This is a genomic window from Bacillus sp. BSL6 (genome assembly GCF_052928345.1).
On sequence record NZ_JAVGCW010000004.1, the window covers coordinates 115,344 to 173,014 of the forward strand.

General features: G+C 31.7%; 64 protein-coding genes, 5 pseudogenes and 1 other annotated feature (2 of these 70 cut by a window edge). Of the genes and pseudogenes, 41 read left to right on the forward strand and 28 right to left on the reverse strand.

Features of this window, described 5'->3' with window-relative positions; translation table 11 throughout:
* The 9 genes and pseudogenes from RCJ96_RS14620 to RCJ96_RS14660 form a co-directional block, all read left to right on the forward strand.
* A pseudogene (locus RCJ96_RS14620) lies at nucleotides 1-208 on the forward strand (GrpB family protein) (its annotated part extends 212 nt beyond the left edge of the window); the annotation flags it as partial.
* Nucleotides 209-646: 438 nt separating this feature from the next.
* Nucleotides 647-2,785 carry a penicillin-binding protein gene (locus tag RCJ96_RS14625; protein WP_270796552.1) on the forward strand — a complete coding sequence of 713 codons (2,139 nt, stop codon included), beginning with the start codon at nucleotides 647-649 and terminating at the stop codon, nucleotides 2,783-2,785.
* Nucleotides 2,786-2,972: 187 nt separating this feature from the next.
* Nucleotides 2,973-3,569, forward strand: coding sequence for a TetR family transcriptional regulator C-terminal domain-containing protein (locus tag RCJ96_RS14630; protein WP_001042679.1), 597 nt, complete (start codon nucleotides 2,973-2,975; stop codon nucleotides 3,567-3,569).
* Nucleotides 3,570-3,653: 84 nt separating this feature from the next.
* Nucleotides 3,654-4,475 (forward strand): SDR family NAD(P)-dependent oxidoreductase, encoded by an 822-nt coding sequence (locus RCJ96_RS14635; protein WP_270796550.1) that lies wholly within the window; start codon nucleotides 3,654-3,656, stop codon nucleotides 4,473-4,475.
* Between the two features lie 55 nt (nucleotides 4,476-4,530).
* Nucleotides 4,531-4,789: a binding site (T-box leader), on the forward strand.
* Nucleotides 4,790-4,854: 65 nt separating this feature from the next.
* Entirely contained in the window at nucleotides 4,855-6,093 is a 1,239-nt protein-coding gene (locus RCJ96_RS14640) for an MFS transporter (protein WP_416504530.1), read from the forward strand.
* Between the two features lie 110 nt (nucleotides 6,094-6,203).
* Nucleotides 6,204-7,226 (forward strand): serine hydrolase domain-containing protein, encoded by a 1,023-nt coding sequence (locus RCJ96_RS14645; RefSeq protein WP_416504531.1) that lies wholly within the window; start codon nucleotides 6,204-6,206, stop codon nucleotides 7,224-7,226.
* A gap of 4 nt (nucleotides 7,227-7,230) precedes the next feature.
* Complete coding sequence (locus RCJ96_RS14650) at nucleotides 7,231-7,824, forward strand: GNAT family N-acetyltransferase (RefSeq protein WP_416504532.1); 594 nt, start codon at nucleotides 7,231-7,233, stop codon at nucleotides 7,822-7,824.
* Between the two features lie 198 nt (nucleotides 7,825-8,022).
* A complete protein-coding gene (locus RCJ96_RS14655; protein ID WP_000576325.1) occupies nucleotides 8,023-8,529 on the forward strand; it encodes a DUF3189 family protein in 507 nt (168 codons plus the stop codon).
* Between the two features lie 199 nt (nucleotides 8,530-8,728).
* The gene (locus RCJ96_RS14660; protein WP_000831945.1) at nucleotides 8,729-9,535 is read left to right on the forward strand and encodes a DegV family protein; all 807 of its coding nucleotides are present in this window, start codon (nucleotides 8,729-8,731) and stop codon (nucleotides 9,533-9,535) included.
* Between the two features lie 99 nt (nucleotides 9,536-9,634).
* On the opposite strand, the gene RCJ96_RS14665 is transcribed toward RCJ96_RS14660, so the two are convergent.
* Nucleotides 9,635-10,207, reverse strand: a complete 573-nt coding sequence (locus RCJ96_RS14665; protein WP_416504533.1) for a DJ-1/PfpI family protein — start codon at nucleotides 10,205-10,207, stop codon at nucleotides 9,635-9,637.
* 471 nt (nucleotides 10,208-10,678) lie between these two features.
* On the opposite strand from RCJ96_RS14665, the pseudogene RCJ96_RS14670 reads away from it, so the two are divergent.
* The 3 genes and pseudogenes from RCJ96_RS14670 to RCJ96_RS14680 all read left to right on the forward strand — a co-directional run.
* A pseudogene (locus tag RCJ96_RS14670) lies at nucleotides 10,679-11,042 on the forward strand (recombinase family protein); the annotation flags it as partial.
* Nucleotides 11,043-11,138: 96 nt separating this feature from the next.
* On the forward strand, nucleotides 11,139-12,101 hold the full coding sequence (locus RCJ96_RS14675) for a helix-turn-helix transcriptional regulator (RefSeq protein WP_416504534.1): 963 nt from the start codon (nucleotides 11,139-11,141) through the stop codon (nucleotides 12,099-12,101).
* 74 nt (nucleotides 12,102-12,175) lie between these two features.
* Complete coding sequence (locus tag RCJ96_RS14680; protein ID WP_416504535.1) at nucleotides 12,176-12,808, forward strand: type 1 glutamine amidotransferase family protein; 633 nt, start codon at nucleotides 12,176-12,178, stop codon at nucleotides 12,806-12,808.
* 258 nt (nucleotides 12,809-13,066) lie between these two features.
* On the opposite strand, the gene RCJ96_RS14685 is transcribed toward RCJ96_RS14680, so the two are convergent.
* Nucleotides 13,067-13,582: a hypothetical protein gene (locus RCJ96_RS14685; RefSeq protein WP_416504536.1), complete on the reverse strand. Its 516-nt coding sequence runs from the start codon at nucleotides 13,580-13,582 to the stop codon at nucleotides 13,067-13,069.
* Between the two features lie 446 nt (nucleotides 13,583-14,028).
* On the opposite strand from RCJ96_RS14685, the gene RCJ96_RS14690 reads away from it, so the two are divergent.
* Together RCJ96_RS14690 and RCJ96_RS14695 are read left to right on the forward strand one after the other, a co-directional pair.
* Nucleotides 14,029-15,252 (forward strand): MerR family transcriptional regulator, encoded by a 1,224-nt coding sequence (locus RCJ96_RS14690; RefSeq protein WP_416504537.1) that lies wholly within the window; start codon nucleotides 14,029-14,031, stop codon nucleotides 15,250-15,252.
* A gap of 112 nt (nucleotides 15,253-15,364) precedes the next feature.
* Nucleotides 15,365-16,669, forward strand: coding sequence for an MFS transporter (locus RCJ96_RS14695; RefSeq protein ID WP_416504538.1), 1,305 nt, complete (start codon nucleotides 15,365-15,367; stop codon nucleotides 16,667-16,669).
* 40 nt (nucleotides 16,670-16,709) lie between these two features.
* On the opposite strand, the gene RCJ96_RS14700 is transcribed toward RCJ96_RS14695, so the two are convergent.
* A complete protein-coding gene (locus RCJ96_RS14700; RefSeq protein WP_000035795.1) occupies nucleotides 16,710-17,408 on the reverse strand; it encodes a hypothetical protein in 699 nt (232 codons plus the stop codon).
* A gap of 507 nt (nucleotides 17,409-17,915) precedes the next feature.
* Between RCJ96_RS14700 and RCJ96_RS14705 the strand changes: the two genes are divergently transcribed.
* The 3 genes from RCJ96_RS14705 to RCJ96_RS14715 all read left to right on the forward strand — a co-directional run bounded on the left by RCJ96_RS14705 (nucleotide 17,916) and on the right by RCJ96_RS14715 (nucleotide 20,068).
* Complete coding sequence (locus RCJ96_RS14705) at nucleotides 17,916-18,716, forward strand: GNAT family N-acetyltransferase (RefSeq protein WP_416504539.1); 801 nt, start codon at nucleotides 17,916-17,918, stop codon at nucleotides 18,714-18,716.
* Between the two features lie 45 nt (nucleotides 18,717-18,761).
* Nucleotides 18,762-19,625: a glycerophosphodiester phosphodiesterase gene (locus RCJ96_RS14710; RefSeq protein WP_270796524.1), complete on the forward strand. Its 864-nt coding sequence runs from the start codon at nucleotides 18,762-18,764 to the stop codon at nucleotides 19,623-19,625.
* A gap of 95 nt (nucleotides 19,626-19,720) precedes the next feature.
* Entirely contained in the window at nucleotides 19,721-20,068 is a 348-nt protein-coding gene (locus RCJ96_RS14715; protein WP_074609442.1) for a VOC family protein, read from the forward strand.
* A gap of 156 nt (nucleotides 20,069-20,224) precedes the next feature.
* Here RCJ96_RS14715 and RCJ96_RS14720 read toward each other — a convergent pair whose 3' ends face one another.
* Nucleotides 20,225-20,686: a DUF2306 domain-containing protein gene (locus RCJ96_RS14720; RefSeq protein WP_000021734.1), complete on the reverse strand. Its 462-nt coding sequence runs from the start codon at nucleotides 20,684-20,686 to the stop codon at nucleotides 20,225-20,227.
* A 173-nt stretch (nucleotides 20,687-20,859) separates the two neighbouring features.
* On the opposite strand from RCJ96_RS14720, the gene RCJ96_RS14725 reads away from it, so the two are divergent.
* Complete coding sequence (locus tag RCJ96_RS14725; RefSeq protein WP_074609446.1) at nucleotides 20,860-21,390, forward strand: DUF4269 domain-containing protein; 531 nt, start codon at nucleotides 20,860-20,862, stop codon at nucleotides 21,388-21,390.
* Between the two features lie 44 nt (nucleotides 21,391-21,434).
* Here the strand turns inward: RCJ96_RS14725 and norG are convergent, their stop codons facing one another.
* Nucleotides 21,435-22,871 (reverse strand): efflux pump transcription regulator NorG, encoded by a 1,437-nt coding sequence (gene norG / locus RCJ96_RS14730; RefSeq protein ID WP_446699810.1) that lies wholly within the window; start codon nucleotides 22,869-22,871, stop codon nucleotides 21,435-21,437.
* A 145-nt stretch (nucleotides 22,872-23,016) separates the two neighbouring features.
* Between norG and RCJ96_RS14735 the strand changes: the two genes are divergently transcribed.
* The 17 genes and pseudogenes from RCJ96_RS14735 to RCJ96_RS14815 all read left to right on the forward strand — a co-directional run bounded on the left by RCJ96_RS14735 (nucleotide 23,017) and on the right by RCJ96_RS14815 (nucleotide 35,151).
* Nucleotides 23,017-23,928, forward strand: a complete 912-nt coding sequence (locus RCJ96_RS14735; RefSeq protein WP_416504542.1) for a DMT family transporter — start codon at nucleotides 23,017-23,019, stop codon at nucleotides 23,926-23,928.
* Nucleotides 23,929-24,034: 106 nt separating this feature from the next.
* Entirely contained in the window at nucleotides 24,035-24,493 is a 459-nt protein-coding gene (locus RCJ96_RS14740) for a GNAT family N-acetyltransferase (protein WP_416504543.1), read from the forward strand.
* 30 nt (nucleotides 24,494-24,523) lie between these two features.
* The gene (gene cutA / locus RCJ96_RS14745) at nucleotides 24,524-24,862 is read left to right on the forward strand and encodes a divalent cation tolerance protein CutA (protein WP_001160784.1); all 339 of its coding nucleotides are present in this window, start codon (nucleotides 24,524-24,526) and stop codon (nucleotides 24,860-24,862) included.
* Nucleotides 24,863-24,887: 25 nt separating this feature from the next.
* Entirely contained in the window at nucleotides 24,888-25,334 is a 447-nt protein-coding gene (locus RCJ96_RS14750; RefSeq protein ID WP_074609449.1) for an NUDIX domain-containing protein, read from the forward strand.
* Between the two features lie 203 nt (nucleotides 25,335-25,537).
* Nucleotides 25,538-25,804: a heterocycloanthracin/sonorensin family bacteriocin gene (locus tag RCJ96_RS14755; protein ID WP_001071388.1), complete on the forward strand. Its 267-nt coding sequence runs from the start codon at nucleotides 25,538-25,540 to the stop codon at nucleotides 25,802-25,804.
* Nucleotides 25,805-25,905: 101 nt separating this feature from the next.
* On the forward strand, nucleotides 25,906-26,922 hold the full coding sequence (locus tag RCJ96_RS14760; protein WP_074609451.1) for a serine hydrolase domain-containing protein: 1,017 nt from the start codon (nucleotides 25,906-25,908) through the stop codon (nucleotides 26,920-26,922).
* Nucleotides 26,923-26,953: 31 nt separating this feature from the next.
* A complete protein-coding gene (locus RCJ96_RS14765; RefSeq protein WP_000653324.1) occupies nucleotides 26,954-27,097 on the forward strand; it encodes a hypothetical protein in 144 nt (47 codons plus the stop codon).
* Nucleotides 27,098-27,381: 284 nt separating this feature from the next.
* Nucleotides 27,382-28,590, forward strand: coding sequence for an L-lactate MFS transporter (locus tag RCJ96_RS14770; RefSeq protein ID WP_000815154.1), 1,209 nt, complete (start codon nucleotides 27,382-27,384; stop codon nucleotides 28,588-28,590).
* 270 nt (nucleotides 28,591-28,860) lie between these two features.
* Complete coding sequence (locus RCJ96_RS14775; RefSeq protein WP_242303831.1) at nucleotides 28,861-29,259, forward strand: cadmium resistance transporter; 399 nt, start codon at nucleotides 28,861-28,863, stop codon at nucleotides 29,257-29,259.
* Between the two features lie 189 nt (nucleotides 29,260-29,448).
* On the forward strand, nucleotides 29,449-29,874 hold the full coding sequence (locus tag RCJ96_RS14780) for a GNAT family N-acetyltransferase (RefSeq protein ID WP_074609453.1): 426 nt from the start codon (nucleotides 29,449-29,451) through the stop codon (nucleotides 29,872-29,874).
* 211 nt (nucleotides 29,875-30,085) lie between these two features.
* Nucleotides 30,086-30,529 (forward strand): NUDIX hydrolase, encoded by a 444-nt coding sequence (locus RCJ96_RS14785; RefSeq protein ID WP_416504544.1) that lies wholly within the window; start codon nucleotides 30,086-30,088, stop codon nucleotides 30,527-30,529.
* A 30-nt stretch (nucleotides 30,530-30,559) separates the two neighbouring features.
* Entirely contained in the window at nucleotides 30,560-31,690 is a 1,131-nt protein-coding gene (dnaN, locus tag RCJ96_RS14790) for a DNA polymerase III subunit beta (protein WP_416504545.1), read from the forward strand.
* A gap of 22 nt (nucleotides 31,691-31,712) precedes the next feature.
* Complete coding sequence (locus tag RCJ96_RS14795) at nucleotides 31,713-32,234, forward strand: NUDIX hydrolase (protein WP_242303829.1); 522 nt, start codon at nucleotides 31,713-31,715, stop codon at nucleotides 32,232-32,234.
* A 45-nt stretch (nucleotides 32,235-32,279) separates the two neighbouring features.
* Nucleotides 32,280-33,066 (forward strand): annotated as a pseudogene (locus RCJ96_RS14800) (alpha/beta fold hydrolase).
* A 136-nt stretch (nucleotides 33,067-33,202) separates the two neighbouring features.
* Nucleotides 33,203-33,416: pseudogene (locus RCJ96_RS14805) on the forward strand (endonuclease); the annotation flags it as partial.
* 135 nt (nucleotides 33,417-33,551) lie between these two features.
* A complete protein-coding gene (locus RCJ96_RS14810) occupies nucleotides 33,552-34,637 on the forward strand; it encodes a hypothetical protein (protein WP_416504546.1) in 1,086 nt (361 codons plus the stop codon).
* A 118-nt stretch (nucleotides 34,638-34,755) separates the two neighbouring features.
* Nucleotides 34,756-35,151, forward strand: a complete 396-nt coding sequence (locus RCJ96_RS14815; RefSeq protein WP_416504547.1) for a RidA family protein — start codon at nucleotides 34,756-34,758, stop codon at nucleotides 35,149-35,151.
* A 722-nt stretch (nucleotides 35,152-35,873) separates the two neighbouring features.
* Here the strand turns inward: RCJ96_RS14815 and RCJ96_RS14820 are convergent.
* The 5 genes from RCJ96_RS14820 to RCJ96_RS14840 form a co-directional block, all read right to left on the reverse strand.
* Entirely contained in the window at nucleotides 35,874-36,689 is an 816-nt protein-coding gene (locus RCJ96_RS14820; protein ID WP_416504548.1) for a YwqG family protein, read from the reverse strand.
* 78 nt (nucleotides 36,690-36,767) lie between these two features.
* On the reverse strand, nucleotides 36,768-38,393 hold the full coding sequence (locus RCJ96_RS14825) for a DnaJ family domain-containing protein (RefSeq protein WP_446699811.1): 1,626 nt from the start codon (nucleotides 38,391-38,393) through the stop codon (nucleotides 36,768-36,770).
* 89 nt (nucleotides 38,394-38,482) lie between these two features.
* A complete protein-coding gene (locus RCJ96_RS14830; protein ID WP_000432681.1) occupies nucleotides 38,483-38,848 on the reverse strand; it encodes a hypothetical protein in 366 nt (121 codons plus the stop codon).
* A 259-nt stretch (nucleotides 38,849-39,107) separates the two neighbouring features.
* A complete protein-coding gene (locus RCJ96_RS14835; protein ID WP_242303825.1) occupies nucleotides 39,108-39,479 on the reverse strand; it encodes a YxiJ-like family protein in 372 nt (123 codons plus the stop codon).
* Nucleotides 39,480-39,491: 12 nt separating this feature from the next.
* Nucleotides 39,492-40,343, reverse strand: coding sequence for a patatin-like phospholipase family protein (locus RCJ96_RS14840; protein WP_074568999.1), 852 nt, complete (start codon nucleotides 40,341-40,343; stop codon nucleotides 39,492-39,494).
* 179 nt (nucleotides 40,344-40,522) lie between these two features.
* Here RCJ96_RS14840 and RCJ96_RS14845 point away from each other — a divergent pair, with 179 nt between their 5' ends.
* Nucleotides 40,523-40,900: a PH domain-containing protein gene (locus RCJ96_RS14845; RefSeq protein ID WP_000522480.1), complete on the forward strand. Its 378-nt coding sequence runs from the start codon at nucleotides 40,523-40,525 to the stop codon at nucleotides 40,898-40,900.
* 121 nt (nucleotides 40,901-41,021) lie between these two features.
* On the opposite strand, the pseudogene RCJ96_RS14850 reads toward RCJ96_RS14845, so the two are convergent.
* The 5 genes and pseudogenes from RCJ96_RS14850 to RCJ96_RS14870 all read right to left on the reverse strand — a co-directional run.
* Nucleotides 41,022-41,495, reverse strand: a pseudogene (locus RCJ96_RS14850) (GNAT family N-acetyltransferase); the annotation flags it as partial.
* On the reverse strand, nucleotides 41,496-42,017 hold the full coding sequence (locus tag RCJ96_RS14855) for a YfiT family bacillithiol transferase (RefSeq protein WP_000999078.1): 522 nt from the start codon (nucleotides 42,015-42,017) through the stop codon (nucleotides 41,496-41,498).
* Nucleotides 42,018-42,033: 16 nt separating this feature from the next.
* Nucleotides 42,034-42,561 (reverse strand): GNAT family N-acetyltransferase, encoded by a 528-nt coding sequence (locus RCJ96_RS14860; RefSeq protein WP_242303824.1) that lies wholly within the window; start codon nucleotides 42,559-42,561, stop codon nucleotides 42,034-42,036.
* A gap of 63 nt (nucleotides 42,562-42,624) precedes the next feature.
* On the reverse strand, nucleotides 42,625-43,947 hold the full coding sequence (locus RCJ96_RS14865; RefSeq protein WP_270795772.1) for an FAD-dependent oxidoreductase: 1,323 nt from the start codon (nucleotides 43,945-43,947) through the stop codon (nucleotides 42,625-42,627).
* A gap of 82 nt (nucleotides 43,948-44,029) precedes the next feature.
* On the reverse strand, nucleotides 44,030-44,809 hold the full coding sequence (locus RCJ96_RS14870; protein ID WP_270795773.1) for an undecaprenyl-diphosphate phosphatase: 780 nt from the start codon (nucleotides 44,807-44,809) through the stop codon (nucleotides 44,030-44,032).
* Nucleotides 44,810-44,941: 132 nt separating this feature from the next.
* Here RCJ96_RS14870 and RCJ96_RS14875 point away from each other — a divergent pair, with 132 nt between their 5' ends.
* Nucleotides 44,942-45,148: a hypothetical protein gene (locus tag RCJ96_RS14875; RefSeq protein WP_416504550.1), complete on the forward strand. Its 207-nt coding sequence runs from the start codon at nucleotides 44,942-44,944 to the stop codon at nucleotides 45,146-45,148.
* A 52-nt stretch (nucleotides 45,149-45,200) separates the two neighbouring features.
* Here the strand turns inward: RCJ96_RS14875 and RCJ96_RS14880 are convergent, their stop codons facing one another.
* The 4 genes from RCJ96_RS14880 to RCJ96_RS14895 form a co-directional block, all read right to left on the reverse strand.
* Nucleotides 45,201-45,581: a nucleotide excision repair endonuclease gene (locus tag RCJ96_RS14880; RefSeq protein WP_001048949.1), complete on the reverse strand. Its 381-nt coding sequence runs from the start codon at nucleotides 45,579-45,581 to the stop codon at nucleotides 45,201-45,203.
* Nucleotides 45,582-45,658: 77 nt separating this feature from the next.
* Nucleotides 45,659-46,222, reverse strand: coding sequence for a GNAT family N-acetyltransferase (locus RCJ96_RS14885; protein ID WP_074610900.1), 564 nt, complete (start codon nucleotides 46,220-46,222; stop codon nucleotides 45,659-45,661).
* A 27-nt stretch (nucleotides 46,223-46,249) separates the two neighbouring features.
* Entirely contained in the window at nucleotides 46,250-46,822 is a 573-nt protein-coding gene (locus RCJ96_RS14890; RefSeq protein ID WP_270795777.1) for a hypothetical protein, read from the reverse strand.
* Nucleotides 46,823-47,002: 180 nt separating this feature from the next.
* Complete coding sequence (locus tag RCJ96_RS14895) at nucleotides 47,003-48,433, reverse strand: PQQ-dependent sugar dehydrogenase (protein WP_270795779.1); 1,431 nt, start codon at nucleotides 48,431-48,433, stop codon at nucleotides 47,003-47,005.
* Between the two features lie 135 nt (nucleotides 48,434-48,568).
* On the opposite strand from RCJ96_RS14895, the gene RCJ96_RS14900 reads away from it, so the two are divergent.
* Both RCJ96_RS14900 and RCJ96_RS14905 read left to right on the forward strand, forming a co-directional pair.
* Nucleotides 48,569-48,826, forward strand: a complete 258-nt coding sequence (locus RCJ96_RS14900) for a hypothetical protein (protein ID WP_416504551.1) — start codon at nucleotides 48,569-48,571, stop codon at nucleotides 48,824-48,826.
* Between the two features lie 91 nt (nucleotides 48,827-48,917).
* Nucleotides 48,918-49,097 (forward strand): hypothetical protein, encoded by a 180-nt coding sequence (locus RCJ96_RS14905; protein WP_416504552.1) that lies wholly within the window; start codon nucleotides 48,918-48,920, stop codon nucleotides 49,095-49,097.
* 120 nt (nucleotides 49,098-49,217) lie between these two features.
* On the opposite strand, the gene RCJ96_RS14910 is transcribed toward RCJ96_RS14905, so the two are convergent.
* From RCJ96_RS14910 to RCJ96_RS14945, 8 genes are all read right to left on the reverse strand, one after another.
* Entirely contained in the window at nucleotides 49,218-49,880 is a 663-nt protein-coding gene (locus tag RCJ96_RS14910; protein ID WP_175574546.1) for a serine/threonine protein kinase, read from the reverse strand.
* Nucleotides 49,881-50,188: 308 nt separating this feature from the next.
* Nucleotides 50,189-50,626, reverse strand: coding sequence for an NUDIX hydrolase (locus RCJ96_RS14915; protein WP_270795782.1), 438 nt, complete (start codon nucleotides 50,624-50,626; stop codon nucleotides 50,189-50,191).
* A 203-nt stretch (nucleotides 50,627-50,829) separates the two neighbouring features.
* On the reverse strand, nucleotides 50,830-51,945 hold the full coding sequence (locus RCJ96_RS14920) for an NAD(P)/FAD-dependent oxidoreductase (protein ID WP_074610912.1): 1,116 nt from the start codon (nucleotides 51,943-51,945) through the stop codon (nucleotides 50,830-50,832).
* 125 nt (nucleotides 51,946-52,070) lie between these two features.
* Nucleotides 52,071-52,724 (reverse strand): YdeI/OmpD-associated family protein, encoded by a 654-nt coding sequence (locus tag RCJ96_RS14925; protein WP_071728995.1) that lies wholly within the window; start codon nucleotides 52,722-52,724, stop codon nucleotides 52,071-52,073.
* Nucleotides 52,725-52,872: 148 nt separating this feature from the next.
* On the reverse strand, nucleotides 52,873-53,640 hold the full coding sequence (locus RCJ96_RS14930; RefSeq protein WP_074610916.1) for an arylamine N-acetyltransferase family protein: 768 nt from the start codon (nucleotides 53,638-53,640) through the stop codon (nucleotides 52,873-52,875).
* 138 nt (nucleotides 53,641-53,778) lie between these two features.
* Nucleotides 53,779-54,282, reverse strand: a complete 504-nt coding sequence (locus RCJ96_RS14935) for a MepB family protein (protein ID WP_175574547.1) — start codon at nucleotides 54,280-54,282, stop codon at nucleotides 53,779-53,781.
* Nucleotides 54,283-54,387: 105 nt separating this feature from the next.
* A complete protein-coding gene (locus RCJ96_RS14940; RefSeq protein WP_074610919.1) occupies nucleotides 54,388-54,759 on the reverse strand; it encodes a DUF4180 domain-containing protein in 372 nt (123 codons plus the stop codon).
* Between the two features lie 136 nt (nucleotides 54,760-54,895).
* Entirely contained in the window at nucleotides 54,896-55,588 is a 693-nt protein-coding gene (locus RCJ96_RS14945; protein WP_139302926.1) for an HAD family hydrolase, read from the reverse strand.
* 261 nt (nucleotides 55,589-55,849) lie between these two features.
* On the opposite strand from RCJ96_RS14945, the gene RCJ96_RS14950 reads away from it, so the two are divergent.
* Both RCJ96_RS14950 and RCJ96_RS14955 read left to right on the forward strand, forming a co-directional pair.
* Nucleotides 55,850-56,386, forward strand: a complete 537-nt coding sequence (locus tag RCJ96_RS14950) for a DinB family protein (protein ID WP_416504553.1) — start codon at nucleotides 55,850-55,852, stop codon at nucleotides 56,384-56,386.
* 505 nt (nucleotides 56,387-56,891) lie between these two features.
* The gene (locus tag RCJ96_RS14955) at nucleotides 56,892-57,224 is read left to right on the forward strand and encodes a DUF1904 family protein (protein ID WP_001120954.1); all 333 of its coding nucleotides are present in this window, start codon (nucleotides 56,892-56,894) and stop codon (nucleotides 57,222-57,224) included.
* Between the two features lie 440 nt (nucleotides 57,225-57,664).
* Here RCJ96_RS14955 and RCJ96_RS14960 read toward each other — a convergent pair whose 3' ends face one another.
* Nucleotides 57,665-57,671, reverse strand: the final stretch of a protein-coding gene (locus RCJ96_RS14960; RefSeq protein WP_000010584.1) for an undecaprenyl-diphosphatase. It continues 593 nt past the right edge of the window; the window shows 7 of its 600 coding nt (coding positions 594-600); the start codon falls outside the window, past its right edge — the gene reads right to left on this strand; the stop codon is at nucleotides 57,665-57,667.

The window sequence follows — 57,671 nt, forward strand, 5'->3', positions numbered from 1 at the left end:
TCTATTAAAAATTGGATATGAGTATGTTCCAAAAGAAACATCTAATTGGCGTTTTTTTAGAAAGGGAAAATGGAGAGCGGGTACCCATCATTTGCACGTTTATATTTATAATAGTGACGAATGGAAAAACAATCTTTTATTTCGAGACTTTCTAATAAAGCATGAATGGGCACGTAAAGAATATAGAGAACTAAAAGAGAGACTTGCAATTTGTATTTAAAACGTACGCGTTGGTAACGAAACGTATTCCTTTTTTAGCGAAATATAATCATTTAGCTTAATTATTCATAAATAACTATAAGTAGGGGTGTTTAAAAGTTCTCCTTTGGAAATCCAGAGGAGAACTTTTTATTATGCATAAGATAAGGGCAATATGTATTAAAAGAGTGACAAAATAATACTGAGTTAGCATTAAAAGTCCTTATGGAATTTGTAATTTATAATAAAGCAACCATCCTGTAATGGAATATTCATAAATTTCACGCACCGTAATATAAATAAATAAAAAAATAGAAACAATAACTAATTTCAGACTGTTTTAAAGGAATTAAAAGGAAATGTTCGAAACATATAGTAGTGAAAGTAAAAACTACATATTTTGTAGCACATCTTTGTAGTAATTAATGGTGAAAGAAAGGAGCGAAATATGCATAAACTTCAAACGAATAAAGGCGCGCGCTATTTTATGATTGCTTTTATTGTTTTGTTTCTTATTATGCTTTTGCGTTTTTTCTATATTCAAGCAGTAGGGGTCGTGCATAATGTGAATGTAAAGGATCTTGCAACTGAACAACATAATAAAAATGGTATTTTGGAAGCAAATCGTGGCACAATATATGATCAAGCTGGAAAAGTGTTAGTTCAAGATTCCACAACGTATCGTGTTGTTGTGAATTTGAAAGGTAATGGCAAATTGAAAAATAAAGATGAAACCGCAGCGCAATTAGCTGATGCGCTTGAAATTAATAAAGAAGATGTGTTAAAGAATTTCCATGAAGGGCGTACGCAAGTTGAAATCGGAAAAGTTGGTCGAAATTTAACGAGAGAAAAGAAAGAACAAATTAGAAAATTAAAAATCCCGGGTGTATCTTTTATGCCTGAGAAAGCAAGGGTGTATCCGAATGAAGATTTTGCATCTTATATACTTGGTTTTGCTAGACCAGACGATAAAGGAAATACAGAAGGGAAATTTGGACTTGAAAAAAGTTTGGATAAATATTTGCGCTCGACAAACGGGAATATAGAGTATGTGGGAGGGCGAGGAGGTATCCCGCTTACAAATGATATAGGAAAAATAGAACCTGCTAAACATGGAAATAACGTATATCTTACGCTTGATAAACAAATTAATAGTTTTTTAGAAGAAGCGATGAATAAGGCGCAAGATCACTATGATTCTTCTATGTTATTAGGTATCATAGCGGATCCAAAGACGGGGAAAGTGTTAGCTATGTCTAGTAAACCTAGTTTTAATCCTAATAAAGGGGATATTGAATATTTTTTAAATGATCCAATCGCCAATGCATATGAACCAGGTTCAACGATGAAAGTATTTACGTTAGCCGCAGCAATTAATGAAGGGGTATATAACGGAAAAGAATATTTCCAATCTGGAAAATATGCAGTTGGTTCATCTGATATAAAAGATCATAATGGTGGATTTGGATGGGGATCTATTACATTTGATGAAGGTTTTGAAAGATCATCAAACGTAGCTTTTTCTATTTTAGAAGATCAGTTATTAAAACCAAATAAATTTAAGCAATATATGAACAAATTTGGTTTCAATCAAAAAACTGGAATAGATTTACCTGGTGAAAGTAAAAATACTTTACTATTAAATACACAAATTCAACAAGTAACAACTTCTTTCGGACAAGGTTCTACAGTAACTCCAATTCAATTAATCCAAGCCGCTACTGCTATAGCAAATGACGGGAAAATGATGCAACCCTATATCGTTGACAAAGTTGTAAATCCAACAAACAAGCAAGTTATTATGGAAAATCAACCGAAAGAAGTTGGCAATCCGATAAAAAAAGAGACTGCGGACAAGGTAAGAGACTTAATGGAGCGTGTTATTACGTCTTCAAAAGGTACAGGTACAATGTATAAAGTCGATGGTTACCCAATAGGAGGCAAGACAGGAACAGCCCAAATTCCGAACCCTGAAAATGGACGATATATGGAAGGTAAAGAAAATTATATTTTTTCATTTTTAGGTATGGCTCCAATTGATGACCCAGAGTTAATTGTATACTTAGCTATTAAGCAGCCGAAGTTAAAGGGAGATGAATATGGAGCTCAGCCACTCGCTGAAATATTTAAACCAGTTGTGAAAAATAGCCTTGAATATTTAAAGGTGAGACCATACACAGAAAAACAAATGGCCGATGCAACGAAAAAATCCCAATTAAAAGTACAAAACTATGTGAATCAATCAATGGGTACGGTAGAGAATAATGTAAAAAAAGAGAAACTCCAACCGATAATTTTAGGAGAAGGAAAAATTAAAAAACAATATCCGCAGTCTGGTGAAGTAATGAGTGAAGGTGATCGTATATTTTTATTAGGAAACAACGCAACAATGCCCAATTTACAAGGTTGGTCCATGCGTGATGTGATGTATTTTTCTAAACTATTAAAATTAGATTTAAAAACTTCAGGTACGGGATATGTAACAAATCAAAGTATCGAAAAAGGACAAGCTATACAAGAAGGTGATGTATTAGAACTAGAATTAGAACCACCATTACAACCGTTAGCAGAGGCAAATACAAATTAATTAGGATATGTGAAGGGTCTATATATAATAGACTCTTTTTTTATAGTTCAAGTAATTTCACGCACCGTAATTTTTATAAAAAATAATAAATAAGATTTTTAACAGTTACTAAAACAGAAAAACCTACATATATTGAAATTAGAACGACTGTTCAAATTTTTGTATGAAACGACGGAAGGAGTCTAAATTGAATAAAAGACGATACGATAGCGATTTAGCCAAAGAAATAATAGCAGAGAAGGCGACAGAATTATTTTCCTTAAAAGGATATACAAGAACTTCAATTGATAACATTGCAAAAGCCTCTGGTTATAGTAAAGGACATATATATTACCATTATAAAAATAAAGAAGAATTATTTGTTTATTTAGCTAAAGACAGTATGAGAAATTGGCACGATAAATGGGAAATAGCAGAAAAACAGTATACAAACGCTACTGGGAAATTATATGGGATAGCTAAATTTGTACTTTATAATTACAAAACGCCATTATTAAGAGCAGGACAAGAACTTGCCTCTGATCCGAGCGCGAACCCTTCTACAATTCAACAACTCTATGGTTTAGCTGTTATCCCTTTAAAAACATATCAAAAAATTTTGGATGAAGGTATACAAAGTGGTGAATTTTATATAGAAAATGTTGAGGATTCAAGTCTTTTATTAGGTTCATGGCTAGGTGGATTATGTCAATTCATTCATTCATTTGAAACAGAGAAATTAGAAGTTTTATTTAATGAAGCCATTACGATTTTTTTACTCTCTATTTCAAACAAACATGCGTAGCATTACAAGCGAATTAGAACGATTGTTCAAATCTTTACACTCGTCCGTTTTCATTATATGTATTAACAACAGGAGGTTTTTTATATGGATGAACAAAGAGTCGCAATTATAACTGGCGGAGCTTCTGGTATCGGTAAAGCTTTAGCTATTCAATTAGCAAATAAAGATATATTTGTAATTATCGCAGATATTAATGAAACAAGTGGTCAAGAGCTTGTGAATAATATAAAAAATAATAATCAACTAGCTAGGTTTGAATATTTAGATGTTACTAACGCTGAATCCGTAGAGGAACTTATTATAAAAATAGTTAATGAGTTTGGTAGAATTGATTATATGTTTAATAATGCTGGAATTGCTATGTATGGAGAAGTATTCGATATGTCTTTAGATAATTGGAAACATATTATTGAAATAAATTTATTAGGAGTAATTTACGGGACACAATTGGCTTACCAATTCATGAAAAAACAAGGATTTGGTCATATCATTAATACTGCGTCTGCAACAGGTTTAGGACCTGCTCCACTTTGTACCGCGTACGCAACAACAAAACATGCTATCGTCGGTTTAACCACTTCATTACATTATGAGGCAGAAGAATATGGTGTAAATGTAAGTGTGCTTTGTCCAACTTTTGTAGATACACCCATATTTGAAAAATCAATTGCAATTAATATGAATAAGGGCCAAATTATAAAACAACTAAAAACAAATAAGCCGATTTCAGCAGACAAGTTTGCTGAAATTGCACTGAAAGCTATTCATAAAAATAAATTAGTTATATGTCCAATGCCGTTTAAAAAAACAATGGACGTATTCTTTACCTTATTTCCTTATTTTCATAAAAAGCTAATACGTTTCGTATGCCGAATTGGCCGAAAAGCAAAAATGACGCAACTATAAATATCTGATTATTTTATATTTACAGTTAAAATAAATTGTGATAATATGGAAAAAATCAAATGCAGTGAAGAGAAGAGTAAATAAGATGAATTTTTCACAGAGAGCTCCATTTAGCTGAAAAGGAGTAAAAATTCTTTATTGAACCAAGTCTCTGAGCAGCGCATCGGAATCTATTAATAGAGGGTGGTGTGACGGGAGCTCCCGTTATAGAGCTATGGTATAAGCATGAATGAAAATGCAGTACCAGATAAGGTTAATATGGTGACATATTAACAAACTAGGGTGGCACCGCGATGATAAATCTCGTCCCTAAGACTAAAAGTCTTGGGGGTGGGATTTTTTTATTGGTTTAAAACAATTTGGAAAGCGGGGGCCAAAAATGAAAAACTTACTTAAAGATTGGAAATATCCTTTATTACTACTGTCCGGAGTTGGTATTGCAAATTTAGGGGCATGGATTTACTTAATAGCACTGAATGTACTTGTCTATCATATGGGCGGTTCAGCCTTAGCTGTTGCTACTTTATATGTAATTCAACCATTGGCTGCTCTATTTACAAACGCTTGGTCAGGAAGTATGATTGATCGTTTAAATAAACGAAAATTAATGATCCACCTCGATATATATCGCGCGGTATGTATCGCTATTTTACCTTTACTTCCATCACTTTGGATCGTTTATGTATTTGTATTCTTTATTAGTATGGCAAATGCAATTTATGAGCCAACTGCGATGACGTATATGACGAAATTAATACCAGTGGAACAAAGACAACGTTTCAACTCATTGCGTAGTTTAATAGGGTCTGGTGCCTCTGTAATTGGTCCATCGATAGCGGGAGCATTGTTAATAGCAAGTACACCAGAGTTTGCTATATATATGAATGCTATAGCATTTCTCTTATCAGGAGTAATTACATTGCTGCTACCTAATCTTGATAAAAAATCTGATAGTCATACATCAAATGACACATTATCTTTAGCTGTACTAAAAAAAGATTGGAACATCGTTTTAAATTTTAGTAAAAAATCTTTGTATATCGTTTTCGTGTACTTCTTATTCCAAGGGATGATGGTGTTAGCTGCCGCAAATGATTCACTTGAATTGTCATTTGCGAAAGAAGTTTTATTGTTAACAGATAGTGAATATGGCTTTTTAGTTAGTATTGCTGGAGCTGGATTTATTTTAGGAGCAATAACAAATACAATTTTATCAAAAAAATTAACACCTTCATTGTTAATTGGAATAGGATCAGTATTCATCGCAATCGGTTATATCATTTATGCTTTTTCAAATGGGTTTTTAATAGCTGCTATCGGATTCTTTATTTTATCTTTCTCTATGGCTTATGCAAATACAGGGTTTAACACTTTTTATCAAAATAATGTCCCTGTCCATATAATGGGACGGATTGGGAGCATATATGGATTATTTATTGCAGGTATCACCATTTTAATTACGATTTTGTTCGGAGTTGCCACTCAATTTATTTCTATACAACTTGTGGTTATTGTAGGCTCTTTAGTAATGTTATTTATTACTATCATCTTGTGTGTGTTTACTTTATTGCCATCACATTCTAAAGTGCATTCTTCTGAATCGATACATTCGAAATAATTCTCTTAGTTTTGATTTAAATCTTACGATGTTCAATAGGAGGGTTATCCCTCCTATATATGGAAACATAAGAAAGGAGAACAATATTGATAAACGAGGGTGATTTTGTAATGAAAACTAAAGATCAAATAGATAACATTGTAAAAGAAATATATCGTCATATAGATTTCTCTGGAGTAATTTTAGTGAAAGAAAAAAAGGGCATAGTCTATGAAGAGGCGTTTGGTTATGCAAATCGAAATGAGTGTATAAACAATACGCTACAAACTAGGTTTGGAATTGCCTCTGGGTGTAAAATATTCACAGCTATCGGTATCTGTCAACTTGTTGAAAATGGGGTAATTACTTTTCAAACAAAGTTAAAAGAGTGTTTAAGTGTTAACTTTCCAAACTTTAATGAAGATATTACAATACATCACCTTTTGACGCATAGTTCGGGGATTCCAGATTATTTTGATGAAAGTATTATGGATAACTTCGAAAATCTTTGGAAACAAACACCTATGTATTTATTAAAAAGTTTAACAGACTTTTTACCATTATTTCAAGACAGAGATATGATGTATGCACCAGGAAGTAAGTTTCACTACAACAATGCAGGTTTTATCATACTGGGATTAATAATCGAAGAACAGACAGGACTTAAATTTACGGAGTATATAGAAAAAAACATATTTAATCCAATTGGTATGAATCATTCGGGCTATTTTTCTTTAGATAGATTACCAAGGCAGACAGCTCTCGGATATATAAAAGATGAAATTAGCCAGACATGGAGAACAAATGCTTACTCTATTCCGATAAAAGGTGGTTCTGATGGTGGAGCTTTTATTACTGCGTCAGACATGATGAAGTTTTGGGAAGCGTTATTTAACTATGAAATTATAAGCCAAGAATATACAAAAATACTTTTAACTCCTCACATCCAAGTAAATAGTTATCAATCTTACGGCTATGGAATATGGATTGAAATAAGAGAAAACAAGATATTCAAATATCATGTAATGGGATATGATCCAGGCGTCAGTTTTCGCTCGGCCGTATATCCAGACTTAGGGATTACATTAGTTATTCCGTCAAATAAAGGAGCAGGACCCGAAAAATTAATGATAAAAATAGAAGGGGATTTTTAATTATATGAATATAGAAATTAGAGCGTATAGAAAAGAGGATGAAACTGGTTGGGTACGTTGCCGTGTGTTATCTTTTTTAGATACAGTTTATTACGATAATGTATTTAGAGAAAAGGAAAGATATGAACATCCGGCTATTGAACTAGTAGCTGTATATGAAAATCAAATTGTAGGTTTAATAGATATTGAATACGAATTAGAAGAACGTACAGTTTGTTCAAGAGGGACTGGTCTTGGCGGTATGATTTGGCATATTGCAGTTCATCCGGATTTCCGTAGAATGAAAATTGGTAATCAACTATTAAATGAAGCAGAAAAGTTAGCAAAAGAACTTAACCTAAATCGCCTGGAAGCCTGGACTAGGGACGACCTATGGGTACATGGATGGTACGAAAATAACGGATTTGTAAACGTAAATTCATATTTACATGTATATTCCGATCATACAGATGAGATAAAAGGTGTAATAAAAAGTAATATAGATCAGTTATATCCAGTTCAAACATTTGCTCATTATACAGGTGAAAATAAAGAAGAAATAAGAAAACAATTTAAACGAGTTCATGATTGTTTTTGTTTTGAAAAGAATTTTAACTAACAATTTATAAGGGTTAAAGGATATATCTGTTTTAAATAAATATGACTGTTGCATGATGTGCCATAATAAATAGACAAGATATACTCAAAAAATATATAAAGAATTAACAAAAACTGTAAATACATTCATTACTTGTTTATCGATGTTGTGAACGGTAATACTAAATAACATTGAACTTTTATAACAAGGGATGATTATATGATATTCATTTACACGGATTTCGGTGGAACACATTCAACTGCACTCGCTGCAGCTTATCATTTAAATAAATTACCTACGGATCGTAAACTAACAAAAGAAGAAATATTAAATGTAGATTACTTTAATAAATTGAAAACCGAAGATATGGGGAAAATTATTTTTCATGGAATAGATGAAAATGGTAATCCGGTTTATACGATTGGATGTGGTGCATCAAAAGTCGTTGTACCTGCGATGAAACATTTAGGAGAGATCCTGCAAAAACATTATCAAAGTCATGAAAAGATTATTTTTTCTAATACATCACCAACAGTGCCTTTACCAATGACTTTTGGCGGTCTGTTTTCTAGAAGATTTCATATTGACTTTATCGGTGTACCACTACTTATATGGGGTGCAAAACTTAGTTGCGATAACGTACAAAGACTTGTTAGTTATACGAAAGAAGCTGGGCGATTAACAAATGATTATGTTGTGATTTTAGATAATGAAACTTTTAAATAATGTAAGATAAAAAGAAAATCGAGCAAATTTCTTGATTTTCTTTTTTATTTGTGAAAAAGACAAGAAATATTCACATTTATCATCTATCTACTATAGCCAAAACAATAAAGTCCTGTTACTATTACAGGGATATTCTCTTTTCATAACATAAATATATAGAAAAATTAGAAAAGAGGAATTGAATTAAGGGAGGAACAACATGAAGCGTGTTGCTTGGATTACTGATAGTACAACTGCGAGTTTTACAACAGAAGGAGATAACTTTGTTATCCCAATTGAAGTTATTATTGATGGTGTGTCGTACAAAGATTGTGAAGAAGGTGTGCGTGAGCGCGTTTATAATGCTTTAAACGAAGGTAAAACTGTCACTACATCACAACCTAACATAGGGGAAATGGTAGAGTTATTTTCGAAATGCAAAGAAGAATATGAAGAGGGATTTGCAGTTGCTATTAGCGGAAAAGTAAGTGGAACCTATCAAAACATGAAGTTAGCTGCAGAAATGGCAGGTTTCCCATTAACGGTATTAGATAGTGAAACAACAAGTTATCCAATGGATGAACTAATTAGAAAAGCGAAATCGTTATACAATGATGGTATGACTTTACAAGATATACACAAAACATTAGTAGATGAAAAAAGAAGACCTTTCCATGTATTCCCGAAAAGTTTAAAAGGCCTTTATGCAAGTGGACGTGTAAAGGGAGTTCAATTTTTACTTGGAAGTTTATTAAGTGTCAACTTAATATTAGAAGTAAAAGGTGGAGAGCTTTTACTTGAAAAGAAAGTTCGTAAAATCCAAAAATGTCGAGAATACATTAAAAATGAACTTGAAAAAGAATTACCAAAAGTACTTCACATGTTCCATGCTAACGATAAAGATGGAGCTGAAGAATGGATTGCAGATATTAGACAAGCATTCCCTGAAATGGATTTCAAATTATATCCATTACCAATTTCATTTGCGGTACATGCAGGTGAAGGTACAATAGCAATTAGTTATTAAGAAGAAAACCCGTGAATAATTCGCGGTTTTTTTTATTTGAAAATGTGGACACGCCACGTCATTTTATCGTTTCGAGGACTAACCGATCACTCGACTTGATTAAAAATATAAACCTTTGCCTACTGGCTGAACAGTTTCTAGTACGATTTCAACCATTTCTTCATTAATTAGAGTTCTTATAATCCAAGCTGATAGTTCTTGAGCAGCAAAACAACCCGCAGCAGTCGAGATATTTCCTTCGTTTATGAAACTTTGCTCAATAACGTCTACATCAAATTCTTTTAGCTGTTCTACTGCGGAGGGATATGTAGTAGCTTTTTTACCAGTTAGTAATTTTTTAGCTCCTAAAAGTAGTGAACCAGAACACATAGATCCTATTAATTGTCTTTGAGGATCTACATGAATGCTATTAATATATTGTTGGTTTTTATATAAATCCTTTACACCTTTACCGCTTGCAAATATTACAGCGTCAGCAGAAGGAAGATCAGAGAGACTTCCTGTCATGGGAATGCGCAAGCCAGACATAGATATATGAGTTTCTTCCGTTCCTAAAAGCTGGACAACCCAATCAGAAATACCGCCGACTAAACGTACACGATTTAATAAATCCCATGGTAGAAAAACATCTATATCAGTAAAGTTATCGAAACAGACGATTGCAATTTTCATTTCCTAACCCTCCACTTATGTATATCATTTTATTTATAATATAAACATCTCCTTTTTAAGTTCTATATCAAGTTATAAATCCCTGTATATTACACGCAGAGGAAGGAGAAGAGGTGTAGTGATTTTTTAACTCCTCTAAACATAAACAGGTATAATATCTTCATCCTTTCTTATAAATTCACAGATAGAAACACATTTTTATTTTTAGGGGGCATTGTTTCATTAACTTGCTAATCTTATATATAGATTAGCAGCAATCAATAAATTATATGATTTTTATAATTTCCGTAAAAAAATTTTGACGTATTTATTTTTTCAATATAAAATAATATCCATTCATCCAAATTTAACCAATATTATATAAAAGATATATCTTTTTAGTTTTAGGGGAAAGGTTAATATGGAAGCAAAGAAACTAGTTACGCTCGCAGTACTATTTATGCTATTACGCATGTCAGTTCAATTAACTAGAATTCTTCAAGGCAATTCCAGCAACTGAACGAAATCGGAATGGATATTATTTTTGAAGAAAAAGTTTCTGGAACAACAAAATTTAAACTTCTTAAAAGATATATGGTTGGATTTCTCAGAAGAACATCTCTACAGTCAATTCTTAATTACGGTTATGGCAGGTGTAAACCAATTAGAACGTGATCTTATCCGTATGTAGCAGCGTGAAGGAGTTGAACTGGCTAAGAAAGAAGGAAAGTTTAAAATTCGATTAAAGAAGTAACATAAAAATTATGCAGGAATGAATTATGCAGTAAAGCTCTATAAAGAGGGGAATGGGACTGTAAATCACATTTGTGAAATTACAAATGTGTCTAGGTCCTAATGATATAGAAAGCCATTGGAAAGGAACAGTTGATGAGTTATACCAAAAATCAGAAATATATAATAGAAAATAAGTTTCATATAGAGGTGGAATTATATGCCTAAAATTGACAATATGCTAGCAATTCTATGGATGCTTCGTTCAGGTGAAAAAATTACTGCAAAGCAAATTTCAGAAAAGTTAGAGATAAATATAAGGACTGTGTATCGTTATATTGATACAATTTCAACTAGTGGCGTACCTATAATTTCAGAACCAGGACATAACGGTGGATACACTTTATTGAACAATTTTATAGAGGCTCCTCTTTTTTTTGATTTTGAGGAGCAAACTTCACTATATCACGCTGCTGTTTTTGCAGAAGAAGCCGGATATTATGGAGGTGAAGCATTAAATAGGGCCATTTCAAAACTAAGTAAATACTCAAATCAAGAGCAAGAAACAAAGATAAACCAACATTTAACTAGTCTTGAAGTAATAAGTCGATTAAGTTCACTCTCTATAGAAACTTTTTTGAAGGAGTTGGAGCAGGCCGTAGCTGACGGGTACTCAGTAAAAATTCTTTACTATAAAAGTGGCGAAAAGCAATTAAATTATAGATTGGTCGATCCATACAGAATTATCTATTGGAATAATAAGTGGTATGTGATTGGATTTTGTCACCTTAGGAATGATATCCGTAGTTTTAGAGTAGATCGAATTGAAAGTCTAATGCTAACCGAAAATAAGTTTAACCAGCCAGAAAATTTTTCAGCAAGTGACTTTTTTATAAAAAGTCTTCTTCCAACTATAGAAGATAAGGAAAGTATTATTTCTTTGGTTATTAATGGGGATAAAAGTGTATTGGCTGATATTTGCCAACATTGGTTTTTAGGACATTATTTACAAGAACGGACTTCAAATCAAGCAGTTTTTCTTCTGGACAAAGATATGATACATAAATATGTACCTTATTTACTTTTACCGTACAATAAATCTATTAAAGTTATTGAGCCAATAAGTCTTAAGAAGAGAATTATTGAAGTTCTGTCTGAATTAATAAAATTTCATCAAGTATGATAACTTCCCTGACGTTAACTGTCAGGGAAGTTATATTATAATAGCTATATAAATTGTGATTGGAGTGTTATTAGATGCAAACAAAAAAAGTTTTTTTATATGTATTTAATACAATGTCGGACTGGGAATATGGATATTTAATTGCTGAACTAAACTCAGGAAGATATTTCAAAAAAGATTTAGCACCTTTAAAAGTAATTACAGTAGGAGCTAATAAAGAAATGATTACTACTATGGGAGGGCTGAGCATAAAAACAGATATTTCCCTTGATGAATGTACTCTTGAGAGTAAAGATCTTTTAATTTTACCAGGAGGGACTACTTGGGGTGAAGAAATTCATCAACCTATCTTAGAAAGAATTGGCCAAGCTTTAAAGCTTGGCACTATTGTTGCTGCAATTTGTGGTGCAACTGATGCCCTCGCGAATATGGGATATTTGGATACTAGAAAGCATACAAGTAATAACTTAGAATATACTAAAATGGTATGTCCTAACTATAAAGGAGAAAAGTTCTATGAGTTGGGATCTGCGGTATCTGATACGAATTTAGTTACTGCATCAGGAATAGCTCCTCTGGAATTTGCAATGGAGGTACTGAAAAAAATAGATGTATTTACACCAGATACATTACATTCATGGTATAACCTAAATAAGACTCATAAACCTGAATACTTCTTCCAGTTAATGAATTCAATAAAAAAATGAAATAACTAAAAAGCTCAATTTCTCTATTTTGATTTGCAGAGAAGTTGGGCTTTTTAATTTGGAATTCCCTTATCGTTGTAAATCGGTATTTTCCTGACGCTACTCCATCGCTATCAAGCTACGAAATACAAATACCCCCAAAACTTGAAAATTGATTTCTTTATGTGAAAATGTACATTTTTTGTTTTGGGGTGTTATAAAATTCTTAAGTTGATGGGCATGTGGCGGGACCCCGATAAGAAAATTTATCTATGATTATTAAAGTGGCCCACCTTCAAAACCGATCGGCCATCCATTGTCTTTAAATTTTACTTTATACTGAAACTCATAGGAACCTTCATAAATAAACGCTAAACTAAAACCTGGCAATATATAATCGTCAATATTAGCCATCTTTCCAAAAGATATTGTAGATAGGTAGTAGTCCTTCATTTCTTGATTAGGAAAGAATTTCTGTAAATATTTTAATGCACAGCTTATATGGAGATAGAATTCATTGAATATTTTTTCTGCCATATCGATAATCTCCACATTGGGATTTTCATTATTTCCTTGAATAATAATATCTACATCTTCCCACTCTCCAATATTCATGCTACAAAACCACCGTGCCTGTATGAGATACTTCTCATTTTCGCATACAGTAGGATTAACTAGGTTTAATTTTTTCATCTCATCTTTGGTTAGCGGTTTATCAAGAATAAGCTTTTTATACAGAATATCTTTGATGTTCGAGATAATATATTTAGATTTATTTAATTCTAAAGAGTCCATTTTTCACCTCATAAATTATAAAATAAAGTAAATTCCCACTTAATTATATCATCACCCTAATTGAAGATTCCGCCTTTTTCCTTACTACCGATAATGAGACGTTATGTGAACATTATACAACCTAAAATACAGAACATATCACTTTACCCCTATGTAATCTTCTACAGTAATCCTACTTTAATAGTTCAATAAAGTAATGCTATAATGTCCATTTACAGGTACATTTCATTAAGTAGAAAATAATAAATCTATTGAGGTTTAATATTTTTGATACTCATAATTTGACATACATAAAACCAAAAGTTGCATGTTATATTATTAGGCACAACAATATAAATAATACCATTTGTTCATTCCGTAAATAATGTTGATAAAAAAAGGGGAAAGGATTTTTAAAGATAAAAATAGAAATCTATATAAAAAAATATTTAAATGGTAGGGATATTATGAAAATCGGTAAGTTTGGAGAAGTAAATAACATAAGTATTGATACGATTAGACATTATATGGATCTCAGTCTTATTATTCCTGAAAAAAAGGGAGGCCATTATTTTTTTGATGAGTATTGTCAAACAGATTTAGAACTTATAATACATTACAAAGATCTAGGATTTAGCTTGAATGAAATTAAAGAACTATTTTTTTATAAACATTTAGCGAAATCTATGAATTACGAAAAAGATACTTTTTACCAATCTTTATTTAAACTGAAATATGACAAGATGGAACAGGAAATAGAACTTTTGGAGAAGAAACGGGATAAATTAAAGGGAGTGTTACATGATTTATTATTAACAAATGAAACTTCCAATACAATTATAGGGATAGATTTAAGTGTACTACATTTACTGGCATGTTCTAAGTGCAGTAAAAAATTAATTCTTCAAGATGGAATTATTAATAACAATCAAATTATTGAAGGAAAGTTAATTTGTAATTGTGGAGAAGAATACATTATTACTTCAGGAATTATATCTGCTGGGAAATTATTTAAAGCAAATGAGAAAACGTCACTTGAAAATATTATTTCGGATTATATTCATGAAACTGATAATGCATATTTGGAAAATATGCATAGAGAAGGGGAATGGGCGAAAAAGAAACTAATACATTTAGATTTAAATAACAAATTAATACTAGATATAGGATCAGGACTTGGGTTCTTTTTGAGGAGCATTTATGAAGAACTACCCGAAGATTGCCTATATATCGCAGTGGATCGAGATTTCAATAAACTTTTATTTTTAAAAGATGTATTAGCGAGAAGAAATCCGAGAAGAAATATTCTCTTTATCTGTGCGGATTTTTTGAACATCCCTATTCAAAATCGGTCAGTAGATATTGTAATTGATCACTCTGGTACGAGCAATTATAGTTTTGAACATGAGGATTTTTTACTTCACGAATTAAACCCACTTTTTAAATCCGATTGTTATTTATTAAGTTTATTTATTTTATTTAAAAATTTCAGCTTAAATAGCCAAATTACAAATAACTTTCGAGCAAATTTTACACTTTCAAAAATAAAGAAAGAACTCCAAAATCTACAGTTTCAACCCATTGATGAAAGTACTTCAAATTATTTGAAACGAGGCGGAAAGTACGAGGATTTCTTTGTTCAAGGTGAAGAAATTTATACATATTCATTTTTCGGAAAAAGATGGGGTTAACCCCATCTTTTATTTATTTCCCCTTAAAATTATTCAAATCGTACATATTGCGATTGGGTTGACCCAAGAACTTACAATGTACGTAATACAAAATTAGACAGGGGGAAAAGCTATGGCAAGTTTACGGTTACATATAGAAAATAAAACAAGCAACCAAGAACTAAGAAATATTTGTTTATATTCAATTGCAAAAACCGTATCAATATTCGGTAGCTCTATTTATAGTTTCGCATTAGGATTGTATGTATTACAAATAACCGGATCTGCTTTAAACTTCGCGATTACGCTTATTTTAGGAACGATTCCAATGATTGTTATGAATCCATTTGCCGGTGTAATTGCTGATAAGGTTGATAAAAAGAAACTCGTCGTTTGTATGGATGTACTAAGCGGATGCTTATTAATAACTGTTTATATATTAAGCAACTATTATGGGTTAAACTTATTCATCATTTATACTACTACCTTTCTTATGACAGTATTTACAACATTTTTTGGAATAGGTTTAGAGGCTGCAAAACCAAATATCGTCTCTAAAGAGAGACTAATGAGTCTTAACTCTATAAGTAAAATTATCGACTCTATATCTTTAATTCTAGGGCCTATGTTAGGTGGCATTGTTTTTGCAGTCTTTGATATGAAAACTTTTATAATTATTAACGGTATTTCATTTATCCTTTCAGCTATATCCATATTGTTTATCAACTTTAAATTGTGCGAGCAATACATAAATAAGGAATGTTCAATAAGGGAAATTAATTTTATGAAAGATATAAAGGAGGGATACTCTTACTTAATGGAGCGGGAAAGCTTAAAAAATACGTTTCGTATTTTAATTTCACTTAATTTTTTTCTGGGATTTTCTGTAACTGTTCCATTGCCATACATTATGAATACAGTTCTCAATCTTAGTTCTAAACAATTTGGTTTGATCCAAGGGACTTTTCCAATAGGTATGATAGTTGGTGCAATAATAGTAAAAAAGATAACGAATCGTTTTTCTTATTCCTATCTATTGAAAAAAACAAGTTTTATGGTGGCAATTTTTATGATAGTTTCAGGTGCACCTGTTCTATTCAAAAGTATTGAAGTGAATAAAATTGTATTTGTGACCATGTACTGCGCCATTATGTTCTTTTTAGGGTTAATGATAGCATTAATTGATATCCCTTTAATTTATTTTATGCAAAGAGAGATTCCAGATGAATATAGGGGCAGAGTGCTTAGTATTGGATTAAGTTTAGGTAAACTGATGCAGCCGATAGCACTGGCATTATCAGGTCTATTATTAAATCATATTCCATCCTACACGCTTCCAATTGGAGGAGGGATCGTATTTCTTATTTTAAATCAGGCTTACTCAAATAAATTGAATTTAGAAATTCATTCAAAAGGGTATAGTGTTGAACGTAATTAAATAATATCGAAATAGCGCAGGATCATCATCCTGCGCTTATCTATCGTAATTCAGCTGTTTTTCTAATAACAATCTTATCAATATCGTCTTCCTCATCACCAATAAATAACCCGCGTTCTTTTAAATATGCCTCAAAATATAAATCTGCTTCTGCACGTTCATCATACGGTTTTATAGATAGAACGAAACCTAATTTGTTTTGTTCCTCTAGATGAGAAGTGGAAATGTATGCCGGTACATTGTGGCGTAAAAAGAGTTCTTTAACCGGAATAATCATATCTTTCATTAATTTCGTTAACATACCCATTTCAAACTCGAAATTAAAACGATCTATACTACATAAATCGGCGAATACTACACCAATAAAACCTGTATTATATACTTCTTGATATTCTACTTCCTCGTTACCGTAAAAATTCTTTTCGATTAAATAATTTATAAAGTAAGCAACACCGTCACTTTGTTCAAAAGGCTTCGTTGAAAGAACAAATCCGATTTTCTTTTGTTTATGTAAATATACACAAGACATGTATGCTGAAATGTTATGCTCTTTAAATAGAGAGCTTGTTGCCCCAGATAGACCATCTAATACGTGATGAACAATTTGAAGTTTTTTACGGGCGAAATAATAGGATTTCTTTTGTAACTCCAATGTATCAATAAAGACAGAGCCGATAAAGCCTGTATTTGAAATGATAGGTGTTTGCTTTTTTCTTCCTCTGCGCTTTGCTTGAGCCATTGTAAAAATCATCCCTTCATGTACAAATAAAATAAAAAGAACATTTGTTCGTATATTTATATTTTACTATTAAAACGCTCTAAAGTAAAGGGTTTTTGACGAAAAAACAACAAAAAAGACACCTGTAAGAGGTGTCTTAAACGCTGTAGGGAAGAGGGTTCATCCATACAATTTATATTATGATACAGAAACAATCTCTTCCGTATCTTCTACATCTAAATGACAGTCCATTGTACGAACATCTTGATCTTCATGACTTCCGAAATAAATAGTAATTTTCATATGTATCGCTCCTTTATTCTAGGAATACCTAAAATAATTACTAGTAATGTTAATATTTATTATATACCACTTTTTTCATTCCGACAACGTTATATCATATTTAATTCTTTTAGAAGACAAAGAGTGATTTATAGAGATATTTTTATAGAAATAGGTATATTTCTTATATGTTATATTTAATACTGAAAGATTCGAATTTGAATTTTTATGAAAGGGGCAAAATAAATGAATTTTAAAAAGTTACTAATAGATAATTTTACATATAAAACTTCATATATTGCGCGGCAGGCACAGGGAATGAATGTGAAAGAAACGAAGGATTACATCGCTGTCGACTGTGGTTTACCTGCAGATACATTTAATATCATTACTTTACTAAACAATAATGTAACGGAAGATATCGAGAAATTATATAAGGAGGTAGCGTACTATAATCAAAAGAAATATCCAATGAGTGTTTGGTTTTGGGATGATAGGTACGAGCAGACTATAAAAAGCGAATTAATAAAACTGGACTTAAAAGAAGCAGAACAGAATATTGCAATGGTCGCAGAATTAAATACAATTCATCCGACAATAAACATGCCAGTAGGTTTTACAATACAAAAAGCATCTTCACCAGAACAAATTAAAAAGTTTGGAGAAACGTTAGCTAATTTGTTTGGTTCATCAGAGGAAGGTATACATGTACAAGCATTCTACAATCAAGCTGCGTCTTTCGACTTATGGAATAGTGGGAATATGAACCTGTACTTAGGACTTTATAAAAATGAAGTCATATCGGTTGGTTCATTAGTATGTACAAAAGATAGTATTGGTATTTATGATATAGCAACGAAAGAAAGCATGAGGGGAAAAGGATTTGGCTCTACTATGTTTCATTACTTGCTGCAAGAAGCAAAGGAATTAAACGTTGCTCAATGCGTATTACAAGCTTCACCTGATGGGATTAATATTTATAAAAAAGCTGGTTTTCAATCTGTTGGACAAATGACTGTATTTGAAAATCGACATTTATTTGAATAAATTATCCAAGCCAAATTGCTTTCATGTAGGAGCTAATACATCATTATGAAAAAGATTTATATCGTTACAATCATTTGCGCCTTTCTAGTAATAGGTACTTTTGTTTATCATAAAGTAAATGAACTTAAGTACACGAAAGCTATTAATCAATCAAATCACATAAAAAATATTGCACATAGAGGCGCCTCTGCGTATGCGCCGGAACATACAATACCAGCTTATACATTAGGACAACAATTAAAAGCAGATTATATAGAAATAGATCTTCAAATGACAAAAGATGGACATTTAGTAGCTATGCATGATGAAACAGTAAATCGTACTACAAACGGTACAGGGCTAGTTAAGGAATATACATTAGAAGAATTAAAGCAATTAAAGGCAGGTTCTTCTTTTAATGAAAAACATCCAAATTTAGCAAAGAAAGAATACGAAAATGCTAAAGTTCCAACACTGGAAGAAGTAATTGAAGTGTTTGGGCATGACGCGAACTATTATATTGAAACAAAATCACCTGATGAATATCCAGGAATGGAAGAAAAGTTATTAGAAATTATCAATCATTATGAAATACAGGATAAAGTTATTATTCAATCATTTAGTGAAGAAAGTTTGCAAAAGCTACGTAGTTTACATGTTAATATACCTCTAGTCCAATTACTATCTTACAAAAAGGCAGTTCAATTAACTGAATCAGAGATAAAAAAGTATAAAACATACTGCATCGGTCTTGGGATGAACTACAAATATATTGATGCAGCTTATGTAAAGAGAATAAAGAAACATGGATTAGAAGTTCATCCATTTACTGTAGATAATGAAACAGACATGAAAAAGCTAATTTTATGGGGCGTTGACGGGATGTTTACGAATTATCCGGATCGTTTACATTCATTATTAAAGTCTTAATTAAAGATATTATTTTTAATGTCATAGTTTATAGAGGTTTTCGAGTAATATATAATTAAATTAATTTAGTTAAACTAAAAAGGAGTGTAAGTAGGATGAATATATTAGCTGTTGTTCCACGCCTTTATGTTTCAGACTTACAAACTCATCTAGAATTTTACAAAATACTATTAAAGCAAGAAAAACCACACGAATTTCAAATGAACGGAACTCATGTGATTAGATTTACAAATTTACTTTTAATTGAAGAATTAAAAGAAACAGTTAAGAATCATGTTGCTGCAACGATTGTAATTGATGATCTCAACGAAGTAAAAGAACTAATCTTAAACTATAACGGCGTAATGATTACTGAACCAATACAAGTACCCACAGGTATGAAAATGATAATTCGTCATCCGGATGGTAATATTATTGAATACATAGAGCCTACATTAAAATGAAATTCGAAAAAGAATCCAATACTTTTATTGGATTCTTTTTATTTAGCTCTAAGTGACTAACTTAAAGCAATACGACCTTCAATTTATAAATAAAATATTACATTGAGTATGATTTTTCATAATAATCATCAGAAAGTAACGAAAATGTAATGAATTTTAACTACGCTTTTTATATTTTTTTGATACACTGGCTACGAGAGGAATACCGATTAATGTAGGCAAAAACCAAAACCATATAGGCGGCAATAAATTAATTATGGGAATATGAATACCGACGTTTACTAAAAGTGCGGTTACCGCACCTATATAAGAACCTAACATACCTCTAATATGGTGATGAAGCCAATTTTTCCAACGTTTTTTTCGTGCAAGGTAGCCATAAATCGCAAAAGCATAAGAGAAAATTGCTACATAAAATAAATATGCGATTTTATCCCAGTTTATAATGGATAGTATAATTGCAGTAAGGGTGATCACAACATAGGATGCATGATATATTTCACCCCATTCCGTATGTTTTCCTTTCTTCTTTTGAGCAACCATCGCTAAAATACCGGTAATTAAGCATATTGTTCCAAATAATATGTGGATGGTTAAAAGAATGTTAAAAATGCTCATAATAATTCCTCCTTTTTTATTTTTATAGTATTGCAGTATAGGAGAAAAGTTGAAAAACATCGTTTGTTCGTCTTAATATATTGAAATAAAGGTACTCTTAGAACAAATTTAAACGGACAAATTTTCTTGAATTTAGTGAAACACGTATTACGTGAAATGAAGGAGAGACTTCCATGTTTACATCTATTACATATTTACAATCAGGGAATGACAAGCAACAAAAAGTATATGATGTTTTAAATAAACTAAACATAATGGAGGATTTAGCTTTGTATAGCCCTGTTCTTTGCGGGACAATTCCTATAAGAATTGATACGCTTCAATCTGACTTAGATATAGTAATGGAAGTACATAACTTTGATGTTTTTGAACAAGAAATGAGATCTTTATATGGCTCTTATGAAGGGTTCAGAATAAAAAAGAAAAAAATTAAAAATACCGAATCGATAAAAGTAAATTTTGAATTTGAAGGTTTTGAATTTGAATTATTTGCTCAGCCTAAGCCAGTTCGTAACCAAAATGCATATAGACATATGATAGTAGAGCACATGTTATTAATGCAGCATCCCCATATAAGAGAAGAAATTCTTCGCTTAAAAGAGAATGGTTTAAAAACAGAACCTGCTTTTGCTCAAGTATTAAACATTAACGGGGATCCTTATGAAGCACTTATTTTATTAGGGCAGGAAATGAGATTGTGGTAAATAAGATACATAAAAACTCCTCTATAGAAAAAGAGGAGTTTTTGTTATGCCGTTAGCTTACGAATTAATTCACTCAACAATTTAATCCCGTTAGTCATTTGCTCTGAAGAAGCATATCCATATGATAAACGAATATACCGGTCTGATTCTTCTTCATATATACGTCCTGGGTTTAAAAGAACTTCTTTTGATAGTGCCTCTGAAAATAATTTCTTCATCGGAATGCTAGGTATTACCTTTAGCCATATAAATAATCCACCACTAGGTATATCCCAGGTGGCAATATCTGTACAATACTTATGTAAAGCTCGTATCATTATTTGTCTTCTTTCTTTTAGTTTAATTCTTACGTTCGCTACATGTTCCTCATAAAACCCTTTATTTATCCATTCAGCAGCAACTCTTTGGGATAAGGAGCTTGATCCATAATCTGTTTGCATTTTTATATCTGATAATCTATCAATAACGGGTTCTGGACCGATAACCCATCCAATTCTAAGTCCTGGGGTAAGCGTCTTAGAGAGACTACCAATATATAATATATGTCCATGTTTATCCCTTGATTTTAAAGGATCTGGGGGCGGTGCATCAATCCATAACTCGCGGTAAATATCATCTTCAATAATAGGTAACTGTTCCTTTTCACATATTTTTAATATTTCTTTTCTCCGCTCTTTAGACATTAATATGCCTGTTGGATTTTGAAAACAAGGAATTGAATATAAAATGTTTTTCTTCTGACTGTATTTAATTCGTTTTAATAACTCGTTAGGTAATATACCGTGAGGATCCATAGATATACCAGATAGATTTATATTTGCTGATTGAAATACATGAAGTGAATATAAGTAAGAAGGTTGTTCAAGTAAAACGGTAGACTCTCTATGTAAAAGACCAATTGATATTAATTGCAATGCTTGTAATGCACCCGAGACGATTAATATGGAACCCGGTGATGCATGTATTCCAAATGATTTTACGTATTTACTTATTGCTTCACGTAACGGATAAAACCCTTTTTGTTCCTCATATCCAAAATAATCTAATTCCTCACTTACTTTTTTCATAATGGACTGCATCGTTTCTAACGGAAAAAGATGAGGAGCAAGTTCGCCTTTACTAAGATGGATAAGTTTGTTATTTGCTTCTGCTTCATTTATTTTTCGTACCATTAACTTGCTTGGTTTATGAATACCGGCTTTTACATATTCACTCCAATCAGGCGGGGGATTCGTCGCTAATAATGACCACGTATTATTCGTTACAATTGTTCCTGCTCCAATTTTCCCTTGAATCAATCCATCAGCCATAAGTTCATCTAGTGCAGTTATTACAGTGCTGCGATTTACTTGGAATAATTTCGCTAACTGCCTTTGACTAGGAATCTTACTTCCAATTGGCCATTCTCCATTTTCAATTTTTTCTTTCATATAGTCTACTATTTGCTGATACTTAGGCGTTTTTTTACTAGTTGTCATCAAAAAACTCCTTCGCTCACTTGAAAAATGCCAAGTGGTTGGTTTTTACGATAAAAAACTGGTTGAAGACATTGTATCAACTATTAAATATGATGGGAAGAAATAATTGGTAATTATAAAGTGGTTGGTTTGAAGGGGGAGAGAAAACATGAATTATAAAAAATGGGATTATCGAATTATATGTGCTCATTCTTTTACAATTTTAATTTGGGGAACCGCCTTTCCGGCAATTCGTATGGGTCTTGAATCTTACACACCTGAACATCTTACTTTACTTCGTTTGTTAATCGCTTCATTCATACTTCTTTTGTTTTCGTTTATATACAAACTACGATTACCTGATCTAAAAGATATTCCAGCGATTTTTTTATTTGGTGCTTTAGGATTTACTTTTTATCACATCGCATTAAACTATGGTGAAAAAACAGTAAATGCTGGATCGGCAAGTTTAATCGTTTCAGTTACTCCTATAGTAACGGCAATTCTTGCTTTTGTTTTTTTAAATGAAAAAATGAAAGCAAATGGATGGATCGGTGGTGTAATTAGCTTTATAGGAATTACTTTCATATCATTTAGTCAAGGGGGGTCTATTCAATTTAATAGCGGGGGATTATTTATATTATTAGCAGCCGTTTCAGAAAGTCTATTTTTCGTTTTTCAAACATCGTACTTAAAAAAGTACGGCTTCTTGCCATTTACCATATATACAATTTTATCTAGTACGGTATGTATGCTTATTTTCTTACCGGGAATGTATCAAGAAATACTGGTGGCTCCTCTTGAAGTGAATTTGAGCGTTATATATTTAGGTTTATTTCCAACAGTACTCCCGTATATTGCATTGGCCTATATTATATCTCATACTGGTGCTTCCGAGGCAACAAGCTCTCTATATTTAACGCCAGTAATTGCTTGTTTTATAGCTTGGGTATGGTTAGGTGAAGTACCTACTTTTATTTCGGTAGTTGGTGGAGTAATTACTATACTTGGAGTTTTAATAGCGCATGTATCATTAAAGAAAGATATTCGAAGTGAAAAGTACAGCGATATAACTGGATAAATTCTATTTAGAAGTGATAATTCCCTGTTTTTTATAATTAAGAAACAGGGAATTATTTCACTACGTTGAATATGTAAATATATTCTTAATAAAGGGGTTTAAAATATTGAATATCCAGTTAAAGGTTGTTACGAGAGAGAATTGGGAAGATGCTTTAAAGCTGCAAGTTAAAGATAATCAGACGAAATTTGTTCCATCTGTAGCAGTCTCACTTGCTAAAGTATATATAAAACCAGATGGGGACGCTGTAGAATACCAACCATTTGCGATATACAATGGCGATCTAATGGTTGGTTTTGTTATGCATGCTGTTGTAAAAGAAACAACTGATATGTATTGGATAAACGGATTTATTATCGATCAAAAGCAGCAAGGTAACGGTTATGGAAAAGCAGCATTACAAGAAAGTATATATTTAATAAAAAATACGTTTAAGGCGTGTAAAGAAATTAGATTAACAGTACATAAAGATAATATCTCTGCAAAGAAACTATATGAAAGTTACGGTTTTCAGTCATTGGGACATGATTATGATGGCGAGCAAGTATATCGCTTATTCGTTTAATTATTATGTAGCAAAGGTGTGAAATGAATTATGCAATTTACTGAAGTGAAAATTGAAGTATTTATCCCTGAAGAATACATTGAAATGTTGAGGAATGAGTTAAATAAAATTGGTGCTTGTAAAACGGGAGAATATGATCATTGTCTGTCCTATAGTTCTGTGAAAGGATACTGGAGACCGTTAAAAGGCGCATCACCTTTTAACGGGGAAATTGGTCAGATTTGTGAAGGGCAAGAATGTAAAATTGAAATAAAGTGCAAACGGGATCTTGTAAAGGATGCACTTGAAGTGATTAATAAAATTCATCCGTATGAAACACCTATGATTTATATTATCCCGATATTAAATGACTATTTTAATCAAATATAAAATAAATGAATGGGAGGAATAGCAATTGAAAAATAAATTTCATCATATTGTACGAGCTGTTATGATTAAGGATAAAAAATTGTTAGTAGCTGAATATATTGGCCATCATTATTTTCTACCAGGTGGTCATGTTGAAGTTGGCGAATCAGCTGAGAATGCATTAATAAGAGAACTAAGGGAAGAACTCGGAGTAAATTGTAGTATAAAACAATTTTTAGGAGTCATAGAAAACCAATGGCAAGATCGAGAAGTTCTTCACCATGAAATCAATCATATTTTTGAGATAGATTCACAAGAGTTACTTATTGATTTCATACCAAAATCTAAAGAACCTCATTTAGCGTTTCACTGGATAGATTATAATCGAGACGCTTTACATACTTATAAAATCATGCCAGAACCTTCAGTTAAAGAGTTACTAGAAAGAAAATTAAGTGATGAACTACTAAACTGTTGGATTAGTAATTTTTAAAAACCTCTATTAATAATAAATTCGTCCAGCAAAAAGAGATTAAGAAAATAGGCTGAAAAACAAGGTACATCACCTAGTGTAAGTTCATATTTTGTTGATGTACGTATTCAAGTATATAGCCATTTGTTTCTACTTTGTTTATTGAAATTTATTAACTTCAATATGTGGACGGAATTTATATTTATAAATGGAGGGGTTTCATAATGAATCAGTTTCAACAAGAACTACAATCATTAAACCTTAATGATTATCAAACTGGTAATGTTGTGTATTGGGATCAACAACAAAGTCAATATCCATACTACTACATTCAAGACGATGCACGTCGTTGCGGCGGATGCGGAGGTTGTGGTGGACGCTGTGGCGGATGTGGCGGCAGATGTGGTGGTTGTGCAGGTCGTTGCGGCGGATGCATAGGATGCGCTGGATGTTTCGGTTGCTTTAATTGCTGGAACTGGTGGATCATTTAAGTATAGAACATCAAAGATATTTTGCTTGAAGGAAAGGTGTGAAAACTATTTTGCACTTTTCTTTCAAGCTGTAATTTTTATGTGTATTAAGGGGGATTTATTTGTATACATATGATAAGTTGATTTCTTGGGTAGAAAATATAAAAGAACAAAACCATAGCTCTGCAGCAGCGCTTTGCATAATGAAAGATAACAAAATTGTACTGGAGCATTATAGTGGCTATCACTCAAATACATCTACAAGCAAGAAAGTAACAGCATCTTCACAATTTAACGTTGCTTCTGCTAGAAAAAGTTATTTAGGATTAATGATAGCGTATGCGCTTTACGAGGGGAAAATAAACTCTATTGATGATGAAGCGATAAAATATTTTAAAGACTTTGATCATGCATTGCTTGGTAAAATAACGATAAGGCATTTAGTAACACATTCGCACGGTTTAGGAGAAACGAATGACGGAAAAATTTTTCGTGAATTTGAACCTGGACAATCTTGGGCTTATAGAGATATTAATGTAAGAATGATGACACATCTTATTTATCAGCTATATAGAAAAAGTTTTCCTGAATTGTTAAAAGAGCGTGTGTTTAAACCTGCTAATTTCCAAGAAACAGGATGGAGAATACAGCAAGATGACAATTTAGTTGCAGTTGTTGATGATCCAAATAAAGGCGCAATTCGTGAAATTGGTACAGTAGATGACGGTACTGAAAAAAATCTGTTTGTCTCCGCTAGAGAATTTGCACAGTGGGGCAATCTTCATCTAAATCAAGGTATGATACATGATAAACAAATTGTTCCAAAAGAAGTTATAAAAATCGCTACGAGTTTGCAGAGTCCAACATATGCAAATAAAGAGCTACCACAAAATGGCTTGTTTTGGTTCGTTCAAAATGAACCTGCACAATTAAGTGAACTAGGCGAACGTGTACCAAAAGGCTCGTATCAAATATTAGGAATTACGGGACCAACTATATTAGTAATACCTGAATATAATGTAGTTGTTGCGAAAATGTATAATAAAAGATACAACGACGGCGGTGATAATTATTTATATTATTTACGTGAATTTAGTAATTTAGTCGTTGATACATTTCGTAACAGTAATAGGGCATAATTACTCCTATATCGAAAAGGAGTGAAAGAAAATGAAAGATAAAATAAATAAAAATAAAAAGCAAAACATTAAGGATGTAAATACAGAACAAAATGCAATTTATAGCGATCCAAAAGATGCAGCTAATATGCAAACGGTACCGCAGCCGAAGGATTTTGATGAAATTGAATATTAATTTTTCGTTTATCCGACTATATGATGAATCAAAAATACATCTTAAGTCCCATCACATGATTGAAAACTTTTGGTACTCTATATACATAAGCATTTGAAAATGTCTTATCTTAACAAAGCTTTCTTTAAGTAAATCTAATATAACCTGCAGAAAGACACTTCATAATGGAGTGTCTTTTTGTGTACATGAATTCAATTTCCATTTTTCATGCAGTATCTTGCTTTTTATGATGGTTATACTAACTGTGAAAATTCATGTCACGATAAAAGAAGGGGACAGTTAGTATGAAACAAACTTCTATAAATCCGTTATTAATTGTTCTAGGTACAATCATTGTTCAAATTGGGCTTGGAACAATTTATACATGGAGTTTATTTAATCAGCCCCTTGTAAGTAAGTTTGGATGGAACCTTAATTCAGTTGCTATAACTTTCTCCATTACAAGCTTCTCTTTATCATTTTCAACATTATTTGCAGGAAAGTTACAGCAAAAATTAGGGCTTCGAAAACTCATCGCTACTGCAGGGATTGTGCTGGGACTCGGTTTAATACTAAGTTCACAAGTTTCCTCCTTACCATTACTATATTTATTAGCTGGAGTCGTAGTTGGTTATGCCGATGGAACTGCTTATATTACATCATTATCTAATTTAATTAAATGGTTTCCGAATCGGAAAGGGCTTATTTCAGGTATATCTGTATCAGCATATGGAATGGGCAGCTTAATCTTTAGATATATAAACGGAAATCTGATCGACAGCCTTGGTGTATCACAAGCCTTTTTATATTGGGGGATTATCGTCTTACTTTTAGTATTAATCGGATCGTTCTTCTTACGTGAAGCAATAGTAAGTAACACTGTAGCTGAGACTTTACACAATGATTATACACCTCGTGAAATGATGCGAACGAAACAAGTATATCTTTTGTTTTTTATGCTATTCACATCGTGTATGGGCGGTCTATATTTAATCGGTATGGTCAAAGATATCGGAGTGCAGCTCGTTGGACTTAGCGCAGCAACCGCTGCTAATGCCGTCGCCATGATTGCGATTTTTAACACTGTAGGTAGAATCGTTCTTGGAACGTTATCAGATAAAATAGGTCGAATGAAAATCGTTTCTGCAACGTTTATTATCATTGGATTGTCAGTCTTTACATTAAGTTTCATTCCGCTAAATTACGGCATATATTTCGCATGTGTAGCAAGTGTTGCCTTTTGCTTTGGCGGTAATATCACTATATTCCCAGCTATTGTTGGAGATTTCTTCGGATTAAAAAACCATAGTACAAATTATGGGATTGTATACCAAGGTTTCGGATTCGGTGCACTTGCAGGATCATTCATCGGGGCGCTTCTTGGAGGATTTGAACCAACCTTTATTATAATCGGCGTTCTTTCTGTTATCTCTTTCATTATATCTATTTTAATTCGTCCACCAAAAGCAGAAAAGAAAAAAGAAACACAACATTTATATCGAAAAGTAGCTTAAGTTTAAAAAGAGTCCTCATAAAGGGCTCTTTTTATATTACACAACATTTAATTTTCCCTTTTTAGCCATTGTGTAGGAAGAATACACTTACTTAATTTAAAATGAAATGATTTGAGAAGCAATAAAGTGGTTTATTTATTAACGAAACAAGTAGCAGATAAGTAAAATATTCATATTGTTTTATAAAAGAATCAAAATATTGATAAAAAACTACAGTTAATCCGCTTCGCTAGTAGGCATACATTTCATTATAAAGGTAGTTGGCTTATTTTGGTTACAACTATAATTTCTTCTTTTATTGCATTTACTTCAACAAATATTGATGATATTTTTATACTCCTTGTTTTATTTTCACAAGTAAAGACAGGAGTATGTAAGGAAGAAGATAGAACTTTCCAGGGAAAAACTAAGATAAAAGAACTTTATATTGTTATTGGACAATATTTGGGGTTTAGTGTAATTATTTTTCTAAGTATTATTGGTTCCTTAAGCTCTTTTTTCATTCCTATATCGTGGATCGGATTATTAGGATTCGTGCCAATTTATATGGGGATTAAAGGACTATTCTCACTTCGTTCTAACAAAAGTAATATTATCGTTCCAATCGTTCTAATTGGTTTAGGAATGTTCATTCTTTTTCGCAGTAATACAATAGAATTATTTTACTAATACGTTCAAACTAACGGAAGTTTTAATTAAAAAGAATCAAACGTGGTAAAAAGCCGTACTACAAATAAAATGTAGTACGGCTTTTTACAATTTTAGCGAAATGAAACAGTGCATTACGACTATTGAGTTAGACAGGATATTACGATTATTAAATTGAATAGATACTTTAAAAGGAGCGTGATGATTAAAATGAAAATAGTAAAACAATGGGTCCAAGAAGATAGTGATTACATAAGAGAAAAAGTAATTGAATATAATCAAAAACATATTTCAGATGAAGAGAAAAAGCCTTCAGAAAAAATTAGTTTTATAGTGAAAAATGAAGATGAAGAAATAGTAGGTGGAATAACTGCAATTACATTTTGGCATCACGTACATGTTGATTTCCTGTGGGTTTCTGAAGAATATAGACACGAAGGTTATGGAACCAAGTTAATAAAACTTATTGAAGAATTTGCAATTGAAAAAGAGTGTAGGCTAATCAATTTAGATACTTTTAGCTTTCAGGCACCTGCTTTTTATAAAAAACATGGATATAAAGTAATTGGAGTAAGTGAAGATCACCCTAAAGGGCATAATCGATACTATTTTGAAAAAAGGTTAGAAAATATATAGAATCCCAAAATCAATCAAACCATAAAGAGCGTACGCTGAATAATTACTTTCAAAATACGCTCTTTTTTATTTAGAAATGAAGGGGTATCGATTATTACCTTTACTAAGGGTAGATAAATGAAATACTCTATTAATTTTTTTATATTTTAAAACGATTAAATGGTAGAATGTAACAAAGACAGAAAATTCTCGTTATTGAAGGTGGACTTAGATGAAAAAAGTAAATGTTACATATGCGCTTTTATACGATAAAACAAATGAAAAGATCTTAATGGTAAAAAACAAAGGGAAGAATGGTTCTTATTACACACTACCAGGTGGCGCGGTTAAATTAGGAGAAACGTTAGAGGAGGCAGTCATTCGAGAAGTAAAAGAAGAAACCGGTCTACATATAACTGTAAATGGTATTTGTTACATTAGCGAAGCTTTTTTCGAAGAGAGAGGACACCATGCAATATTCTTTAATTTTTTAGGTGAAATAATCGGCGGGAAAACAAATATAACAAGGCCAAAAGAAATTGAAGAGATTACTTGGATGGAATTACATAGAGCAGAACCGCATTTACGTATACCAGAACACTTATTAAATATATTACAAAGGAAAGAAACAGTACCTTACTTTTTTAACGGAACAATCATTCATCGATCTTCATAAAACTATCATTTCATGTAAGGCGGGGAAAAAATGGAGTTTATCGTTAATCATAAACATTTCACTCAAGCACTTTCAGAAGTAAGTAAAGCAATATCTACCAAAGCTATAATTCCTATACTATCCGGTATAAAAATAACTGCAGATCAATCTGGAATTACTTTAATCGCAAGTAATTCAAATATTTTCATCGAAAAATTCATCCCTAGTTCCATGGATGACGAACAAATTACGACTACCTTACAAGCAGGAACAATTGTTGTACCTGCAAAATACTTCATTGAAATTATAAAGAAAATGCCAAGCGATATAGTAATAAAAAGTAAGAATGAGCAAACAATTACCATACAATCAGAAGAAATCACATTAAACTTAAATGGTTTTCCAGCGAATGAATTTCCTAACGTACCACAAATAGACGATCATGCAGAAATACAAATAGAAACAAAACAATTGATTGATGCGTTTAAACAAACAGTCTTTGCAGTAGCGAAAAATGAATCTAGACCCGTTCTTACCGGCGTACATATCGAGTTAGACCATAACAAATTAATATGCGCTGCAACTGACTCTCATAGACTAGCTATACGTGAAACACTAATTTCTACTAATATGAAAGCGAATTGTATTGTACCAAGTGCAACCATTAATGAGCTTTTAAAATTAATGAACAGCAATTTAGAATTCGTTTCTATTTATCTATCAGAAAGTCACATTATTTTTACATTCGGCACAACTACGTTATATTCACGACTAATTGAAGGGAAATATCCTAATATTTCTACTCTCATTCCAAATGAATTTCAAACCGTCATTAACATAGATAGACAAAGAATGTTACAAGGGGTAGATCGATCAAGCTTATTAGCAAGTGAATGGGCAAATAACAATGTTAACTTAGAAATTGTAAACGAATCTACCATTCAAATTTCTTCTAACGCTTCTCAGATTGGAAAAATATCTGAGACTCAACAGATAGATGTAATTCAAGGTAAAAAACAATTCAATATATCTTTCGATGGACGATTTATGTTGGATGCTTTAAGGGCAATAAAAGAAGAAACGGTTACTTTAAGTTTCAGCGGTTCTATGAGACCGATATTAGTTGAAGCAGGAACACACTCTGCAGCAATCCATCTTATATCTCCAGTAAGAGCTTATTAAAAACGGAGGAAGGAATCAAATTATGTACAAGCACACTTTATGTTTCATAAAAAGAAATGAAGAGATACTTATGCTAAATAGAAAATATGACCCTGTAAAAGGATTGTGGAACGGGGTAGGAGGGAAGATAGAAAAGGGAGAAACACCTCTAGAAAATGCAATTCGTGAAATAAAAGAAGAGACTAATATAAAAGTTACGCATGATCAAATTCAATTTAAAGGCATTATTAAATGGGAGAATTCTTCATATTCTGGCGGAATGTATGTTTATCTAGTAGAGTTACTTCATGAATTTATATATCACACTCCAAAAAAAGTCTCAGAAGGAATTCTAGATTGGAAAGAGATTTCTTGGATTCTTAGTGATTATAATTACGGCGTAGGAGAGATGATACCTAAATTTTTAGTTGAAGTGCTCCACAATGAATTAATATTAGAGCATAATTTTATTTTATCTAATCATAAATTAATAAATTATAGGAATCAGAAATTGGTTAAGCAGGATAGGTTACTTACTTCTTTATATAATACTATTTGCTTATAAATAACAAACTAAGAGAAAATGAAAATTTCAGATAGGAGATTCGATATGTGGACAACAAATATTATCAAAACTCCAAGAGGAAAGTTTGAATATTTTCTAAAGGGAGAAGGACCTCCACTTTGCGTTACTCATTTGTATAGTGAGTATAATGATAATGGAAATACTTTTGCAAACCCATTTACTGACCATTATAGCGTATATTTAGTTAACTTAAAGGGATGTGGCAATTCAGATTCGGCTAAAAATGATTGTGAATATAGTATGACCGAAACGATTAAAGATTTAGAAGCGATTCGAGAAGCTTTATATATTAATAAGTGGGGGTTTGCTGGTCATTCGACAGGAGGGATGTTAGCTCTTGTATATGCGACTGAAGCACAAGAAAGTTTAACGAAAATAATTGTTGGTGGCGCAGCGGCGAGCAAGGAATATGCATCTCATAAAGATAGTATATACTGTAGTAAAAATGTAAAATTTAATAGAATCGTATCAATTATGAATGTATTAAATGATGATAGTACAGTACAAGAAGAAAGAAAAGCTTGAAGAGGCATTAAAATTGCCGAATAGCGGAAAGACAGTTGGCAATCGGTTAAATTATTTTAGAGAAGTTGAATATAAAGATTATGATGTTCGTCAGAAACTTAAATTCATAAAAATTCCAAGCTTTATATACTGTGGTAAGCATGATGCACAATGTCCCTACATATTTTCCCGTGAAATAGCAAATTTGATCCCGAACGCAACATTAACTAAATTTGAAGAAAGTAATCATAATCCATTTGTTGAAGAAATAGACAAGTTTAATCAGTTTGTCAACGATACATTATAATCAATAAGTAAAAAGCGAATCTTTTATATAAGACAGATTCGCTTTTTATTATAATTAGACTTTTTGCCACCAAGCATACCTAGGATAGTCTGTAGATTTTAACGTAATAGATTCGCCAATTTGAGGTGTTGTAATATTTCAGAAAGAAAGTCTAAGTCTAGATCAATTAAAAGATCGAAAGCTAAAAAGAACTCAAGCTGCTGTTAAGCAGAGAAAACAAAATTTCCTTAAGGAATATATGAAAAATAAATGTATCGCTAAAATTAGAAATAAAGGAACCAACTTTTAAAAGTTGGCTAAAAAATGATAATCAATTTAAAAAAGACTATGAAAGAATTCATTCATTATAAAAATGTAAAAAACCTTAGTATATCTATGCTAAGGTTTTTAATTTGGGATTATTAGAGGACACTCATTTTCGTTTATAGAACTTAATAAATACATAGATTTTACAATGAATTTATTAGTAAGGGAGGGAATATGAAATGTTCACTAATAATAGTCCGGAGAATATATTACATACAGCTTATGAAGCAAAAATGATTTCGTCTGGAGATAATTCGCCATCTATAAAAATAAAAGGAACGAAACTTCAATATTTACTTGTATTGATTCATCTTGGTTTTGAGTCAAATGCTATAAAAATGATGTTAAATTGGACGAATGATGAATTTGAAAAGCGCGTTAATTTATTAGAAGCAGAGGGGCTATTGAAACAAATAGGAGGGAGGTACTATCCAACGTGTATGATTATAACAGCTTGTGAAGGAGAAAAGCTTTATAACCTTTGTGACCCTCTAATTAAACCAACACTTAAGATCTTTGAAAACTATTCAAGTCATATTGAAGATATTTCAAAAAGAATCGACACGTTTAATCATTTATCTAGAGAATCTTATAGTCTTTTATTGTATAGTGGTGTGTTATTAGATTTTGGACAAATAAATTACATTGAAGAAAACTATTTAAAAAAGAAACGACCTTTAAGAAATAAGAAACGATATTATTATGCTATTCAAGAACAAGAACTAACAGATATAGAGGCTTTCGGGATGTATGGTAATACGTATTTAGATTTAGGAGAAGTTCAAATTGGTCTTTATGGAAATTCTCGATATTCAACATTAAATTTAATAACAGCAAACAACGAAATATTTGAAGAATATTTTCAAAACACTAATACTGATATTAATTATAAGAAAAAACAATTAGTAAAAGGTTTCGTAGCAGCAGATAGACAAAAAAACTTACATTTAAACGTAGTTTACGAAAAATTAGGCTTATATCAAAATTCACAACCTGTTATCCCTGTATTTAAATCAACAGACTTATTTATACTTAACGAAATTGCAAACACAATCAGTGAAGATTTAGTCTTATTATTCAACGAAAACGATAAACCTTTAAAACAATACTTTGCCAGCAGCAGATACTCAAAAGAAATTACTTATGAAGAGTTTTTTATCTGGTGGTATCACTTTTTCTATACAAAAGTAACTGAAGAATTAATAAAACAAGGTGTAATTATAACAAGCACCCCAAAAAATCAAACGTACATAATCCATCAATAATTTTAAATTAAAGTGCTAATATACTTTTACAAATGTAGCAGCTGAATGGTAAATAAGGGATAATCTGAATTTGAAACCTAATATAAAGAAAATAAGATATTCAAAGAGGAGAAGAGCCATGCAAAAGAAATTTATCAATCCAGAAACGATGCCACCAACTTTTGGATACTCACATGTAGTGGAAGTTAGTAACGCTAAACGAACGATTTACATATCTGGACAAGTAGCAATTAATACAGACGGTCAAATTGTTGGAATTAATGATTTAGCTACACAAACACGACAAGTATTTGAAAATATTAAAATCGCATTAGAAACGTCAGACTTAAATTTCAATGATGTAGTAAAATTAACATTTTTCTTAACAGACATTTCTCAAATGACCATTGTTAGAGATATTCGAGATCAATACATTGACACTAATAATACACCAGCAAGTTCAGCTGTCGAAGTTAGAAAGTTAATTAACGATAACTTATTAATTGAAATCGAAGCAATTGCTGTAGCAAACTAATTTTAAAAACTTATTATGAATCATATCCATGCAATTCGTTTAATGTGTTCATTTAAAACGAATTGCATTTTTTATTGTCTTAAATATAATTTATATCTGGAGACATTATCATCAACAACTCATAAAACAACAACAAATAAGCACACAATTGATTACACAGAATGAATCTGATGAAAAGGGAAGCGTAACAATATAAACTAACATATAATAAGTTTATTACTTTTATCCAGTTAACATAATATATATTATAGGAAGTTATAGAAACAAAGTAATATCAGGTATCAAAATACAAGTAAACTATACTTAATGAGACGAAACAGAGATTTTTAATGAGATTCACATAAAATCTTCTTTAAACGCATTTATACAGTTTTTTATCTTTTTTTAGTTATAAATTCATCACAGCAAATCTTAATTGATTATTGATTAAGATTTAACGAATCAATAACATTTTTGATCAGTAACAATTTTTTATGCGGAAAAATCTTTTTACAAAATATAAATTAATAATTTTATTTTATGTTGTACTTTATAAATTTATTGCTATTTACACACGTTTTACAACTTTACATTATTTCTTGTTATTTCTGTTATTTACGCTTGACTTTTATTATTCGTATTATCTTACACTCTAGTTAACATAACGTTTATTTTTAACATAAAAAAATCTCCCTCACCTTCAGGAAGATTTTTTAGCTTGCTAGTATTTCATTTATATCTTTTTAGTAGCAATCCCAGTTGTAAATAACATTGGAAAAATCTAGATTTAACAAATCTTCTTTTTTAATAAAGAAATTAGCAACACCAGAATCTCCCCACATAATATTTAATGAGTCGTCTGTATCGATTTGTAGTAATAATATATCATGTTGTTGGTATTTTTCTTCCCATTCCCTTGGATCTGTCTGTGTAAAAAATGGATAACCACCAATTTTATGTCCGAAATCTTTACATAAATCATCATACAGTTCGCCTAATTCTGTATTATTTTCTTCATCAACAATTTCTTCCCAATCAATACCCTCACTAAACATCTTTTCAAATCGATAATCTCTAGATGTTATGGGTTGATAATCTAATTCAAATTGTAATTTTGCTGCTTCAGGTATGATAAAGTCTTCTATTTCTAAAATGTTTAAATAACTAAAATCAGTAATTACCTTATTTAAATCTTCAGTAATTGTAGAATGATAAATAATTCGAAAGTCTTTTTGGATTGTTGGGTGATCAAAATCTGCTCCATAAAGCTCATCATCAGTACTTACGAAAAACTGCAATATTCCTTTTTGGGGCATATATTCAACATGCGGAATTTCTTCAAAATTTAACTGCGCAAGTAACATCATAGGTTGTCCATTTGAATCTTTAGGATGCTCTTGATCTATAGGTAAATACGGATAACCACCAAACTTACTCTCAAAAAGAGTTGTCTCTGTTTTCGTTCCAGTCACTTTAATATACGGTTTTACACTTTCTTCTAAAATAGTACGATACTGTTCTAGTTCTTTCGGAATTTGAAGTTGATACGTATTTTTCATCACATTTGCCTCCCTTTCATAATGAATTGAAAATGCCTTACTTAATTATATAGCAAGAGATAGCTTTATTAAAAATTGTTAAAAGTCCGTTTTCACCCTCGTTTTTTGCGCACTTGGTGGACAAAGTAGATTATGTTCTAAAACCTTTTTATTAATAGTTCGAATTAAATCTGCTGCTTCTGCAGTATTTGTATTTTCTTTTAGTTTTTCTTTTAAATCATCAATTTCCTTTGAAAGCTCAATCCACCTAGGTAAAACATGATTATTTTTCAAAGTTCTATACAGTTGCTTTTCAGGATTATACGAAAGGTCTTTATCAAGATTAAGAGGTTTCCCTTTACCAGGTAAATGATCGAAAGCCCCTTTCTTTTCTGCCTCTTTAACGATAGAACTAATATGATCCTCATACGTATAGGACCAAACTTTCTCATCTTTTACTAAAATCTCTTGCTTTTTTAGTTTTTTATCTAGTTCTTCTTGATTCATAGATTCTCTCTCCTTTTTATTTTTTAGTGTCGTTTTTGTAAGTTCTAATGCCCTTAATCCATCGAATAGTTTTTCTCGCCACCACACGCTATCATGTCCGCCTTGGAACTCTTCATAAGTGGTTTGGTATCTATTTTCTTTTAAAGCTTTATATAGGCGTCTATTAGCCGTTAAAAGAGGTTCATTTTCAAGTTCACCTACTGCTATGTAAGAATATAGATGAGTCGCATTAGAATTTATTGATGAAATTTGATTTTCAATCCAAGGAATTGTATTTTCATAATCATCCTTTTTCCAATGTACGGATCCAGACATTGACAACACATTTCCGAAAATATATGGATTTTGAAGTGCTGCATAAAAAGCTGCTAGGCCACCAAGACTGAAACCTGCAATTGTTGTATGTTTTGCTTTTTGATACACATGATATTTAGTTTGAATCCATGGAAGTAATTCCTTCGTTAAAAATGTATTCATTTTATCGTTATAAGTTAGCTCTTCTAATCGATCAACAGGATCTATAGCAACAGCAATACACGATGGGATTTCTTTTTCATAAATTAAATAATTAAGTGTTTTTGTGATTGAAAGGTCATTAATGAATGAATTCCCATCAAATACAATGAGAAGTTCTTGAAGATGTGAAGTGTGAGAATAATCATGAGGCGTATAAATATGAAGTTTACGTGTGTTATTTAAAATTGAACTATAAAAAGAATATGTTTCAATCTTTCCGGATGGATAATGATTTGAAGGGAAACGACTGCTATACTGCACTTCTATATCTATTTTTAACACAGACGCTTTATTGGCACCTTCTCCAAATACATTTTCATTGAATCGGTCTAGTCGGTACTGTTCACTACGCTTTATCCAATCATTTTTGAAAAAATCATTTACTGTAAAATAATAAGTTGAAATGAACCTCTTATTCGTCCTAAACGTAACATACCAAATATCTGTCTGTAACAATCGTTGTAATTGATTTACAGACAGATCCCAACCAGGAAAACTACCGACTACATAAACATTTTCAGTATTTTGATCACCTAACCATATATACGTTATAAGTTTATACTGATTATCTATAGGACATTGTTCTACAAGTGGTGTATGATTTGACTTGATTTCATCCAAAAAAGTATAAAGAGCTTTTTCGTTTCCATTCTTTAATTGATTTTTAAGCTTCTCTAACGTAGGGCTGATTATTGTAGTCACCTCTCCTCCTCCTTTGTAGTATTCTATATGTAAGTTTTTTCATTAGAATCCCTATATAAAAGTAGTCGTAATTTATGTGTTTAGAGCAGTTATTGATTAGAAAAATGATCAATTGCTTGAATAGAAAGTTCCAATGATTTTATTCTTCTTTCTAAAAGAGTTCTTTGAGGACTCCCGAGCTTTGACTTAACATAAATCTTTTCAATTGATGGAAGCAAACCAATTAGAACATTTCGAGCGTCTGCTAAATCCTCTTGCGTGTAATGGTGGGTTTCTTGATTCCAAATACTTTCTAACATAGCTAAGCCGATACTAGCTGCTTTGAGTCTTTTTTTCACTAAAGTAGTGTTTGAGCCTTTTTGAGTCATCTGAGATAGCGCATTTTCAAGTTTACGGATTGTTGACTGTAAAGATTTAATTGATTCTACTTTATCTACATTTGATACGTTTTCCATATTAAACCTGTCCCTTCTTTGTTGCTAAATTAGTTTTCTTGATATTTGATCATACCATTAAGAAATGAATTTTACTCGAAATATTTGAGTTGGACATGAATTTAAAGGGAAACAACTAACAAACTTCTCTCTCCTCCCTCACACCTATTCTATATGTACTTCTTTTTTCTCGTTAAAATACCTACATGGATAAGTTGTAAATATTGTATATTTTATGAACAAAAAACGTACAAGCAGCATCACTTGTACGTTTTAATTTTTATTCAGTAAGATAATAAAGTAATAGCTTACGGGTCTTTTCATAATTCATGAAATCTCTATATAAAATGGGATACTTCATAATCTCTGTTTCTAGAAAACAATATTGTGGAAACCATTCAAAAAACGATTTCCTTAGCCATTTTATTTGATTGAACACAATCTCCTGTTCATTGTTATTAAGTACGTAACTTAAAGTACCTGCTGTATGCATCCAATAATAATTTAAATCAGCGCTTATACAATCATCTTCTGTAAACATATTATTAAAATCTTTTCGTATTTTTCGAATGTCACAATTCGGAAACGGTTTATACAGCAGACTAGGCATTTTCTGCAATTCATTAAAAATAACCCTTTTTCCTAACTTCAACTTTCCACCCCTTTATTTATCTATCCAATTTAGTAAGTTTTTATAATGATATTGAGCATCTGTATAGCCAAGATTATATAAATTAACGAGCTTTTCTTTACTTCTTTCTATTCCGCTTATTGGAAGCTGTACGCTAGGCTGAATAATATAAAAGTTGTCTTTTTGTTTTATTTGATTCATATAAGATATCGTCTCATTATAAAAACGATAATGTTCAACTAAAGATTCTGCGATATTCGGATATTTCCTATATAAAATTTTAGCTAGGCCAGAAAATTTATTTCGCTGTTTCTCATATCCTTCTGGTTTTGTCATAATTACAACGTTCTTTTCATAACCATCAGTTTGAGCTTTTAAAACTGGTATAGGATCTATAATCCCTCCATCTAGTAATTTGCGATTATCATATTCTACAGCAGGCGCTATAAACGGCACTGAGCTAGATGCACGAATGATTTTTAAAATGTCATTTCCGTGTTCTGCTTTATTATAATAAATAGCTTGTCCTGATTCGCAATCAGTCGTCCCTATAACAAACTGTTCATTTGAGTTTAAGAAAGTTTGAAAATCAAATGGGACAATTTTATTAGGTACTTCATCAAATAAAAAGTCCATTCCGAATAATTCACGTTTTCGAATCAAATTTCGATAAGATATATAACGGTGATCTGCAACTAACTCTGTATTTACTTTTTTATTTCTCCCTTTTTGACGTGACAAATACGTTGCTCCCATACAAGCTCCAGCGGATACGCCAACTACATAAGGAAAGAATAAGTTCTTTTCCATAAAATATTCGAGTACGCCTGCCGTATATAAACCTTTCATTCCTCCGCCTTCTAATACTAAACCGATATTTTTCATGCTATATCCCTCTGCTTCTTTTTTCTTACTTTCATATTAGCATAAGATATTAAGATGAGGTTATATAAATGAATTGCAATAATAACCAGAAACTACTAAAGTAATATCATAATTTCTTAGTAAATAGCATGGTACAATATAAGTAACACATTCCACAAATAATGGAGGAGGAATTTCCTATGGGTTTATTTAGCGGTATTTTAGGAAATGCATCAAATACGAGTACAGAAAGTGTAGAACGTGATTTAGAGAAGATTATGTTAGACGATGAGAAAGTTGAACATGCTTATAAATTAATTCGTGATTTAATTGTATTTACAAATCGTCGTCTTATTTTAGTAGATAAACAAGGAATATCAGGTAAAAAAACTGAGTATCATTCAATCCCTTATAAAAGCATTACACAATTTAGCATTGAAACAGCTGGGCATTTTGATTTAGATGCAGAACTTAAAATTTGGGTATCTAGTTTGAGTACACCAATTACGAAAGAATTTAAAGGTGACGATAGTGTTTTAAGCATTCAAAAAGCGTTAGTAACATATACGACGAAATAACGCTTTTCTGTATGTTTATTCATATATAAAATTACTAACCCGAGTATTTTGGAAGAATATTCATCGTTTTTGTATATTTAATCTAAAATAACATAAAAAGGTAAAGCGTATTTTAAACGCTTTACCTTTCTTTTTTGTAATAAATAAGTGTAGTTTTATCATTTAATTTCTTAGTTTCTTCTGTTCTTTTATATCCCATCTTTTCGTATAGAAAACAATTTCTTTCTTCTTCTAAAATCGTAGCAAGTTCAAAACTTCGTGCTTCTGGAAACATCTCTTCAATTAAAATAAGTACCTTCTGAGCAATTCCTTTCCCTTGATAGATTGGATGAATAAACATTGGACTAATCCAAAATTTATAAGGTAGTTCTTTTTGGGATATACATATCGCTCCAACAAGTCTCGAATCTATTATCATCTTATAAAAATTACTGCTGGGATTATTTATTCTAAAAATAGTTTTTTCAATAGATTCATTTGCTGGGTTTGTTTCGTAGTCTTTATATTTATGTAATAAAGAGCTAAATGAGTCTATTTGCATTTGAAATAAAACTGCTGCATCACTTTCTGTTGCCTTCTCTAATGTAATCTCCATCTACCAATTTAGTCGTTTTCTTAATGAAGTTATATGAGCTGTATGATGACGACCATGCCATGCATATAGTCCAATTGCAACAGCAAGTTTTGTTTCACCAGTCTCTGGATGATTAAATGTCTTTTCTAAATCTTCAAGTTCTAAAGAATATAAAAGGTTAACCCATCTTTTATGTAATGACTCTAACATTACTAGTGAAACATCTACTGGTAATTTAGAATCAGGTAATTCTGCCCACTTTTCTTCTTTATATGGTTTAATCGTTGGATTCTTTTCTGTTAGTGCTAATTTAAAGCGTATATAGCTATTCATGTGGCTGTCAACAACGTGATGGACTACTTGACGAACTGTCCATCCACCAACGCGGTACGGTGTGTCTAACTGCTTCTGATCTAAATCTTTAATAGCTTTCGTTAGTTCATTAGGTAAATCTTCAATTTCTTGAATCCATGTATCTATCATTTCTTCCGTTATAGGACGTTTGTATGTAAATTGCCCAATTGGATATCGTAAATCATTCATGAATAAGTCCCCCTTCTTATAAGCGCGAATTATTTCTCCAAATATAATGTACAAAATTCACCTGTTCCCCATTTAATTGTACAGATGTTGTATCTGCTTCGTTTTGATAAGAAGAAAATCCGCTTTTTTCTAGTACAATTTGTGATGCAAGATTATTAGAAGTTGTTTTAGCATGAACCTCATTAATTTTATTATTTTTCGCTACGTCTAAAATTAATTTTACGGCTGCTGTTGCAACTCCTTTTTTAGTAAATTTTTCTCCGACCCGATACCCTAGCGAGCTAATTCGAGTTTCTGTATCTATATCTACTAAATTTATTCGTCCTACAATTTCTTTTTCTTCATTACGAATTAAATAAAAATAAGAATTTCCATCTGCCTGTTCTATTAATAAATCGTCTAGTAGTTTTTGGAAATATTCAAATTCAAAATATTTTGAGCCACGATTTGGTACCATTGTTTCAAAAAAAGATTTATTCGTAAGTTCAAACGTAAATAAATCCTTAGCATCGTGTTTCTTTAATTGTTCTATGTATATTTTCATTTCGATTACCCCTTCTATATCTACTAACTGTTATATATTCTTTTTTAATCAACTATTTTCCTGCTATTTCTTTTGTTTTAGTAACACAGCAAGTAGTACTTTTGGATGAAATAGGTGAAATGGACTACGAATTAAATTCATCACTCGTACTAACCGAATATAAACATCAGAATTACTTGCGGATAGTCGATATATTTGTTTTGTATACCATAGCTGAAATTTTTGTTTTGTAGTTAATGCTCTCTGTAGCTGCGGGTGACGTGATATTTCCGTTGTTGTCATATCCCAAGGGGTTTCTATTATAGTAGCTGCCTTTTTATAAAATTGTTGTGTAAATGTTTTATCAAGTTGTTTTCTACCTTGCAGAAGCAATTGCAACTGGTGAGCTTCCATAGCAGCAACTGATACGCCTTGGCCGAAAACGGGATCAAAACGACAGTGTGCATCTCCAACGACTAATAATCCTTCTGGCATATTTGTAGTGAGATCAAATCTCCGACGTACTTGATAAGGAATTTTATACGTTTTGATATCTGAAATTGCCACAGCTTTGTTAAGAAAATCTGTAACATTAGAAATTGATAAGTTTTCAGCAAAATCATAAAACTCATCATCTGTTTGTGGTGCTTTCTCATTTGCGTATCCACTGAAAGTAACAAAATAACGATTATCTTCTATCGTTTGAATAAGAACGCCATAAGGATTATCAGGGAAACTCGGAGACATTAGCATATTACAGCAGTCTAATTTCTCATTTTCTTTAAGTTTGAACATTTTCGTTGCGTAAAATAAATCAATACGAACTTTCTCTTCTTGTATTTCAATTCCGTATTCTCGTAACCACTCTATACTTTTTGAGCCAAATCCACTCGCATCAACAACAAGATCTGCATGAACTTCTTCTTGTGTATCAGTCTCTAAATATTTAACTTTTACTCCACACACTTTGTTAAGCTTTCCGTCTACCAATAACCCTTTAACTAATGTTTCATAGTTAATAGTAATATTTGAAATTTGATGTATTCGTTTTTGGATATTCCATTCTAGCAAAGGACGACTCTGTTGAATCATATGTACTTCCCCTATGAATGGCTGTTTCCATAAACCAAATTGATGCCATTTTAAATCACGAGTAAAGTTATTTACGATACTACCTACTTCTATTAATTCATCCGTAATATTAGGAAACAATTCTTCAATTGCGTTTTCTCCACCTTTTAATAACACATGAGGATGATTACTTTGTGGAACTCTTTTTCTCGAAGACTTTCCATCCCATCTTTCACCAGCTTCTATAATGATTACCTCTTTAAAAGAAGTTGATAATGCTTTTGCTGCGAACTTTCCTGCCATACTTCCACCAATAACGATAGCCTTATTAAACATGTTTTCCCCCTTAATAAAAAGAGATCCTGCCTTGTATGAATGAAACAGGATCTTAAACGAATTAACTTCTTTATCATTATACTTAAAATACATCAGTAAATTGCAACGTTAAAATTAAAATACCTAATCCCCATACGTAATACGCGAATACTTTTAAGGAGTGACGTTTTAAATATTGAATCATCCATGAAACGGCTATGTATCCAAAAAACGCTGCTGATAACGTTCCGATAATTAAAGATGTACTAGAAATAGATTCTGCTTTCCCTTGAAAAACATCTGCAAATTGCAAAATGATAGCTCCAACAATAGCTGGTGTCGACAGTAAAAAAGAAAAGTAAGCCGCAGTTTCGCGGTCTAACTTCCTCCATAATGCAGCGACGATTGTCATACCAGAACGAGAAATTGCCGGAAAAATAGCTGCCGCTTGAAATGAACCGATGATAAATGCGTCTTTATATGTTATGTCATCCATTTTTTTACGACCATTCTTTTGTTTATCTGCCATGTAGAGAAAGAATCCGGTCACTAAAAACTCCCAACCGATTGTGATTCCTGTTTTTGAAATATCTTCAAAGAAGTCTTTAAACAATAAACCAATTACAACTGCGGGTATCGTCCCAACAATAAGTAAAAACATCAGCTTTGAAAACGGATTTTTGATTAAATATATAAATTCTTTTTTGTAATAAATAAACACCGCAAGTAAAGTCCCGATATGCAGCATCGTATCTAAAAATAAGCCTGCTTCATCTAATTGAAACAAATGCCTTCCTAAATAAAGATGACCTGTACTACTTATCGGTAAAAACTCTGTTAAACCTTGTATGATCCCTAATATAAAAGCTTCTAACCAATTCATGATGGTCCCCTTTCTTGTTTGCTTGTACCAATATATGAAGGTTAAATTTTCGATATGAAAAAAACTGTATTTCTCTATGAATTTACTTTTAATTCATGGATATATATGTAAAAAGGGATAAGGAGGCTTACTATGTGGAAACATACAAAATTCGGCAATGTATTACTGTGGATAGGACCTATCCTTGTATTTGTAGGGTTATGTATGACAAATGTTATTTCTGATATTCCTTTCTTTTTTGGAAAACATAAAACAAGTGGAATCGTACTTATATGTATAGGTGTAGTTTGTTTTATTGCTGCTAATCATTTAAAAAAAGGAGAAAAATATGAGGACTAAATCTAAATAAAAAACAATCCCAGTATATGTACTAGGATTGTTTTTTTATTACTTATTTATAGAATACTTTATCAACGTTATATTTCGCTTTGTATTCGTTAATGATATATGTTTCGTAAATTTCTCTTTCTGTTGGATCTTCTACGATACATGCATCAATACGGTATACTTCATCACGGTGATTTTTAATTGGTGAAACATTGTCTTCGAAATGCTTCTTAATACGTTGTCTAATTTTACGAGCTTTACCTACGAAAAGAAGTTCGTCATTAATATTGTAAAACATAAAAATGCCGCCTTTATCTCTAGGGAACAAGTGGAAGTCGATAAAACCATTGATTGGCGTAATTCTTGGCTCGTCTCCTCTAATAACTTGTTTACGTTCAGTAATTGTAACATCAACTTCAGGGATACTAATTTTAATCAAGTTCATTCACGTCCTCTTTTATTATAAAGATAAATAATAGCATACATATGTAAGAAAAGCTACGTTCAGAGCCATATTTCATTTTATAATTCAAATATTATAGGTGTATCATATAAACTCTTCTTCCAAATCATATGATCACTTGATTCTCCCCAATAATCCTTCAGTACATAACTAGGCTCTCCAAACTTCTTCGTCCATATACTTTGCGCTTTTTTGTATCCACTATCTAAACAGTACTCTGTTATACCTTTGCTAAGTAGCGTAAGAAATATTGCATTTAGTAGTAAACTCCCGATACCCTTTTTTTGATACTCCGGCAGTATAAAAGCAGTTCCTATTTCATACAAATCCTTAAGTACACCGCCTGTACAACTATTAATCAATGTACTTGCTGGACCAACTTCGATTGTACCAATGATTTTATCGTTATTTGTATCTATTGCTAATAAAAAGTAACGTTTTTCTCCATTACTATCAAAATCTGTTTTCAAATATTGCTTTTTCATGTTAATTTCATTTTCTATGTCATCCAATAGTTGTGATAATCCTTCGTCTTTATATGTATTCGTAATAACTATACGGAAAAATAAGTGTAGTTCCTCTAAATCATCCGAATTTGGTCTCCTAATTGCAACGTTATACATGTTTTAAGTCTCCATTCTATACAAGTGTTAAAACCATACTCTATATACTCTATTCAACAATATTCTACAAAGCCCTGCATAGATCCAGCAGTATAGAAAGCTCAGTATAAATATTGATAAAATAATTTTTATATCCATAGTTGTATGAATAGTAGGACCAAGTACTGGAAAACGGAAAATATCGAGAACTATCATAATTCCTATAAGTAGACAAATTGCAGAAAAGGAAACAACCCAAATTCTCCTCTTGAATTGTATAAAGGAAAGCCCTAAGGCTATACCTAATAAACCTGTAGTAAAGGGAAAAACAATTAGTTCACTTGGCTCAATAATAAATAATAGGAGAATAGTAAGGAAATAAGAAAGTACTCCCTCACGAATAGAGTAGCAAACAGCCAAAAAAATTGGTAACGTCGCAAAAGGGCTAATAAATAACCCTATACCAGGAATTAAGTTACCTGCTGCTTGAAACATGGTGGCCAAAGCACTCATCAAAGCTGTAATGACTACTTTATTTGCTAGGGACAATTTTTTTATATGAACAAAGTCACCATTATTCTTTATCATAAGTTGACACCAATAACGTACAAATCGATTCATCAAAATACCCCCTAAAGATATTTAATTCATCACTCTCTATTTTATTCATACACTATTGGTTTATGAGCTGTTTTCTACTTGTTATGAGTACTATACAATAAAGGGCTTTTAGGGGGAGAACTTGTACGTTTTAAAACAAAGGGAATTCCTTGTATGATTAAACTACGAGTGTATATCGTATTAAGGGATAATCTCAAAAATGGTACCTTTGTTAAAATCAGTTACTTTCATAGAACCGTAAACTCCTAAATATAACCTAGTTTGATCCAAATTTGTTCCTAAACTCATATAATAAGCTGCTTGCGTACCAAAATCATAATCAGTTTCAATAACATGAAAATCAGTATGTTTACCATCTGTACCTGCTCTAGTATATGCTAATACACCTTTAACTGGCGGCCGAGACTCTTCTTTCTTAGCAAGGTCGGTAAACACAACGCTACCATGTAAATTCGGGATTGCAGTTCCCATATATGGCTGAACTCCTGTTAGAGAAGTCCCGCCAAACTTATCTGGTCTCGGGTCTTTATGAAAGTAACTAATGAGTGGCTGAATTCGCTTCACTGATGTTTCTATTGTTTCATTATAATAAGTCATTGTTCTTTCGTCTAAAGTAGGATTCTCTGTACAGTGCCTTATAAAAGAAGTAGGTAATTCTCCTTCCCATCCTCTCCAACCAAAATTAATAAATCTATCTTGATTGGAAGTGAGTCTCATTACATGCATTTGAACAAGTTCGGTAACCGGTATTGGTTTATATTGAACAAATGAAAAAATAGACTCTACAATATCTTGCCCGACATTACCGGCGTATTTGATATATTGATTATAAAATCTTTGGAATGAAATACCGGTTATATTACGAACACCTTTCGCAATTAATGTAAGTGTTTCTTGTATAGATAGAGGAAGTTCATTAAAGCGTGTAACGACTGGAGGATTATTTATAAATGTATTTTTACTTACATCGATTTCAATAATTTTACCTGCTATTTCTAAATCATCTTGGCTTAAATTGAACGGATCATAACCCGAGCCACCATCTCCATTTGTAAAAACAAGTTTCCCCGTCTCTGGAGAAAAGTTTAAAGTATTTACTCCATTATGATTAAAAAATGGGCGTTTTATATTAAGTAATGTTCTACGTTTTTGAGGGTGACCGTTTGATTGTAAAATCCATTCTTCAATTGTATCGATATGATCATATTGCGTATCTCTATTTAGCCATTTTAAATTTAAAGTTTTCGGGTCACAAGGATTCGGTTTAAATTGTTCAGAAAGTGCACCTGGCCCTTGGGTTCCAGCGACAGAATAATGAAGATAAAATAAACCGTTTTGATAAAATTGTGGATGAAATGCTAGTCCAAGCAATCCACGTTCATCATAGCCGCTACTAGCAACACCTTCTTCAAATGTACCTAATTTAATAATTCGCGGACGAATATTTAAAAATGTTTTTATGACTCCATCTCCTATGTAGAAAACCTCTCCTAATTGCGTTGCGATAAATAGCCTTTCAGCCGATTCACCTGGAAGAATAGCTGTTTTTATTACTGTGGGTAAATTTATGTTATGAACAATGGGTCGTAAACGAACTTTAACTTTTGTCAATTAACTTTACACCCCTTTTTATTCTTTTTAATAGAAGAGTATGATTAGAGGAATCTTATTAGTATCAAAAAGAGTAATTCCTTTTTATTACAATTTTGTATATAATATAATTATAAATAAACTAGGGGGCTACTTATGACACTATTACTACAAATCATCTTACCACTTATAGTTGCACTATATTTATTTACCCTCTATCGTAATACAACTATTGGAAAAGCCGCTTTTCTTTTAGCGGTCATTATTGGGATTTATGGATTAGAGAACATTTTTCAACATGCTCATCTAACAGATCATGTTATTTATCCATATTGGAGCAGTTTAAAGGCAATTATTATCGTTTTATCAGTCGTATTTCTATTTAAAAAAGGTGGTTTAACAGGAGAAAACTGATTTGTAATACTGTACATATTTTCTAGTTAAATTGCTTTCATTTCACAAAATAAGAAATGTTTATGTAAAAACAAAAAGGGATGTGTTACATATGTCTATAAATATTATTTCTATAGTTTCTATAATAATATGGATTATGTTGATTACAGAACTTATAAAACCTTCAAAAGAACAGAATGGACGAAAGATAGTAATGTTATTAACTACTGGTTCCGCATCAACACTTATTTTGACGGTTTCATTTATTCAAAATATCCCGTTTTGGAATTGATAGTGATCTAACTAATAAAAATATGTATACATAAAAAGATTAGGACCGTACATATTAGACATATCTAAAATGTACGGTCCTTTCGTTTGTTATTGGTTCAGTTATTAGTATGTAATCCTTTTACAATTTGAATTTCTTTTTAAGCTTCTTATATCTTCTATACGAACGTCTAACAATGTTTAACATAAAATACGGTATTTTAACAGGGAAAGGAAAGTTATAAATGAAAGGCAAATAAAATGTAAAATATGCCTTTTCTAAATCTTTCCACTTACTATCTTCTTTTGTTTTTAAGAAATCAGATACATCGACTACATATCCCCTTCCTTTTTCCATCATCACATTTTTCCCGTGAACATCGCAGGGGGTTAATCCTTGTTCTCTTGCATACTCTAAAGCTTTATTGATATCAAGGATCACCTGCTTAGGGATTTTAATCCCTTTATGAACAGCATCGTATAAGGTAATTTCTTTTAACCGTTTCAATACTATGAAATTTTCTCCTTTATAAATAAGCTTTGAATAAGAAGGATGATTTCCGATTCTGCGGTATACTTCTGATTCTTTTTCAATGCCTTCTCCTTCTCGTGCGTAAACTTTCACTACCCAATCTTTGTATTCTTTGTGCATGAATACTGCGGCATAATTACCTTTCCCTAAACACTTCCAAAGTATGGGAATATCTTTAACTACTACAGGCTCGGATTCATCCTCGCTTCTTATGCTTATCTCTTTTAATAATTCATTCTTTATCAATCCCACAAAACAATTTATACTCATCATTTCCACTCCGGTTTTGCTAAAAGTGGGCCTGCCCACATTTTAACGAAAATATACACTAAGCGAATTTTAGCATAAAACTGGTCATCTTTCTTCTTCAAATAAAAAGATGACTCGTTTTATTTGAACTGTTGAATACTTAATATGTATTCCGCTATACAGAGCCAAAAACCATACAATAAAAAAATATTTCTAACTATTTTTATTTTTCCAGGGGTAACTGTATAGAAAACAACTTGCTACATATGAAGAATAGTAAGTTTTTTAATTGTTCAATTCTTGTTCCACTAACGTCTTTGCTAATACTTTTACTATTTTAATAGTCTTTTGTTTAATTCCCACAATGCTGTTTTGTTGCTATCCCACTTCAAATACGTTATGGCTTCCTCAAAGCATAACCATTTATAATGTAAGTGTTCTTTAGATAATGAGATGTTTTTTGTAGGTACTTTAACTCCAAACGAAAATTCTTTTATTACATAAACGTCATCTCCCCAAAGGAATTCTCCAACTACATCCTCTACTGGTAGTGAAGACACAGAATCTAATTGTATATATGAACATTCTCTTGTAATACCAGCCTCTTCAAACGCTTCACGTTTTGCTGATTCAATAGGAATCTCACCGTCTTCTCCACCACCAGCTATTCCTTGCCAATAACCATAATCACTTCGGTTGAAAATCGCATATTGAATAGAGTTGTTAATTTTTATATAAGGAAATATTAATACTTGATATGGCGCTCTCATTGCTTAACCTCCTCTCCAAAAAAAGCTTTAAATAAATAGAAATAAAGAGCAAACATCACAATTCTACATTAATAATGCAAGTTTATGGTGTCGGCTCTTTATTTTTAAAGAATTTCATTTTTCGTAAACAGTCTTACTCTTAACGGAGAAAAAACTACTTATTTCCTATCGAATTTGCTTAGTGTATTTTTTCATACCCGATGTTATTCAATTGCTCCCGCAACGTCATAATCATTTAAATCTAACTCAATTGGTTGTCCCAGCGCTAACTTAGCAAGTTCTGAACCTAAATATGGACCTGCAGTTAAACCTGAAGCACCTAATCCGTTTGCAACGAGAATACCTTCAAAGTTAGGAAGTGGGCCAATTACAGGTAAGAACCCTGGAGTAAATGGTCTGAATCCAACTCTCGTTTCAAGCATAGTAGCATTTTCTAAGCCAGGTGCAACTGTTAATGCTTTATGGAATACTTCATGTAAACCACCAGCCGTAACACGATGATCGAAGTCAGTTTCATTTTCATGGGTAGCACCAATTACGACATGGCCATTGTCAAATGTTAAAATGTATTGATCATTTGGCGGCATAACAACGGGCATATTTTCTGTTGCTGTATTTTCCATTTGCAAATGAACAATTTGTCCTTTTTGGAATGTAACTAAGAAGTTAATTCCTAATGGGTTTAAGATTTCGTTCGCCCATGCACCTGCAGTTACAATAACCTTTTCTGCTAAAATTGTTTCATCGTTTACTTTAACTCCCGTAATTTGACTACCTTCACGGACTAATACTGCATTGCCTTTTATAAAAGTTGCACCATGTTTTTTCGCAGCACTTATTAATGCATTACGTAATAACCTTCCATTTACTCGTGCAGCACCACTAATATGAACAGAACTATATTCTTCTGATAATGCTGGGAATAATTTTTTCGTTTCTTCAGCTGATAAACGCGTAATTTCACCAATCTCTGGTGCATCTTCACGGCGCTTATAAGCTCGCTCTTCCATTTGATCTAGTTTTTTCTCATCAGTATGTAAACTAATTGCACCTACACGGTTATAACCTGTATCTGTTTCACCGTCTTCTTCTAATTGCTGAATTAACGAAGAATAGTAACGTGCACCGCCTTTAACGATTTTATACCATGCTTTATTACGACGTTGTGAAAGCCATGGACAGACAATACCTGCTGCAGCATCTGTTGCTTGACCTACTTGTTGACGATCCACGATAGTAACGTTTGCGCCAGCTTTAGCAAGATGGTAAGCAGTAGACGCTCCTAAAATACCAGCTCCAACTACAATATACGATTTCATTTCAAACACCTTTTCTCTTTTGCTAATTATTTAAATATAAGAACATACTTTAGTATACTGAAAGGAATCCTTTTTACAATGTGCCAAGCTCAATTAATTGTTGCATCATTGTGAATTACCTAGTTTTACTTTTTCTTTTTACGAAATAATTCAATTGTTTTATATCCTTGTGAAAGAACTTCGATCATTTTCTCAAGACGTTTTTCACGTGTTTTTTCTTGTTTTACAGAAAATAAATTACGTGCCCAATCTTTTTGATATCCAGGTGTTAAACTTTGATAAAACTTAAGTTCATTTGGATGATTTGCTAGCAATGCTTCGACATCTTGAATTCGATCTGCATAATCAGCTACACATTGGCTCATTGCAGGCGTTTTCGTCACTTTTTTCTTCTCGCGCTTTAAACCTACAACGGTAAAGATGTCATCCATACTTACCATTCGAGCAAATTTAATTTCGCTTTCGCCCACATATCCATCTTCTCCAACGTTTAATGCTGGAAACATCTCATCACGGTGAATAAAAGTACTGTAGCGAGAATTACCCTTTTTCGGATATGCGAAGAATATGTATCCTTTTTCAATTAGTAATTCTTCATTACTAATAATAAAATTTGTTTGTTTCACCATTTCATCTAGTGTTTCTACAAAAATAAAAATAGCATCGTGTTCTTTTGAAAAAGTAGTTTCTTTCCCGGTAAAAATGTCATAATCACTTGGTTCATTAATTACGACCATATTTGTATACTTATTAAGCTTTAATTTATCGATTATTGACATAAAAATCTTCCTTTACATTTAAAATTCATTGTTTATCCTTTTTTATACTGTTCTAGTGTATTATATCTATTAAGAAAATCAAACTTTAATAATTGTTTTAAATTAAAATAACCGATTCTTCATAAGAACCGGCTAGCTATTTGTTTTATCATAACTCAATAGCAAATAAAGTATATAAAAGCTCTTTATATTGATCTTCTGTAATTTCACGTTTCGCTTTTTTACCATGAATCATTTCAGTTAAACTAGTATTTGTTAAAGAGACATGGCCAGAGTTCGTCAATTTGACTGCAATTGGTCCTTTATTGAAAATAGATTTCTCATCTTCTACTACTCTTTTTTGAACATCATTCACTACTACCTCATCAATGATACGATTATAAAAAGCGTGACATACTTTCCACTCACCGTTCGTATCTTTTCTTTCTAGAACGTAATTCCCTTTACTCGTATCTTTTCGTCTCACTCGATACGTACCATTTTTAGAAGAAACAGACTCACCAGTAAAAGGTACAGGGACTAGAGGTACTAGTGAAGCAATACCTACATCAATTACGTATCGTACTTTATCATAATTTAGAATAATAGTTATATGTCCATTCTCAAGTGCCCATGCGTTTATATCATTTTTATATACGGTACCTAATGCGAGTTGTACATCATAACCACAATCTTTTAAAAAGTAATAAAAAAGCGTATTTAATTCATAACAAAGTCCACCGCGGGATCTGCTTAAAATTTTATTCTGTAAATTTTCCATAGTAATTGTATTCGTGTTACTTGCTATAACATCTAAATTCTCAAATGGTATAGTGTGTGCAAATGCAAAAAGAATTGTATTTAATTCTTCAAACTTCACTTTAGTACGCTTTGCAAGATTCAATCTTGTAAAAAGCTTATGTTGTAGACTTGTCATAGTCAGCACCCCTTAAAATGTATAAGTTAAACTAGTATATGCTGATTGTAATTTTGATGGGGTACTGAAACAATGTACATTTCGTTTAACTGTACCGGTACAAAAAGTCTAACCAACAAGATTACTTAAGATAAGAAGCTACGAATACAAATGTAATAGTTTGTCTATAGGTAAATTATTATGATCGCTTAAATCAACAAAATACTGAAGTTGCCACATTTGGCTCTTTTTAGCTTGATTACTGACAGGATTATCCCATATAGGATAAATCCTCATAGCCATCTTACCTTTTTGATTTTGTGTTCTCAAGATTTTTTCTTTAAGAAGAATATCTTTAGGGAAAATAAATTGTCCTAGTTTGTTATCATCTATACAAGTAATAACTAATAAGTCAGGAGCAGCGTCATAAGAGAATGCTTGATTTTGCATATTGTCATCTTTCTCCCAAAAAGAAACAAATTGTCCAATTTTATTAGGAGTAATTTTTGATTTTCTAAAACGAATGGTTTTGTTATTTAAGTGAAATAAACATCCTGCATATTCTGCGTTTTGCTTTTCTTCTTTTAGATTCGTAATTATTAAATTGTTAGGTTTGTAAATTATGTTGTTTAAGTTTTGTATCGTATCATTATAACTGTTCAAGAAAACTCCCCCTTTATTCATTTCTTAGTTTAACACAAACATCAGTTCTTATATGTTTTAAATAATAAGCCATATGAAAAAGAGGGGAATTTAACTGAGGTATTATTATTGCTTTAATGTACTTAGTTTTTCAATTGCTTGTTGCTCAGTTGATAAATAAAAAATATCATTTCCTTTATTACATTCATAAATGAAGTCTTGTAAACTTTTACTAGTGTACATGGAGAAATCTCCAATGATTGCGATCTTTACTTTGTAATTTATAAACTTTTGAAGAACATCACCCGCAAGGCGTGTTTTTAGATCGAAAAAATCTTCACTTATTAATGATTTATGGATGATAATATGTTTTGCATCTACCTTATATTGAACTGTTGCCATAGTATCTAATGCAGATTGAACATCGGATATTAACACCCTATCATGTCTTATGATCGCAATATTTATTCCGTCAACTACCACTTTCTTTATTTCCATAGTCTCACCCCTTTATAATTTACACAGTATAAGTAAAATTGTTTTACCAAACTTCGTATTAATCATAGATTATATTAGCCGCAGCTATTAAAATCGCCTCTATTTTTTATTACTAATACGGTCAATGAAATTAATTTTACTTGTTAAAAAAATATTGTGGCGTAACATAACTTAACAAGCTATCCAAAGTGTTAATCTCGGCATATGGTTGTATTTTGGTAGTATTCTTGATTTTCTGAGGGTTAAACCATACACCTTTTATATTTGCATTTTGAGGACCAGCAATATCCTTTTCTAAGTCATCTCCAATAAATAATACATCTTCTGGTTGCACATCAAGTTTATTTAATGCTAGTTCAAATATACGTTTATCCGGTTTACTCAATCCTACTTCTTCAGAAATAATGATCGTATCAAAGTAATTGTTTAAATTTGTGTTAATTATTTTAGCCTTTTGCCTTTGAGTTGAGCCATTTGTTATAATTCCAACTTCAAAGTGCTTCTTTATATGATTTAAGAAATGAATAGTATTTTGATCAAGTAAAAAACATTTAGGGAAATTATTATTCCAAAAATCTTGGATATAATTGCGTGGCAATCTATACTTCGGCGGAAATTCATCAAACAACGATTCTAAAACTATCGTTTTATCACTCATGCCATATTCTCTTTTATCATATTCTTTGAATTTCCGTAGCATATTGTTTTTAACTGTATCACTAACATCCTCATAACACTTTTCTAAAACAAATAAAAACAATGTATCTACTGCCATATCCCTATTAAGTAACGTATCATCTAAATCAAACAGCATAGCTTTATAACTCATCAAACAAATTCACAACCTTTCTATTTTTCCTAGTTATTATCAAAAGTAATAAAAAAGTAATTAATATCCAATTACTTGTAATAGAACAATATTCTAAGAGTTAAATCAAAACCCTTTTTCTGTTTGTTAATTGATGTGAAAGTACACGATTTCGACTAAAGTAGTAGATGGTTTTTTTGTTTTAATTTAGAACTTTCAGATTAATTCAAAACTATTTTGTGATAAGCTATACTTAAAGATTCAATATAAAGGATGATTCGTATGCAAATTAGACCAAAGGCAAGTGAATATAACTCCTATTATGCAACGTATGTTAACTTAGTATCAGACGGAAATATCATACAAATTTTAGCACAACAAATAGAGGAAACGAATCTTTTATTAAAAGAGATTTCTGATAGTGAGGGACTTTTTCGATATGCTCCTACTAAATGGAGTATAAAAGAAGTAATCGGCCATATTGCAGATACAGAACGTGTTATGGCGTATCGCTTGTTATCTATCGCTCGAGGCGAGACAGCAGAACTTCCAGGCTATAACGATGATATGTATGTTCTCAAAGCTACTTTTGATAAGCAATCTATGCAAGATCTTCTTGAGAATTTAATAGTTGTTCGCCAATCTACCTTGCATTTACTGAAAAGCTTAGATCAAGACACTTGGTTACAAAAAGGATATGCGAACAAATCTGAAGTTACAGTTCGTGCATTAGCATACATCATAGCTGGACATGAGCTTCATCATCTACAAATTATAAAAGAACGTTATCTAGGTTCTAATGCATATCCAGTAAGTTAATACTTGAAGAAAAAGAGTCCCATTTATATAGGACTCTTTTTCGCTATTTATAAAATTCACCACATAAGATACAAACTAGCCCTTATAAGGGTACCGTCGCATATCCATCAACTTAAGAATTCAGAATTACCCCAAAACAAAAAAATGCACTTTTTGTTACAAGTTAACACAAAATTCCGTTCTGAAGGTACTAAAAAATTTAGCTTGATAGTGATCGGATAGCGCCAGGATTTTGCGCTTTTACAAAGTTAAAGATAAAAAGTCTTTTGTATCAATGTTTTTTAGTTCGTTCCAATAGAGGAAAGCCTATTGAGACAAGGCTAATATAACGTGGAATAAGGCTTTTGAATGTCTCATATGACTCATTTCAAAATTCAATCCGCCTTTTCGGGACGGGACCCCATTCTGAAGAATGTCATTGAAATGTATCAATAGATTCTAGTGCAGCAAAATAAATTGTGCTATGATGTGAACAAATATAAAGCTATCTAACGGAGGGGTTCACATGCCGCATGTTGTGTTTCGTGGAATTACTACTGAACAATTAAAACACATAAGCAAGCCATTAGTAGAAGAGCTCGCAGAGATTTGTGAGTGTGGTACGGATAATTTTACGTTGGAACTACCAAGTTCTACGTTTGTATTTAATGGAGAAGAAATAGAAGCGTTTCCTCTTATTGAAGTGAAATGGTTCGAGCGTGGACAGGAAATTCGTGATCGATTTGCCAAGGCCATTACTACGTATGTAATGGATTTTGGACTTCCAGAAGTAGAGGTTGTTTTTACGGTTTTCACAGAATCAGCGTATTATATTAACGGGAAGCATTGTGCAAGTTAGATCTATTCGAAAGATTTTTGTAACCATTAAAAGGGGTAGAACCACATCACTATCAAGGTAATAAGACAAAATCTCCCCTAAAAAGAAAAAGGCGTTATTCTTTCTGAGAAATCATAGGAAAGGATAACGCCTTTATATCAATATGACGGTATCCTATATGAAAAATTAACATCGTTCCAAATTTATATATTGGGGTCACGCCACATGTCTATCAACTGAAGAAAATAAGTTACCTCAAAAACGATAAAAATACACTTCGGTGCTAACTAAATGTTTTGCGATATGGTCTTCATTGTTATCTAAATAGTAGGTAATAAACTGTTTTATTACCTAGACGTACTACCTATTCCTTTTCGTCTTCTTGGATGTAAATAAGTGTATTGATATCTCGGCCCATTCGGCTTGTGAAGAATAGTAATGAGGATGATAAAGGATTGTACTCACAAT

Excerpts from the sequence above, each read along its gene's own strand:
- RCJ96_RS14795 (WP_242303829.1), top strand. The coding sequence starts at position 31,713 with ATGTACAAGCACACTTTATGTTTCATAAAAAGAAATGAAGAGATACTT.
- RCJ96_RS14720 (WP_000021734.1), bottom strand. The coding sequence starts at position 20,686 with ATGAGCATTTTTAACATTCTTTTAACCATCCACATATTATTTGGAACA.
- RCJ96_RS14945 (WP_139302926.1), bottom strand. The coding sequence starts at position 55,588 with ATGAGTTATAAAGCTATGCTGTTTGATTTAGATGATACGTTACTTAAT.
- RCJ96_RS14780 (WP_074609453.1), top strand. The coding sequence starts at position 29,449 with ATGAAAATAGTAAAACAATGGGTCCAAGAAGATAGTGATTACATAAGA.
- RCJ96_RS14845 (WP_000522480.1), top strand. The coding sequence starts at position 40,523 with ATGGGTTTATTTAGCGGTATTTTAGGAAATGCATCAAATACGAGTACA.
- RCJ96_RS14665 (WP_416504533.1), bottom strand. The coding sequence starts at position 10,207 with ATGAAAATTGCAATCGTCTGTTTCGATAACTTTACTGATATAGATGTT.
- RCJ96_RS14810 (WP_416504546.1), top strand. The coding sequence starts at position 33,552 with ATGTTCACTAATAATAGTCCGGAGAATATATTACATACAGCTTATGAA.
- RCJ96_RS14820 (WP_416504548.1), bottom strand. The coding sequence starts at position 36,689 with ATGAAAAATACGTATCAACTTCAAATTCCGAAAGAACTAGAACAGTAT.
- RCJ96_RS14910 (WP_175574546.1), bottom strand. The coding sequence starts at position 49,880 with ATGATGAGTATAAATTGTTTTGTGGGATTGATAAAGAATGAATTATTA.
- RCJ96_RS14660 (WP_000831945.1), top strand. The coding sequence starts at position 8,729 with ATGAAGCGTGTTGCTTGGATTACTGATAGTACAACTGCGAGTTTTACA.
- RCJ96_RS14890 (WP_270795777.1), bottom strand. The coding sequence starts at position 46,822 with ATGAATCGATTTGTACGTTATTGGTGTCAACTTATGATAAAGAATAAT.
- RCJ96_RS14885 (WP_074610900.1), bottom strand. The coding sequence starts at position 46,222 with ATGTATAACGTTGCAATTAGGAGACCAAATTCGGATGATTTAGAGGAA.
- RCJ96_RS14680 (WP_416504535.1), top strand. The coding sequence starts at position 12,176 with ATGCAAACAAAAAAAGTTTTTTTATATGTATTTAATACAATGTCGGAC.
- RCJ96_RS14880 (WP_001048949.1), bottom strand. The coding sequence starts at position 45,581 with ATGAACTTGATTAAAATTAGTATCCCTGAAGTTGATGTTACAATTACT.
- RCJ96_RS14950 (WP_416504553.1), top strand. The coding sequence starts at position 55,850 with ATGCAAATTAGACCAAAGGCAAGTGAATATAACTCCTATTATGCAACG.
- RCJ96_RS14735 (WP_416504542.1), top strand. The coding sequence starts at position 23,017 with ATGAATTATAAAAAATGGGATTATCGAATTATATGTGCTCATTCTTTT.
- RCJ96_RS14690 (WP_416504537.1), top strand. The coding sequence starts at position 14,029 with ATGAAAATCGGTAAGTTTGGAGAAGTAAATAACATAAGTATTGATACG.
- RCJ96_RS14925 (WP_071728995.1), bottom strand. The coding sequence starts at position 52,724 with ATGTCAATAATCGATAAATTAAAGCTTAATAAGTATACAAATATGGTC.
- RCJ96_RS14920 (WP_074610912.1), bottom strand. The coding sequence starts at position 51,945 with ATGAAATCGTATATTGTAGTTGGAGCTGGTATTTTAGGAGCGTCTACT.
- RCJ96_RS14930 (WP_074610916.1), bottom strand. The coding sequence starts at position 53,640 with ATGACAAGTCTACAACATAAGCTTTTTACAAGATTGAATCTTGCAAAG.
- RCJ96_RS14725 (WP_074609446.1), top strand. The coding sequence starts at position 20,860 with ATGTTTACATCTATTACATATTTACAATCAGGGAATGACAAGCAACAA.
- RCJ96_RS14855 (WP_000999078.1), bottom strand. The coding sequence starts at position 42,017 with ATGAATGATTTACGATATCCAATTGGGCAATTTACATACAAACGTCCT.
- RCJ96_RS14710 (WP_270796524.1), top strand. The coding sequence starts at position 18,762 with ATGAAAAAGATTTATATCGTTACAATCATTTGCGCCTTTCTAGTAATA.
- RCJ96_RS14900 (WP_416504551.1), top strand. The coding sequence starts at position 48,569 with ATGACACTATTACTACAAATCATCTTACCACTTATAGTTGCACTATAT.
- RCJ96_RS14705 (WP_416504539.1), top strand. The coding sequence starts at position 17,916 with ATGAATTTTAAAAAGTTACTAATAGATAATTTTACATATAAAACTTCA.
- RCJ96_RS14695 (WP_416504538.1), top strand. The coding sequence starts at position 15,365 with ATGGCAAGTTTACGGTTACATATAGAAAATAAAACAAGCAACCAAGAA.
- dnaN (WP_416504545.1), top strand. The coding sequence starts at position 30,560 with ATGGAGTTTATCGTTAATCATAAACATTTCACTCAAGCACTTTCAGAA.
- cutA (WP_001160784.1), top strand. The coding sequence starts at position 24,524 with ATGCAATTTACTGAAGTGAAAATTGAAGTATTTATCCCTGAAGAATAC.
- RCJ96_RS14700 (WP_000035795.1), bottom strand. The coding sequence starts at position 17,408 with ATGGCTCAAGCAAAGCGCAGAGGAAGAAAAAAGCAAACACCTATCATT.
- RCJ96_RS14770 (WP_000815154.1), top strand. The coding sequence starts at position 27,382 with ATGAAACAAACTTCTATAAATCCGTTATTAATTGTTCTAGGTACAATC.
- RCJ96_RS14765 (WP_000653324.1), top strand. The coding sequence starts at position 26,954 with ATGAAAGATAAAATAAATAAAAATAAAAAGCAAAACATTAAGGATGTA.
- RCJ96_RS14715 (WP_074609442.1), top strand. The coding sequence starts at position 19,721 with ATGAATATATTAGCTGTTGTTCCACGCCTTTATGTTTCAGACTTACAA.
- RCJ96_RS14640 (WP_416504530.1), top strand. The coding sequence starts at position 4,855 with ATGAAAAACTTACTTAAAGATTGGAAATATCCTTTATTACTACTGTCC.
- RCJ96_RS14650 (WP_416504532.1), top strand. The coding sequence starts at position 7,231 with ATGAATATAGAAATTAGAGCGTATAGAAAAGAGGATGAAACTGGTTGG.
- RCJ96_RS14635 (WP_270796550.1), top strand. The coding sequence starts at position 3,654 with ATGGATGAACAAAGAGTCGCAATTATAACTGGCGGAGCTTCTGGTATC.
- RCJ96_RS14755 (WP_001071388.1), top strand. The coding sequence starts at position 25,538 with ATGAATCAGTTTCAACAAGAACTACAATCATTAAACCTTAATGATTAT.
- RCJ96_RS14785 (WP_416504544.1), top strand. The coding sequence starts at position 30,086 with ATGAAAAAAGTAAATGTTACATATGCGCTTTTATACGATAAAACAAAT.
- RCJ96_RS14870 (WP_270795773.1), bottom strand. The coding sequence starts at position 44,809 with ATGAATTGGTTAGAAGCTTTTATATTAGGGATCATACAAGGTTTAACA.
- RCJ96_RS14915 (WP_270795782.1), bottom strand. The coding sequence starts at position 50,626 with ATGAGAGCGCCATATCAAGTATTAATATTTCCTTATATAAAAATTAAC.
- RCJ96_RS14830 (WP_000432681.1), bottom strand. The coding sequence starts at position 38,848 with ATGGAAAACGTATCAAATGTAGATAAAGTAGAATCAATTAAATCTTTA.
- RCJ96_RS14905 (WP_416504552.1), top strand. The coding sequence starts at position 48,918 with ATGTCTATAAATATTATTTCTATAGTTTCTATAATAATATGGATTATG.
- RCJ96_RS14625 (WP_270796552.1), top strand. The coding sequence starts at position 647 with ATGCATAAACTTCAAACGAATAAAGGCGCGCGCTATTTTATGATTGCT.
- RCJ96_RS14655 (WP_000576325.1), top strand. The coding sequence starts at position 8,023 with ATGATATTCATTTACACGGATTTCGGTGGAACACATTCAACTGCACTC.
- RCJ96_RS14865 (WP_270795772.1), bottom strand. The coding sequence starts at position 43,947 with ATGTTTAATAAGGCTATCGTTATTGGTGGAAGTATGGCAGGAAAGTTC.
- RCJ96_RS14645 (WP_416504531.1), top strand. The coding sequence starts at position 6,204 with ATGAAAACTAAAGATCAAATAGATAACATTGTAAAAGAAATATATCGT.
- RCJ96_RS14955 (WP_001120954.1), top strand. The coding sequence starts at position 56,892 with ATGCCGCATGTTGTGTTTCGTGGAATTACTACTGAACAATTAAAACAC.
- RCJ96_RS14685 (WP_416504536.1), bottom strand. The coding sequence starts at position 13,582 with ATGGACTCTTTAGAATTAAATAAATCTAAATATATTATCTCGAACATC.
- RCJ96_RS14815 (WP_416504547.1), top strand. The coding sequence starts at position 34,756 with ATGCAAAAGAAATTTATCAATCCAGAAACGATGCCACCAACTTTTGGA.
- RCJ96_RS14860 (WP_242303824.1), bottom strand. The coding sequence starts at position 42,561 with ATGAAAATATACATAGAACAATTAAAGAAACACGATGCTAAGGATTTA.
- RCJ96_RS14675 (WP_416504534.1), top strand. The coding sequence starts at position 11,139 with ATGCCTAAAATTGACAATATGCTAGCAATTCTATGGATGCTTCGTTCA.
- RCJ96_RS14940 (WP_074610919.1), bottom strand. The coding sequence starts at position 54,759 with ATGGAAATAAAGAAAGTGGTAGTTGACGGAATAAATATTGCGATCATA.
- RCJ96_RS14840 (WP_074568999.1), bottom strand. The coding sequence starts at position 40,343 with ATGAAAAATATCGGTTTAGTATTAGAAGGCGGAGGAATGAAAGGTTTA.
- RCJ96_RS14875 (WP_416504550.1), top strand. The coding sequence starts at position 44,942 with ATGTGGAAACATACAAAATTCGGCAATGTATTACTGTGGATAGGACCT.